Genomic DNA, 55,371 nt, shown 5'->3' with positions numbered 1-55,371 from the left:
GGCGGACACCCAGTAGGCGTCGACGGCCTCGACGTGCTTGGGGTCGGGCTCGCCCCGCCAGCGGATCATGAACCGCTCGGTGATGGACCGGCCCTTGTCGACCTCGCGCTGCGGCACCATCGGTCGGCCGAGGCCGCGCGCCGACTGGCCGACGAACGACAGCGCCATGACGGCGGCGCGGGCCAGGTTGTCGCGCACCTCCTCGGCGTCGATGTCGAGGGTGGGGCGGAAGCCCCAGACCGGCGCGAGCATCGCCAGGGCCGACTGGACGTCGACGCGGACGTCGCCCGTGTGGACGGGCAGGGGATAGGGCTCGGCGGGCGGCAGGCCCGGGTCGAACTCGTTGTCGACGAGCAGTCCCCAGACGTGCCCGAAGTCGACGTGGCCGACGAGGTCGTTGATGTCGACGCCGCGGTAGCGGAGGGCCCCACCCTCCTTGTCCGGCTCGGCGATCGTCGACTCGAACGCGATGACTCCCTCGAGACCCGGTTTGAAGTCGGGGTCCGGCGTGCTGTCTGCCATGTGGGTCCTTGCTGTGCAGGCGGTACCACCGCGGTGTGGAGGCCAGGCAGCGGACGCGTCGGGCGCCGTGGTCGGGAGCCGTCGGTCCTCGCTGCCAGACTCACCGTATGCCGTCAGCAGCCGACCAGACCTCCTTTCGCGACGCGGTGTTCACCACACGAGACCCGCACCAGGACGCCGTGCGGTTCGAGGGCACCGACTTCACGGCAGCGCGTGCGGGCGGGTTCACCTTCCTCGAGTGCTCGCTCGTCGACGTGTGCCTCGACGACGCCCACCTCGAGTCCTCCAGGTGGTCGGAGTGCGAGTGGGACCGCGTCCACGGCGTCGGCATCGGCCTGCCCGAGGCGAGCCTCATCGAGACGACCCTCGACGGCTGCCGGCTCGGCGCCGTGTCGGCGTGGAGCTCGACGTGGCGCGACGTCACGGTGCGCGGCGGCAAGATCGACTTCCTCAACCTGCGCGGCGCCAGGCTCAAGGACGTCACGTTCCTCGACTGCGTCGTCGTCGAGCTCGACCTGCAGGAGGCCACCGTCGACGGGCTGACCTTCGAGGGCTGCACGCTGCTCGAGCCGTCGTTCGGCCGGGGCCGCTACAAGGGGCTCGACCTGTCCGGGGCGACCCTGCGCGCGCCGCACGGGCTCGCCGGCCTCCAGGGCGCGACGCTGTCGCGCCCGCAGGTCATCGACCTGTCCGACGCTCTCGCCGCAGAGCTCGGCATCGTCATCGCCGACTGAACGATCGGGGCTCGGGCGGGTCCGGCGGGTGGCCTGCGACGCCCGGCACGGGCTCAGTTCAGCTGGTTGGGCTTGCCGCGGCGCAGGGCCGCGGTGGCGGCGTCCTTGGCGCGGCCCTTGACGCCGACCTTGTCCTGGGGGCGGATCCGCTTGGTGAGGTCGGCCCGCTCGACGAGCGTCGACAGCGGGAGGTCGGCCGCGGGGTAGACGGTGACGGACTCGTCGCCGCTGAACACGACCCAGTGCGCGCGGTCGCCCTTGTAGACCTTGAGGATGCTGCCCTCGGACAGTGACGTCGCGTGGGCCATCGCCTGCCGGCGGGCCTTCTCGCTCGAGACGGCCTTGTTGATGGCCTCCTTGGCGGGCTCGCGCAGCGCCTGGCTGGCCACCCAGATCTGCGGCCCGTACTTGATGCCGAGCCGGACTCCCTGGCCGATCACCTTGCCCTTGCCTGCCATCGCGCCAACTCCTCCTGCCCGTCGCCGGGTCGATCGATCCGTCCGCGCGGCGCCGTTGCCTGACGCCCGCGGGCCGTCTGCCCCAAACCCTAGTCTGAGGCCATGGACACTCCGGACTCCTCGTACCCGCCGGCCGCCGACCCAGCCAACGGCACGAGCGACGCGTCCACCTCACCGCAGTGGCGACGCGTCGACTACGCGGGGGAGGGCCTCGACGAGTCGCAGGTGGCGCCCACGCCGTACCTGCAGGCCCGGGCGTGGGTCGACGCCGCGGTCCGGGCGTCCCACGAGCGCGACGACGTGCCCGAGCCGACGGCGATCTCGGTGGCCACGGTCGACGCGTCGGGCGTGCCCGACGTGCGCACCGTGCTCATGCGTTTCTTCGACGAGCGCGGCCCGGGGTTCGTGACGAACCTCGGTTCGGCAAAGAGCGAGCAGCTGCGCGCCAACCCGGCCATCGCGGTGTCGCTGACGTGGCCCTCGCTCTACCGGGCGATCCGCTTCCGCGGGCGGGCCGAGCTCGTCACGCGCGGCGAGGTGGAGGCCTACTTCTCCTCACGGCCCTACGGCTCGCGGCTGTCGGCGTGGGCCTCGGACCAGTCGCGTCCGGCCGCCGACCGGGCCGAGCTCGAGCGGCGCTGGCAGGAGGTGCTGGCACGCTTCCCCGACACCGGCAGCGACGCCGACGTGCCGGTGCCCGACTTCTGGGGCGGCTGGCGGGTCGTCTGCGACGAGGTCGAGTTCTGGGCCGGCCGGGCCAACCGCCTCCACGACCGCATCGTCTTCCGCCGCTCGGGCGAGGGCACCCTGGCCGACGCGTCCGCCTGGACCCGCTCGCGCCTGCAGCCCTGACCCCTCCGGACGGCCCGGCGCCGGGCGGGGGAGGGCCGAACAGAACAGGGCGGCCCGGATGACCGGACCGCCCTGCCTCACTCCTGAGTGGAGGTGGGGACGCGGCTATCGCGTGGCCACCTCGCACGTTCCGGAAGAGATCACTTCTCGGACCACCTCCTTCCGTTGTCGATGCGACGACGGTACGTCGCGTCCGGGAGGCGGGCAAGGACTTTTCCACCGGGTGACCCGACGCCGTGGCGCGGCGGGTCAGGGCCGGCCGCGACCGGCCGGTGGTCGGCCGGTGGGCGCCGGTGGGCGCCGGTGGGCGGTCGGTGGGCGGCCGGTGGGCGGCCGGTGGGGGCCCGTCAGCTGCCGACCTCGGCCTCCGGGGCGACGGCCGTGGCCGGCTGGGGGTCGGCGACGGTGCCGTGCCCACCTCCGGCAGGCGTGGCCGCGCGCGCTGCTCCGGCGTCGGGTGCAGCGTCGGCAGGTGGGTCGGGCACGAGGGTGAGACGCGGCGCGGACCGGAGGCGACGGCCCGCTGCGACGACGACGAGCGCGGCCGCCATCTCGAGGTGCACGGCCCAGGACCACAGGGCCCCGAAGAGGACCTGCCCCTGCCGGAAGCCCATCGCGAAGACGACGGCGAACACCGCGGCCGCGATGAACCCGACCGCCCAGACCCGGGCGCCGGTGAGCCACGGGAACCGGCTCTCGAAGGCGGCCGACTCCTCGGTGGCGAAGCGCGGCATGAACGCGACCCACACGAGCAGCTGCATCGTCTGCAGGAACGCGTAGACGGTGAGCAGGCGAAGCCCCAGCGGGCCCGACGCGTCGCCGGGCAGGGCGGCCGCGGCCACGAGCGAGCGCCCGTCGCCGACGATGCTGCGGGCGATGCCGGGGTCGCCGGTGAGCCACGTGTCGACGGCGCCGGCGAGCACGACGGCGGGCACGAGCAGCCCCCACGCGAGCTGGACGCCGCGGAACAGGCGTCGCTCGCGGGCCCCCGGCAGCCGGGCGGCCCAGTCCCAGAGGAAGACGAGGACGACGAGCTGGTGCAGGTGCAGCAGCGCGAACGCGTAGTGGTCCGGCCACACGAGGGACGCGGCCGCGAGGAGCACGGCGACGACGTACGCGACGACGCGTCGGCGTCCGCGCAGCCCGCTCCGGGCCACGAGCGCGACGACGCAGAAGCCGAGAACGGCCTCGGCGCGTCGGGCCTGGGTCCCGAGGACGTGCTCGGCGAGGCGCAGCAGGCTCGTGCCGGCCAGCAGCACCGCCAGGCCGCTCACGACGTCACGCCGGGCGATGACGGGGAGCCGGCCGACGAGGTAGCGCAGCTCGAGCAGGACGGCCAGGGTGCCGAAGAGGATGAGGCCGATGACGGCCGTCGCCACGGGAGAGGCGAGCGCGACGACGAGAGCGGTGGCTGCTGCCACCGCCAGGGCCCCCGTCGCCCGCTCGCTCGTCGTCACGGCCCCCATCGTTCCGTCGGCCGGAACGACCCGGCCACCTGAGTAACCCGATCGTTAGGGTCCTGTGGCGTGACCGAGACTCAGGGGGAGCGAAACGGCGGGCCGGAGCCCGAAACGGGGCATACCGGACACCCGTCACGGCGCCCGGCCGCGACGTCGGAGGGGGAGCCGGTCCGTCTGCGCGCGATCGCGCTGTCGGCGTACGGCCCGACGCTGCTCGGCTCGACGGGCGCCGGTGCGGTCGCGCCGATCATCGCCGTCTCGGCCCGCGAGCTCGGGGCCTCGCTCGGCGTCGCGGCCCTGCTCGTCGGGACGCTCGGCATCGGGCAGCTGCTCGGTGACCTGCCGTCCGGGGCGCTCGCGGCGCGCATCGGCGAGCGGCGGGCCCTGCTCGTGGCGGCCGTCGTCGAGGCCGTCGGCATGGTCGTGGCGGCGCTGGCCGGCTCCGTCGCCGCTCTCTTCGCGGGCGTCCTCGTCATCGGCCTGGCCGGATCCCTCTTCGGGCTGGCCCGGCAGGCCTACCTCACCGAAGCCGTGCCGGTCGCGATGCGGGCCCGGGCCCTGTCGACGCTGGGCGGGGTGCATCGGATCGGCTACTTCATCGGCCCGTTCGTGGGATCGCTCGTCATCACCCGGTGGGGCATCGAGTCGGCCTACGTCGTCGGCGGCGTGGCGAGCCTGGCGGCGTTCCTGCTCGTGCTCGTCGCGCCCGACATCACCGCCGACCACGACGGCCACACGGGAGGTCGAGGGAGCGCGGGCGTCCGGGGTCGAGCGCGCGCCCCCCGCTCGGTGGCGTCGGTGCTCCTCGAGCACCGGCACGTGCTGCTGACCCTCGGCACGGGCGCCATGTGCGTCGCGGGTGCCCGTGCGATCCGCGAGGCGCTCGTGCCGCTCTGGGCGGAGTCGGTCGGGTTCAGCCCGGCGCAGACCTCGCTCGTGTTCGGCGTCGCCGGCGCCATCGACATGCTCCTCTTCTATCCCTCGGGCTGGCTCATGGACCGGTACGGGCGGGTGGCCGCCGCGGTACCGAGCATGCTCGTGCTCGGTCTCGGCATGGCGCTGATGCCGCTCGCCACCACCTTGGTCGCCGTGACGGCCGCCGCCACGGTGCTCGGCATCGGCAACGGCCTCGGCGCGGGTCTCATCATGACCCTCGGGGCCGACGCGTCACCGGCCGACGGGCGCGCCCAGTTCCTCGGCGGCTGGCGCCTGTGCGCCGACCTGGGAAGGGCGGCGGGTCCGCTGGCGTTGTCAGCCCTGACGGCCGTCCTGACGCTCGGCGCGTCCGCCGTCGTCCTCGGCGCAGCGGCGCTCCTCGGCGCGGGATGGCTGCGCATCTGGGTGCCTCGCCACGACCCGACGCGACCCCTGCGAGGGCGCGGCGCCGGCACCGCGGGAGGGGCCGCGGGAGGGGCGGCGGGAGGGGCGGCGCCCGAGGCGTCCTGATTCTGAGAGGGTATGACCGTGACGGACCTGATCGACACCACCGAGATGTACCTGCGCACCATCTTCGAGCTCGAGGAGGAGGGCATCGTCCCCCTGCGCGCACGCATCGCGGAGCGTCTGGGCCACTCCGGCCCGACGGTGTCGCAGACCGTGGCCCGGATGGAGCGTGACGGCCTCGTCGCGGTGTCCGGCGACCGCCACCTCGAGCTGTCCGACCACGGCCGGCTCCTGGCCACGCGCGTCATGCGCAAGCACCGCCTCGCCGAGCGGCTCCTCGTCGACGTCATCGGACTCGAGTGGGAGTACGCCCACGACGAGGCGTGCCGTTGGGAGCACGTCATGTCCGAGAAGGTCGAGCGCAAGATCCTCGGCCTCATCGAGGGCGGCCTCGAGTCGCCGTACGGCAACCCGATCCCCGGCCTGCACGAGCTGGGCGTCCCCGACGACGCGGCAGGCGGCTTCCTCACCGGGCTCACGGCGCTGACCACGGCGGCCGGTGCCGAGCCGGCCGTCGTGACGATCCGCCGCATCGGCGAGCCGGTGCAGGTGGACCCCGAGGCGCTGGCCCTGCTCACCTCCGCCGGCGTGCTGCCGGGGGCGCGCGTCCGCGTCGTCCGCGAGGGCGGCCGTGTCGTCGCCGTGAGCGAGGCCCCCGATGCCGGTGAGGGCGTGTCGCTGCCCGACGAGGTGGCCGTCCACGTCTTCTGCCAGGCCGCCTGAGTCGACCCTTCCGCAAAGCGGACGCGTCCGACGTGCCCGTTCCAGCTCTTTCTTCCGCCTCGATTGTGCTGGCACTGTGGGGAATTCGGGCCACCTGAGGTCATCCGACGAAAAATCAGTAGAAATGGGCGGCTCTCGGGGTGACAACCCCGGCGGATCTTGGGTAGCGTGAGCCCCGCTCGCTCTCCCCGTCGGGCGAGTGCCACGGGTCGAACCGCCTAATCCTGCCATCGACCCGGGGCCCCTGCACGAACCGCATGGCAGGAGCGGGGGAACCACCTTCGGGCGTCTCCGGACGTCCTCGGGGTGAAGCCCTCCGTGGACCGCAAGGTCCGAGCGAAGGCCGGGCGAGCAGTACCTCAATCCGCCCGAACCCGACAGCTCACCTCGTAGGCGTCGAGAGGTCAAACGTGGCTCAGAACGTTACCGGGCGCCACCGCGCCCCCGGCCGGTTCAACGCGATCGCCGAGCTCAAGCTCATCGCCAAGGAGTCCGCTCAGCCCGCCGTGAAGGGTGCCGCGATCGTGGCCGCTTCCGGTGGTCTCGTCGCCACGTTCGCCGGTCCGGCGAGCGCTGCCGACGGCTCGAGCACCGCGGCCCCGTCGGTCGTCGGCCCCCAGGTCGGCACGCTCAAGGCGGCCAACGCCCTGTCCTCGATCGGCTACGCCAAGCCGGCCGCGAAGCAGGCGACGGTCAAGCCGGTCGTCATCAAGGACGTCCAGCTCGAGAAGGAGCGCGCCGCCACCAAGGCTGCGGAGGACGCCCGCCAGCAGGCGGCCGACCGCGCGTCCCGCTCGGCGACCCGCGCGTCCCTCGACCCGGCGCCCACGGCGTCCGGCATCGTCGGCATCGCCCAGTCCTACTTCGGCGTCCCCTACGTCTACGGCGGCACGAGCCCCTCGGGCTTCGACTGCTCGGGCTTCGTGCAGTACGTCTACCGCCAGGCCGGCGTCTCGCTCCCGCGCACCGCGTCGGCGCAGCAGGCGGCCACGACCCCGGTCAGCAACCCGCGCCCCGGCGACCTCGTGTTCTTCGGCTCGCCGGCCTACCACGTGGGCATCTACGTCAGCCCCGGCACCATGATCGACGCCCAGCGCCCCGGCACGACGATCGGCTACCACTCGATCTGGACCACGCCGTCGGGCTACGGCCGCGCCTGAGCCGCACCGCGCCACGCACCTCCGTCGCGCCCCCACCCGCTCGGGTGGGGGCGCGACGTCGTCCCGGACGGCCGCCCGTGGTGAGGGCCGTGGTTGGATGAGGTGATGACCGTCCAGCCTGCTGCAGAGTCCACGACCCTCATCGAGCTCGACGTCTGGGCCGACCTCGTCTGCCCGTGGTCCTGGATCGCCAAGCGCCGGATCGAGGCGGCGATCCACGCCTTCGAGCGGCCGCACGACGTCACGGTGCGGCTGCGCGCCTACGAGCTGGACCCCGAGTGGCCGGCCCGGCGCAACGAACCGGTGCCTGACCGGATCGGCTCCCGGCCCGACGAGGAGGCCGAGGCGGAGCGGGCCCTGCGGGCGCACGCCCACGAGGTCGCCGAGGCCGACGACCTCGTCTTCGACCTCGACTCAGCGGTCACGGCCAACAGCTTCGACGCGCACCGCCTCGTCGCCCTGGCGCGGGAGATGGGTGGTCCGGCGCTGCAGTCGGCGGCCGTGGAGCGGTTCTTCTCCGCACACTTCCGCGAGGGGCTGCCGCTCGACGAGCCGGAGGTGCTCCAGCGGCTCGGTGCCGAGTGCGGACTCGACGAGCGCCGCGTGGCTGCGGTCCTGGCGTCCGACCACTACGCCGGTGAGGTCCGGGCAGACGAGAAGCAGGCCCGCGACCTCGGCATCACCGCGACGCCCTTCGTGCTCGCCAACGGGTTCGCCGCCGTGCCCGGGACTCGCCCCGTCGAGGAGTACCTCGCGCTGCTGCGCGGCGTCGCGGTCCAGGGTGGTGACTTTGTCTAGCTCCCGTCCGCGACGCTCGTGGCCGAGGGCGTACCAGCGCTGGGGCGACCGAACGACACCGCGTCGCTGACCGGTGTCGAGGCCGCCGAGCGCAGCTGGGCGTCCGGCTGCGCGCCGAGGGCCGCGTTGACCATCGAGAAGGCGCGGCGCAGCGCGACGAAGACCGTGATGGCGAAGATCTGGCGGTCGTCGAACCCGGCCGCCCGCAGCGGCTCGAGGTCGGCAGGGGTGGTCGTGTTGGCGTCGCGGGCCACCGTGCGCGCCCACGCGGCCAGTGCCGCGTCGGCGGGGTCGAGGGGCGCGTCGTCGCCGCTGAGCACGGCGCCGGCCACGTCGGGTCCGGCCTCGCCGGCGAGCCGGTTGCCCCACGCGAGCGCGCAGTAGGAGTCGCCGGCAGTGGCTGCGGCCGCGCTGACCAGGATGCCGCGCTGCCGGAAGCCCAGCCCGCCGATGCGGACCATGTCGGCCAGCAGGGCGAAGAGGGTGTCGTGCGCGGCGGGGTCGTGGGCCCAGAGGCGCGACAGGTTCATGACGAAGCCCTGGGTGCCGAGGTCGCCCTCGAACGACGCGCGGACGTCGTCGGTCAAGGGCGGTTCGGTGAGGAAGCCGTGGGCGGGGTCGGTGGCCATGGCGTGCTCCGTTTCGTCGTGCGACGCCTCACATCGTGGCACGCGCGGACGGGGCGGGGGAGTGGTCCGGGTGGGCCGGCCTTCCAGCCGCTCTGTCGGTGCTTCTCCCGGCGGGCCGGTGGGTCGTCGGGTCTCAGAAAGCGGGGGCGGGGGCGGGCACCGGTCCGGGGCTCGCCGACAGGTCGATGCTGACGTCGACGGCGCGCAGCTCGCTGACGAGCGCATTCTCCCGAGCGGTGAGCTCGGCCAGCTGAAACGCGTCGGTGCGGGTGCCGGCCCCGAGGGAGGCCCAGCGCACCTCGTCCTCGACGCGGGCCAGCTCGGCGACGATCGCTGCGACGCTTCTTCTCATGGGCTGCCCGTACCCACCAGGGGTACCACCGCAACAGCCCGCAGGGACGTGGTCCGAGGGTGGGGTCAGTCGCGGTCCCACGGGGCCTCCTCGCCCATCTTGTCGTAGTACTTCGCGAGGTGGCTGCGGACCCGGTCGACGTCGGACGCGGGGAGGTCGACGCCGCCGCGTGAGCCCTGCAGGACGGCGGCCGCCGCCATGACTCCGCGTGGCACGGCCTGCAGGCGACCGCCGATCACGTCGGCGACGAGGAGCTTGTAGGCGGTGAAGTTGTCCTTCTTCTCCTTGTCGTACCAGACGTGGGCGTCCCGGTACTTCGCGTTCGGTCCGTCCTCGGCGGCGGCCCACCGGCGCACCCGCTTCTCGGCGGCGTCACCGTCCCACTCGCGGTCGCGGTCGGCGAGGGGCAGGTCCTGAAAGCTCGTCACGCTCATGAGCGCGTCCTTTCCGGCGTTGGTCGCCCGGCGTCGTGGTGCCGGGCACGCCGTACCTGCCGTACCCGCGCCGACGCGGAGCCACACCGCCGCGACGAGGGCGTCGGGCAAGGGCAACGGGCAAAGGGGCCTGGGGCCAGGGGCGTCCAGCGTGGCCGGGACAGGGCTCGTCCCGCCGCGTTTCGGGTGGCCAGTTCCGGGAGGTTAAGCCTGGTCCCGGGAGGGCGCCGCGGCGGGACGAGCAAGTGTGCACGGGTCCGGCCGGAGCTGACGCTGGCCTGGCCGCTGTTTCGACCCTGACTCCACGGTGACACACCTCGTGCCGTCGTGGGGCCTTCGGTGGTTGCGACTTCCTGCAACCCGGGGTGAGCCGGCCGGGTGGGTGCCGGGATCGTCGTGGATGCTCCAGCGATGTCCCTTTTGCGCACCCGCCGTAGTCGGCCGGGCGTCCGGTCGGCGGCGGTGGGGTGGTGTCGGCGCACCGCCCCACCGTGCGTCTCCCTACGACGCGCTCAGTCGTGGTGGTGGTGTTCGCGTGTGACGATGACCTTGCCGACCATGCCCATCCCGTCGTGGAACATACAGATGTACGGGAAGGTGCCGGCCTTGTCGAAGGTCACGCGGTAGTGCGCACCGGGCCCCGCGGTGGGCAGGACGCCCGAGCTGAGGGTGCCGCCCGTGAAGTGTGCCGGGTTGCCCACGGGGATCGGAGCCGGAGGCTCCGGGCCGAAGGTGACTGTGTGCGGCACGGGATCGCCGTTGTTCTGCGACCAGTCGAAGTCGACGGTGTCACCCACGTGCACGCGCACCGTGGTGCGAATGAACCGCATGATCATGAACATGCCGGCCTCGTCGACCGCACCGACGAACACGTGGTGGCGCGACGAGTCCTGGCGGAGCTCGGCGTAGAGGTGGTTGCCGTCGTGAATCATCTGGGCGCGGCCGGCCCGGAACTGCCAGTCGTAGAAGGACTGCCGGTGCGGATACGGCGTGCCCGCGGGTGCCACGTGGACGACGCCCTTCATGGCCTGGCCGTGGACCAGGCAGTAGTACACGTAGTCACCGGTGCCCTTGAACTTCAGCTTGTACGACGTGTAGGTCGCTGGCAGCTCGGAGAACTGGATCGTCGACAGGACGCCCGAGTTGCGGTACTGGCCCGGAGCCCAGATCGAGTGTTGGGGCGTCGGCATCGTCTGCGTTGCGTCCCCGGGGTTGAACTCAGGCACTGGCTGTCCGGTCCGCAGGAACGTCACGGTGTGCGGCTCCATGGAGTCGGCCGTCCAGCGCACCGTGTCGCCCACGTTGATCCAGATCTCGCCGGGCAGGAACTTCATGCCTTGGATCGCGCCGTTCGGCGACTGCGCGCCGACGTGCACTCTCCAGGTGGTCGACTCGTGCTCTCTGGTGTGTGCCCCTGCGGTGGTGGCCGGCGCCAGGAATGCCGCTCCGAGCAGCACCGCCCCGACAGCTGCCAGCAACGTCCGGAATCTCTTGGATGCGTGGTTCTTCATTGGTCCTCCAAAGGCGCGGAACATTGCCCTTCGGCGCCCCGAAGGGCGAGTCCACGCTAGGGAACCTGCGTGACGCCCACAGAGGAACAGGAACATCCCAGACGCCCTCCACCGGGCTCCCAGCGGGGAGTGTCCTTTGGCCCCACCATGTCGTTCTTTACCGCGGCCTGTCCCTGAAATCGCCTGTGTCGCAGCACTTCCCGCAACATCGCAAATCCGGTTGGGCACCAACGACTACGGGTTCGACAGCTCTCGCGAGAAGAACTCCAGTGCAGTCTTGGTCTTGGTCTGCTGCGCCGCCGCGAGGTCGACCCCGTGTGATGCGAGGTAGCCCCGGACAACGGCAGCGGTGTTGAACGTGTCGGCGGTGGGGCACTTGGTGGAGAGCTCGAGAATGCGCGTGCCGTCCGGATAGAGCCACAGCTCGGCGACCAGTCGACGGTCGAAGTCGGGCGGCGTGAACTTCAGCTTCAGGACGTTGATCGGCCCGAGGACCGCGAGGTCGTCGATGCCGATGCCGGCAGGAGCGTTGGCCTCGTACAACGCCCGCTGCTGCTTCGTGAACAGCTTGGACAGCGGACGAGCACCGGTCGTGATCTCGCGGATCTTGGCGTCTGGCTGCTCGCCCTTGAGCGACGCCGAGCACACGAAGCCGCCCGGCATCGCGTCCACCTCGACCCCGAAGCCGGGCGCCTGCCGCTGCTCGGGCGTGAGGTTCTCCGGGTCCACCGGACGCAGCTTGACGACGGAGTCACCGGGTCGGGCCTGGATCCGTCTGGCGCGCAGGACGACACCGTGGCTGTTGAGGTCGAGTCCGGGGGTGTCGAAGAAGAAGACCTGTCGGATGTGGCTCTGGAGCGGGTCCATGCCGAGTGCGGCAACCGTCGAGCGCTGGTTCGCGTCGGGCACGCTCAGCTTGAGCTCTACGGTGTCCGCGCCTTTGATGAGTCGGAGCAGCTCGACGAGTTGGTCGTCGGTCAGCGCCCGGGAGGGTGCCGGCTCTGCAGGCTGGTTCGGGCTCGTCTGTGTGGTCACAAGCAACCTCCTCGGAAACGGCTCGACGCAAGGTCGCCCGCGGCTGACTCGATTCGATCCCGAATCGGGTGGTGTCGAACGGGACCCGGCGCTCGGCGTCGGGACGCCGACGAGGCCATGGTGCTGGCCTGAGGCGCCGCTTGGCCTCACCCCTAGCGTGTGAATGCGCCGGTCGGCGGTGCCGACGGGGCTGGTCCCCCTGGCGGGATTCGACCTGCAACGCCGGTCGTCAGGAGCGCAGCCTCGGAGTGGGATGTGGACTCGGCGGCTCAGGTTCGCGCTGAGTGGCTCCGTCGAGTGGCATGGTGGCGCTGTGACTGACGTGGGGATGGTGATGGGGGACTTCTGGCGGCGCCCAGCGTATGAGCCGTACGTCAAGGAGGGCCTGACGGATGCGGTACTGGCGGCGTTCGAGGACCGGTACCGGGTTCGGCTGCCGCTGAAGATGGTTGCTCTGCTGAGGCAGCAGAACGGCGGCTACACCCGCTGGACGTTCCCGATGGCCGACGAATCGCCGAACGTCGATCACCATATTCTGGTTGGGATAGGCCCTGGCTTCCCGGCCTTGGAACAAGCGGCCTGGTGGCAGACGCCTGACGACGATGCCGAATGGCAGCCCGAGGACCCCATGGGCTTGATCTCGTTCGATGGGGACGGGCACTGGGACCTTTGCCTGGACTACAGGAAGTCGGCGGTGGACGGAGACGGGTACGCAGTTGAGCCGCGGATCGCAGCGATCGACTGCGAGCTGGAGCGGGATGAAGCGGTCGCCGACACCTTCGATGGCTATCTGGCGCACTTGGTGCGAGAAGAGGAAGCCGCTGCCGACTTCGCGGCGGCTGTCCGTACCTGAGCCTGAGGCGCCTGGCCTACGCAGCGCGGCAGCATTCCCGGCCCGTGTGGCGCTGACATCAAGGACTTGCAGATGCCGCCCTGGCTCATCCCACTCAGTGGGGGAGCGTCAACCATCTACCGAACCAACTGTCAGACCTCAGCCGAAGCCGAAACGTCAAGCACCACGCGGAGTGCAGACAAATGGTGTTCCCGGGTTCGAACCTGCGCACCCGCTTCAGAAGTCCGGCCGAGCTCGGGCCGCTGGACGGACCTGCCAGTGCCGCAATGGTTTTCGTACTGTTCTCGACGAATTTGATTGCCGCTGCTGTTGACGATGGGGTACCTCCAGGGTGCCGGTCTGACGCGTCACCTGAAGTAGGCGTAACCACCCGCTGCCTCGACGCGCTTGGAGCTGTCGAACCCGACCGAAACGCGATGCGGATCGGGCCATCCACGCCTCGCGAGCTCAGCCTGAACCGCATCCCGCATCACCTCGAGCCACTCGCGCATGCCCGGGGCGAGCTGGCTCTGGATACCGGCCAGTTGGCCGCGCGCTGGGAAGTACCACTCCGGCAGATCATCGTCCGGTGCGCCCGAGAGCAGGATCCACACGACAAGGTGCTCGGTCCCCAGGTCGACGGCGCCGTACCAGAACACAGAATCGACCTGCACCCCGTCACGGGACGATCCCTTGAGGAGTGCGCTGGCTGCCAAGGCCGCCTCATCGGCCACTTGCCTGGGGTCCACGCGTCGGACTCTAGCCCGATCGCAGCGTTTCGTGAGAACCCGAGCTTGGCCCAAGAATCGACTCCGAGCTGTGGAAAACGGGTTGGTGCCCCCGGCAAGATTCGAACTTGCGACACCCGCTTTAGGAGAGCGGTGCTCTATCCCCTGAGCTACGAGGGCGGGGCATGGCTGAAACCCTCGATGGAACCCTCGCCGTAAGGGTCGCTGTAACCCTCGCTGTAACGAGGCCTTCTGGGCAGGCCAACGGGGACAGGCTACTGGAACGCGGCAGGCCTCCTGTGCGTGGCTGCCGGCGGCGCGGCGGAGCGCACCATCCGCGGCATGACAAGACGTCGGTGGCCGGGCGCCGAATACTGCGCTTGCGAGAGTGTTGAAAGACTTCTTTCCATGCTGCTAGTGTCGCAACATGTCTTTCGAACCGCGGCGGATCAGTACCCCTACGGAGCTGCGTGCGCTGTCGCACCCGCTCCGACTGGACATCCTGGAGCAGCTGACGTTGCGTGGGCCGATGACGGCCACCCAGCTCGGCGATGCACTGGGGGAGACGCCGGCCAACTGCTCGTGGCATCTGCGCAAGCTGGCCGAGCACGGCTTCGTCGAGGAGGCCGGCGAGGGCCGAGGCCGTCGGCGACCGTGGCAGGTGGCGAAGGTCGGCCTGGTGTGGGACGAGGCCGCGAGCAGTTCGCCGGGCTACCGATCTGCCGGGCAGGCGCTCTCAGGGCTGATGCTCGAGCGGGAGGTGGCCCGGTGGCGGCGCAACAGCGATGCGACCGGGGACGGCTGGGGTGGCCTCGGGATGTCCGAGTCCGTCCTCATGCTGACGCCGGAGGAGGCGACAGCCTTCACGGTCGACCTCGAGGCGCTACTGATGCGCCATCACGGGCGGCTGACCGGTGACGAGCCGGTGCCGAAGGAGGCCCGGCACGTGCGCGTGCTGGCACTGACGAGCGTGGACCCGCAATGAGGCAGGCGTTCGCCGTCCCGGCCTTTCGTCGCTTGTTCGTGGCTCTGGCCGCGACCATGGTGGCCGACTCGGTTCTGCTGCTCTCCTTCGGCATCATGACCAAGCAGCTAACCGGGAGCAGCGGCGCCGCCGGGATGGCGCTGTTCTGCGTGGTTGCGCCCTCGCTGGTCGCTCCGCTGCTCGAGTGGGTCGTCGACCAGGTGCCGCGCCGGCGCTTCCTGCTGACGGCGTACCCCCTGGCTGCGGCGAGCCTCGTTCCCCTCGCGTGGGTCCACGACGCCACCCAGGTGGGGATCGTGTACGCCGTGGCCTTCGTCTACGGGATCGCGCTGGTCATGCTCCCCGGCGCGGTCACGGGCTTGCTGAAGCTCATCGTGAGTCCCGACCAGCTGGTCCACGCGAACGGGGCCACCAGCACCTTCCGGGAAGGGCTGCGCCTGTTCGGCCCGCTGCTCGGGGCAGCCATGTACGCCGCGTGGGGAATCGGCAGCGTCCTGCTGCTTATCGCCGGCGCCTACCTCGTCGCCATCGCCGCCGTCACCACCTTGCGCATCACGGACGACGTCGTCAGCCCACCGGAACTGCGCTTCGTTCGCGAGCTCGTCGCGGGGGTCGCGCACCTGTACCGCGACAGGCTCCTCTGGTGGCCGACCTGCGCCGTCGCCGGCTGCCTGTTCGCCTTCGGCTTCCTCGAGTCGCTCGTGTACGCGATCACCGACGCGTTCGGCCGACCCGCGACGTTCGTCGGGGTCATCGTCTCGGTCCAGGGGATCGGAGCCATCGCAGGCGGTCTCGGGTCGAGCCGGGTCGTGACGCGTCTGGGGCACGTGCGGGCGATCGTGCTGGCCCTGGTGCTCTTTGCGGTGAGCATCGCGGTCATGGCTGTGGCACCGAGCATGACGATCGTGATCTTGGCCGCAGTGCCACTCGGGTTCGGCCTCCCCGTCCTCATCGTGGCCATCAGCACGCTGGTCCAGGTGCGCACCCCGAACCGGCTCATGGGCCGGGTGTCCACCACCTTCAGTGCCCTGATCGGCACACCGCAGGTGCTGTCCATCGCCATCGGGGCCGGCTTGGTCGCCACCGTCGACTACCACCTGCTCCTCGGGGGGATGGCTGCGCTCCTGGTCGTCCTGTCCGTCTCACTCGGAGCTTGGGTGAGCACCCAAACACGACCCGCAAAGCCCACAACGATTCAGCCGATCGAGGCCTCTTCGAGCTGAACCGAAAGCAATCAGGCGCGCCTACCTCGACCGGGCTAACGTCTTCCTCCCGGCATGACCGGACGTTGCTCCGTCGTGTCAGCGGGGAACCTGCGGCGCGTTGCGTGCGGTGATCGGTGGACCGACAGTCGAGGCCCCGTGTCGCATCCCCATCTCATCGAGGACCCCCGGGTCCGGCGGCCCCGAGAGGCTGGCCAGGTAGGCATGCTGCTCGGCGAACAGGTGCTCGATGCCTCCGGGGCACGCGAACGCGACGACGTGCACTGGGTCGTCCCCCGCGCAGGCGAAGGTGTGTGCGGTACCGCGAGGCACCCACGCGAAGTCCCCGGCTTCGGCGGCGCGTCGGGCATCGTCGAGCTGGAACTCGAGCCGGCCGGAGACGACGAAGAAGCCCTCGTCGACATCGTCGTGGCGATGCAGGACCGGTCCCGATGACCAGCCGGGGAGGACGAACTCGCAGACACTGATCGCGCCGCCCGAGTCCTCGGCCAGGACCTTGAAAGGAAGCATCGCGTCCTCGAGACGTGTCGCTCCGGCGGGAAGCAGATAGGGCGATGACAGGGTCATGTTCTTCACCATCGCAGACGCGACCCTGTTCGTGGCCGAGCTTGGACCGAGAAGGCCGCTGCGCGGCAGATGGGTGCGGTTGCTCAGCGGACGCGCGTCGACCGGGTCGGCGAGGGCGTCGAGGTCGTCGTCCTCGGACATCCGTGGGCGAAGATGGCGACCATGGGTTGGGACACCGCCGTCATTGATCTTCCGGCCGATGCGGCGACGGTTTCGGACATCGCCTCGGACTCTTAGTGACCGCACCGAGCTGATCAACAAGATCCTCGAGGTGGCACCCACCACCGACTTCTCCGACCCAACGTGGCGCGACCTGACCACGCCCGACTTCACCATCGAGTTCAACATGGGTCAGGCAGATCAGGTTCCAGCTTCATGCAGCACGTTCGTGGCAGGTGGGTAGCGGCCGCGTCGCACGACCAGCGGCACGAGCGGACGTTCTGTCCACGGTGGAGGACGGTGTCCGTGAGGTGAGGTGCCGCAGAGACCGCCCGGTCTGCCACGCGACAGCCCTGACCGGCTTCTCGGGGCGTGTGATGATGCCAATCATGGCCATGGAACAGGGTGTCGTTGGGATCGGTTGCAGCCCGATCTTCGTTGTGGCGCGAGAATCCGAAGCGTTTGCCGTGACCGAGCAAGACTTCCTGCCCGGTGTCAGCGTCCAGGAACTGATGAATGAGCTACAGCCCGATCAGCACATCTACCTGGTGGATCTGGTGAACCCTGGGCAGGAGCTCGGGATCAAGCTCATCCGGCTGACCTGATTGCAGACAGGGTCGGCGCGCGCTACGGGGCTTGATCGGACGTCGTCCGACGAGCGGCAAGAGCGGACGTTCGGACGACAACGGCCGCTATGACGCGGCAGGTGGGTGGACGAACGCTAGGGGCGCGCCTCACATCGATGAGCCTTTCGAGCTTTGCTCCACTTTTTCGAGGTCTTGGCTGGCGGGCACGTCGCCAGGATGATCGCTGCCCTGATTTCGGCGATGCACCGTGACCCAGGCACCCAGCAGGACCCAGAGGACGCCGATGAGCACGGCCGTCCACAGTGCGGCGCGCTCCAAGGTCCAGCCGGGCGGGTCCCATCTCACTGTGACGACGGATTCGACGGAACGAGCGGGCACTGCGACGCGGACCAGCGTGCCGTCGAGCGGCGCGACGAGAGAGCCGCCGAGCACGGTATATCCGGGCCACGCGAGCCGGCTCAGCGTCATCGTCCCGCCGTCGCTGCCGACGGCGGTCACCTGCAGGGAGACCTCGCGGTCCGAGCGGTGCAGCTCGCGCACCGCGAGGCCGGGAGTCGTGGCGACCACGCCACCCGCGGTCGGAACGGGTGCAACACGTCTCCAGACAACCGTGTAAGCGGTGGTCTGCGAGACGCTCCACCCAGCCGGCGGACGCGTGAGATCCGTCCCCTCGAACCAAGGGCGGAAGAAGACGATCGTGCTGACCGACAGGAGGTCGGCCCACGGTCGACCGGTCGTGGCGTCAGTCGCGAGCACGGACGTCAGGGCCGCAGCGCACGTGCCACCGCTGTACCCGCGGCAGAACCGTTTCTCGAAGCTGCGGAAGTTGATGGTCGTGTAGCCGTTCTGCACGTCTTTGGGGCTGAGATACCACGTGGACCCGACGAGAATCTCGTCAGCGATCTGCGGCTGGTGGATGGCGGGGCCGGCGGGCTTCCCGAGGACCATGACGTCGCCCCGCGCCGAGCTGATCGGGCCACCGTATGCCGATGCAGCTGCCGGCATGTTTCGGTCGGCGCCGCCCGGGACGGGGTTCACGACGAACTGCACCACGACCATCGCGATCGACCAGGCCAGGACCACGGCACTTGTCGTCCGGGCAGACCCCCGGCGCAGCGACAGCGCGGTCGTCCCCAGTGCGACGGCGAGCAGGACGACGCCCGCGGCGGCCTCCTTGGCGAGGTGCGGGTCGCGGGCGACGAGGAGGAAGGTGGCGAGGCAGACCCACGCCAGGGACGCCAGGACACGGCCAGCGGACGGGCGCCGGACCAAGGCCCGGGAGGCCGCGACGAACAGCACCACCACGAGCGGCACCATGAGGGCCGGCACAACGCGCAGGGGCCACCGCAGGGGCCCGATCGTCGCTGGGCCCAGAACCCACAGGGCCAGGCCGGTCGTCGCGACCGCGGCTCCGACGAGATCCTTGGAGCTACGGCGCAACACACCGAAGTCCAGCCACAGGACGGCGGGCAGCAGCCAGATGAGGTAAGCCCGACGGACCGTCGGCAGCATTGAAGCGAGGAGCTCATGCAGCGGAGTGATGAGCAGGCCAGGGCCCGTGATCGCAAGTGAGTTCCTGTTCGTGACCGGGGAGGTCAGCACTCCCGGCAGGTACACGGCTACCGTGACCAGGCCGCTGAAGACCATGATGCCCAGGACGATGAGGACCTGACGACGCAAGCGTGAGAGCACTGCGTCCACGAGGCATGCCAGCAGGACCGTCGCCAGGTAGAGGGCGCAGTAGACGTATCCCACCGCGACGATGAGGTAGCCCACCGCGAGCGCGCCGGCGGGGTTCCGCCCATTCATGGCCCGGCGCGTCAGCCACCACGCCCACGGCAGGAGCACGACCCCGATGTGGCCGTTCACCCACGAGGGCCAATCGCTGAACACCGACTGGCCGGAGAGCCCGACAACCAGGCCGGCCACCATGGCGAACGGCTGCCGGGCGCCGTAGCTGCGGACCAGGACATACGTCCCGAGACCCCCGCACACGATGAGCGCGATGTTGAGTGCGGTAGCGAAGACCACAAGGTCTGGCACGACCGTCGTGACCACGCCGATGAAGATGGTGAGCGGACTGAACAGTCCCCACTGCCCCTCGGCGACGTAGTTGCCGGCCTCCCACGCGCGCGTCTCCATCAGCGGCAGGCGGCCGTTGCGTACCTCCTCACCAAGGTGGTACCACCACCCGATATAGGCGACCTGGGTGTCGCCGCGGAAGTAGTAGCGACTGAACCACAGCAGCGGGATCAGGCTCACGACGACGAGCAGCACGCCGAGCACGAGCGCTCCAGGCAGCCGTCGAACCGTCCGACACCCGAGCTGCCACAGCCGCCCAAAGGAGGTCACGACCGCAGGATATTGCCCCACTGGGCTCAAGCACGTACCGCAGCGTGGACCATGCGTTTCTCGACTCGGCGTCAACGCTCACCGAGTGCTCGACGTGACTCGATCGTCCCTTCCGCCGCGTGGGGCTACTGCCACCATGCGGCGCGCAGGGCGACGGCCAGTGCCACCTTCACGCAAGCCCCGGCGAGGAAGGTGGCCGCCATGAGTCCAGCCTTGATGGAGTTCCTGATGGTGGACGTGAGGGCTTGGTGTTGGCCGCCAGTGCCACGCCCACGATCACCCAAGCCAAGCCGCCCTTGACGAGCAGCCCCGATAGCAGCGGCAGCACGGCCAAGATCTGCAACGCCCGCGGAACCGGCGGACCGATGGGGTGTCCCGTACCGGGTCCGATGGAGCGACCCAACCCATGTCCGGTCGTCCGTCTGTTGGCCCCCCAGCACGGCACCCCTCTGCTCGCGTCCCACCGAGGGGTCGCGGAAGGTGCATGCTCACCCTGGGCGGCCAGGGCGTTTCCCTCCCACTGAGCAGGTCGCGTCGGAGGCTGAGCCCTCGGGCAGCGTGCTCACGGCGGTAGAGGACGATGTCCCGGCGGCCAGCACGACCGTGGCAGCGTGCCTACCGCTTGCCCCAGACGCGTTCCTGGAGCGCGGTGTCTGCGGCGGCCGTGAACTTCGTGACCTTGCCGTCAGGCCCAAATGTCAGCACATCCGCCTGGTCTGCGGACTGACCGTCCGCGGTGATGCGGGTCAGGACGACCACATGGTCGCCGTCGGCGATGAAGTGCTGTGGCTCCGTTCGGAAGTTCTTGGTGGCTAGCGTCTGGAAGAAGTGCGCTACCTCGTCCCTGCCTCGATAGACGCCACTGATCGCACTGTCCCCGGGTACGACCCACTCGATGTCATCGGCCATGTTTCTCATGGCCCCGTCCAGGTCGCCCGCACCGAAGGCCTCGTACGCAGACCGGGTCTCTGACTTGTTCTCTGAAGCGGACATGGCATCCTCCTCGACGTCCAGGATCAGTCCATGAAGCGGCTGGAAGACCCATGCCGTCAAGGGCTCCAGGTGGTTCGCGGCATTCCTCCAAATCGGCATCTGCGCGAGGAACGCATTCTGCACCGGCGGTGCGGACGACGCCCACCGCGGACACGCGCGACGACGGGCCAACCGCTTGAATGGGGGATGACGTCGACGCGACCAACGCTGTTCCTGACCGTGGGGCTCCCAGGCACCGGGAAGACCACCGCTGCCCGGCGCATCGAGGTTGAGGAGCAGGCTCTTCGTCTCACGAAGGACGAGTGGGTCAAGGCTCTGTCCGGAATCGCGAATCCTCCATCGGCTTCAGACGTGATCGAAGGACGGTTGATCGAGATCGGGCTGAATGCTCTGCGGCTCGGCATCAACGTGGTGATCGACTTCGGCCTCTGGGGAAGGGATGAGCGCTCGGCTCTCCGCGCGGCAGCGGCCGATCTCGGTGTGGCGGTGGAGATGCGCTACCTCGAGCTCACGCCGGCCGAGCAGCGGCGACGACTTGATCGGCGTCAAGCGGAAGAGCCCCACACGACCTGGCACATGTCGGACGAAGAACTTGCCACCTGGGCAGCGATCATCAGCGTTCCGACGGCGGGTGAGCTGGACGGTAGTGAGCCTGTCGATGACCCGCCGGCGGGCTTCGCGACGTGGGCCGAGTGGCGCAGGCATCGCTGGCCTCCGTCGATCATGTGACACGGAAAGCGTCTCTACCCAGGCGCGGGGGCGGCTCGGTCTGACGAAACCTCCACTGCCGCATGGTCGTACGTCGTCCGACGAGCACCATTGTCGTCGAAGGCGTCGCGCGCCACGTGCGACTAGTCAGTGCCGCTCAGCGCCCGCACGATCTTTGCGGCCGTCTCGGACGGCGCGAGGTCGTCAGTGTCGATGACGAGATCCCATGCGTCGCCGGACTGTACGTCGAAGTGTCCGCGGGAGTTGCCCGGCTGTTGGCCCTTCGTCCGAGCGCGTTCACGTTCCTCGAGAACAGGGAGGGAGGCGGTCAACCGCACCCAGAACGTCGAGGCGGCACGCAGGTCTCGACGCCATGCGGGCACGATCGAGTCGTCGACGGGCGTCTCGTCGATGATGACGTTGTTGCCGGTGGCCAGCAGTGCATTGACTGCAGCGTGCATCCCGGTGAGCAGTCGTGCGCCCGCTTCGCCGTAACGGATCCTGGCGCGGGGCGAGCCGTCCGGGTCGAGAGTGTTGTCGACCCAGAATCCTGGCCCTGGCCCGCGGGGGTGGTCGCGCCACTCGTAGGGAAACATCGAGAAGAAGTGGTCGAGGCCGACGTGCAGGTACGGCTCTCGAAGCGCCAGCTGCAGCTGCTCGGATACGGACGTCTTCCCGACGCTCGACACGCCCGCAAGCACGATCGCGCTACCCGTCACAGGCGGCAGTCTGACAGGAGCGGGTCGGGCCAGGGGCGCGGGTCGATCATCGTCCGGAGGGACTTGCTGCTCACCGTCAGCGCGGAGCCGGCCGAAGAGGAGGGAGTCGCGTCGCCTTCCATGGACAAGTGCGTGGCCGCGGATGAGTCCCTCCCGGCGGAAACCCACCTTCTCGAGCACCCGCGCGTAGCGGCGCTCTCCGGGGCGCACGTGGCAGCCAAGTCTGTGACTACATGGGGCTCACGGTGAAGCGATAGACCGCAGGTGGCGTTCGGTCGTCGGAGATGCTTGCTGAGCCGGCCTTGGACGACGGTGGCACGCGCACCGTCACCGTGAAGCCGAGGCCATCCCCGGCAGGCGTCACCGATCCCAGATCGCGCGTGGTACCGCCGGGCAGGCTGAGCGTGAGACGGACTGGAGGCAGGGGTCGCACCTCTGCGGTCGGGTAGTTCGTGTCGTTGCAGTTGCTGGCGTACCAGTGGCCGTAGACGGTGAGGGCATGGCCCGGACTGACGCTTGCCGGTGGGGCCCCGTAGGCACCTTCCGGACCTTGGTCGTCGATGTAAGGCCCAACGCATGACGCGTTCTCTCCCGACGCCGAGGACGAACAGGCACCAAGCAGCGGCAGCAGTGCGTCGTCCCCGGCAGACGAGCAGCCTTCACACGAAGCATGATGCCAGCGGTGACGACCCTGCCAACGAACAAATGGCAGGCCCTGGGTCAGCGGCTCTCCGCGTACCAGGTCTCCTGAACGGTGCGGCGCATCGCCAACCGCTGTCGGGTCTGCGCGACGATGCCGATCAGAGCCAGGACCAGCAGAGTCAGGTACCAGCCCCAGCCGGCGTGCACCGCCCGTGTGAAGTCGCCCCGGGTGAAGTCGGCGGAGTTGATCGTGCCGAACAGCAGCATCAGACCGGTAACCACGCTGACGGCCCCGGCGACCGAGCTGACGACGGCCAGGACGATCATCGGCAGGTTTCCGATGACCGCCAGCAGCCCGAGCGCGGCGCCGACGACAATACCCAGCAGCACGGCGACCCAGTTCCAGCCGATGCCCAGGGCGACGATGAGGCCCGAACCGATCGCGTAGCCGAAGGCAGCCATCGCGAGGACGACTGCGACCGCGAAGTAGAGGTACGCGAGGAGAGCGAAGATCAGCGCGCACACGAATCCCACGACCCAGCCCAGCACGGTGCCGAGGAAACGCTCATTTGCGAGTTCGGCGAAAAGCCCTGCCCCGAAACCGAATCCGGCGAAGAATCCCCAGATCGGGAGGATCAGACGGAGCACGAGCTGCCCGGCGAAGAGCATGAAGGCGCCGGCGATGATCGCGAAGAGGCCCAGCATGATGTCTGCCATGCCCCAGCGTAGGGCCGCCGGCCGCCGGCCCGTACGAGAACGCAGCACTTCGGCACCTCTCGTACCGATGGGCAGCGCGAGGCGGTCGCCACGTACCGCTCCACCGGCCCCGACTTCGGTGCCCCCGAAGCACGGCGCGCGCCACCGTCGTCTCGCTACTCTCGTCGTACGAGCGGGTTGGGCGGCAGCTGGGCCGGCCTCGAGTCGGCCTCGCCGCGGACCCGCGGGTCGCGTCGAGTGAGGGAGCGGTGGGATGGGCGCAGGGAAGACGTGGTCCATGACCTTCCGGGCGAGCGGCGGCGAGGCGGTCGCCGCCCTCGAGGAGGCGGCGCGCCGCGCGGGGATGCAGCACCTCTCCGCGGATGCTGCGACCGGCATCTTCGTCTTCACCGCTGGTCGGTTGGTGCTCTCGTCCGGAGAGAAGGTCACTGCCCAGATCCGAGAGGTCGCTCCGGGCGCCGTGCAGGTGACGCTGTCCTCGAGCCTGCAGTTCGGCTTGGGGAACACCGGGTCCGGCGATGCCGGCCGGGACCGGATGGCAGACGCCCTCGCGCAACTCCTGCCCCCGGCCGCGTAGGCGCGACGGGGCGGACTCTGCTCACGCGCGACGCTCACGAGCGGCGGTCGGTGAACGCCCAGTCCAAGCCGTCTTCGCCCTGGTCGTCGAAGGCGGGATCTCGTCGCAGGCCGATCTTCTCCGCGACCCGCTGACTGGCCAGATTCGTGGGGCGGATGCGGGCGACGACGAGCTCGGTGGGAAGGGAGTCCTGCGCCCAGTGCAGCAGGGCTGCCGCGGCTTCAGTGGCGTAGCCATGCCCCCAGGTCGAGGGATGGAAGCGGTACATGAGATTGAGGACGCGGTCTCCGTGGATCGTCATCCACCGGAGACCGGAGTTGCCGACCAGCCGATCAGTCTTCTCCTCGAAGACGCAAGAGTTCCCGAACCCGTGTCGCTCCCAATGCGCCAGCCAATGCACCACCAGGGCTTCGACGTCCTCGAGCCCCGTCACCAGATCCGACGGGTTGTGCTGGACGACCGACGGATTCGACAGGATCCCGAGGATCGCCATGGCATCAGCCTGCGCCGGCTGCCGCAGCGACAACCGCGCGGTCGACAGGCGAGCGGGCTGCCGGGGCACCTCGGCAATGTACTCGCGGCGCGTCCGTGCCGGATCTCTTGCTAGCGTCGCGCGCGTGCTTCCGCCCGTGCTGCAGACGCGAAGCCGCTCCGGCCGGGGCATCGAGCCCGGTCGACCAGGCTGCTCGGCGCCTTGACGGCACGGCGCTGCCGGTCGTCGACGCCGTGCACGGGGACCTCGAGGCCGGCAACATGCTGGCTGCGCGCGGTGGATCCGGCCGAGGGCTGGGGATCAGCGACATCGACGCCTGCGGCCCTGGCACCCGCGCCGTCGACTGTGCGTGGCTCGTGCGCGACGCCACCAGCCATGCAGCACCGAGTCGGACGATCGCGGAGCTGCAGCGAGCCGGCGTCGCGGTCGCCGGTCCCGAGGTGTGGGCTGCGTGCCTCGCCTTTGCGTGCGTCGAGCTCGTCGGCTTCGTGGCGCGGTCGGGAAACACCGCAGGAGCGCGCCGGGAGATCCGACGCCTGACGCCGTTGCTGCTCAGCCTCTGAGGGGCAGAACGGACAGTCTCAGGTGCCGGTCTTGCCGTCGATCCCCTCGCGAAGCAGGTCGACGTGCCCACAGTGCTGGGCGTACTCGGTGATCATCCGCAGCATCAGCCACCGCAGGTCGACGTCCTCGTACCAGTCCAGGGGTCGTGCCCTGTCGTCGAGGTCGTGCGCGGCGACGATGTCGCGGGAGATCGCGCACTCCGCTCGCGAGACCTCTTGGTCTGACTCGAAGTCCGCGTCCGCGGGCGGGTTGAAGTCGAGGTCGGGGTCGTCCTCGGTGAAGAAGAGGAACGGCACGTCGCGTCGCTCGAAGTTCTGCTGGAACCACCAGCGCTCGACGCCGGCGAGGTGGCGGACCAGTCCGTGCAGCGACATCGTCGACGGCGGCATTGAAGGGGTTCGGGCCTGCTCGGCGGTGAGGCCGCGGCACTTCATCTCCACGGTCGCCCGGTAGTAGTCGAGGTAGCCCGTCAGCGCCTCTCGCTCGCCCGCCACGCGAGGGATGCGTGGGCGGTCGTCGTCGGACCACTGGGGTGCGAAGGCGTCCTCGGTCAGCCCGGTCTCGGAACGGCCGTCGCCCGTGGGGGTGTCCTCAACCATGTGCTGCACTCTGCCACAAGGCAGGTCGTCGGCCTCGGTGAGAACCGGGACGTCGCCCCGGGGCCTCAGCGAGCCCGCCATGTGATGGTCAGGTGAACATCGGCCGGGTCCGCGAGGCCACTCGGATCAGCTTCGCCTGATCAGCAGGCGGACGACGGCGAGGTCCGTGTTCCTCAGGACCTCGATCGGGGTGACGGCCTCGAACCGCCCCCACCCACGACCACGTGGGTGAGCGCGTCGTGGAGGCTTCCGGGGGCTCCACCAAGCTACCCGGCGAACGTGGACACGGTGGTCACGACCAGCATCCACAGCCCCAGAACGGCGCCGATGACCAGAGGCAGCAGCGCGGCGAGGTGTCCCTCGGCCCGAGCCCTGTTGCCGTACCAGACCGCCGCGGCGCACGGGACGAGGAACAGGACGAGCGCCGGGATGCCCGCAGCCAGCGCCACCCACAGGGGTTCGGTCGCGTCCTCCGGCTTGTACCCGAGCAGTGCGTACAGGCCCTCGCTGACGGCGAAGGCCGCGACGAAGGCCACCGGGATGGACGCCACCGCGATCCAGGAGCGTGTGAGGTTCGTCCTCCGCTCGTCCCTGCTGCGCTCTCCCACGGGCGGAATCTGCTTGGCGGATGACATGGTGCACCTCTCTCCCTCCATGGTCGCGCCGGTCGCGGTCACGCACGAAGGACCTTCGGTCCTGGTGGACGCGTCTCGTGCATCACTCGTGTGCCGGTGCCCGGAGAGTGCTCGAGCTCCCGTCGTCGGGGGAGGAGGACGGGCTCGTCAGCCGCCGATGACGCCCGCGGTGCCGGTGGGGATGTACTCCTTGCCGCAGCGCGCGCAGGCCCGGTAGAGCGCGCCGTCGTCCGCGTGGGTCGTCATCCACACGTGGTGGGTGTTCGTGCGGCAACCAAGCTTTCGATGCGGCTTGGGTAGCGGCGCGGGAGCGCCCGGAGCCAGCGCGGACTTCATGGCGGACGCGGAGGCAGCGACCCCGATCGCGTAGCGCCATCTTCCCGGGGCAGAGAGGCCATGCATCTCCGCGACCAGCTCGTCGTGGTAGCGGTCTCTCGTCTCGGACGGCATTCCTTCGGTGGCGCGCTCCATGGCCGCGACGGCGAACCTCACCGACGCCTTGGTGTGCTTCTTGCTCATGACAGACCCTCCTTCGGTCTCCCGGCCAGGCCCGGCAAGGGGTGACGGGCCGCAGCCAGGGCCTGGCGGGCCTGTGCCGCCCCCGAGCGCGTCAGTCGGTAGTACCTTCGCGCCGGGCGCCCCTCTGTGCTGGGGTCGATGTCTTCCCATCGCGACTCGACCCAGCCCACCCCTTCGAGGCGGGCCAGGATCGGGTGCACCGTGCCACTCGGCAGCCCCGCGACCCGGCCGATCTGCGACCCGAACCACTCGACCTCGACGTCGCTCATCAGGGTTCCGAGAACGACACGAGTGGCCATGGTCATCCGAGGTGCCATAGTCGTACTCTACCTAGGGTGTCAAGGGCTCGGTGGACGGACGGCCGCTGTTCGCCCTCGCGCCGGTCAGCCGTCGCGCTCGTGCGACGCTCGGAGCGGAGGATCGGTGCTGCGCTCGGGCCGGGGCGTCAGCGGCGCAGCTCCATGCGGTTCTCCGGGGGCTCGTTGGCAGCCCAACCATCCGGAATTCCCTTGTCGACGAAGCCAGCTCGTTCATATGCCTGGCGTGCGCGAGCGTTGTCGCTTCGCACCATGAGAAACGTCGCCCGGTCCTGCGCGGAGGCCCAGTCCGCCACCGCACCGATGAGTCGGCCGGCGAGGCCTGTGCCTCGAGCTGCCGGCGCCACCCACATCGAGATGAGCTCGACCCACTTCTCCCCGTCGGGCTGCCCGCTGACGACGCCGACCACCGTCGTCTCCTCGCGCGCCAGGAGGGTCAGCGGCACCTGGCTGAGGCGCGCCTGCCACCGCTCGACAGGGGCATCGACCCAGTCCTCGTAGCGCGAGCCGAAGGCCGACGGGGCCTCGGACAGCGACGCCAGCCGCACGGCCCGGAAGCTCTCCCAGTCGGCAGGTCCGATGCGCGTGATCTCCACGGCGCAGAACCTAGCAAGCAGCCGTCAGCCGAGCGCCTCGGCGAGGGAGACGATGGTGCCGGACGGCCCTCGGACGTAGCAGAGCCGGTAGGCGTCCTCGTACTCCACGATCTCGCCGACGGGCTCGCCGCCGTGCGGACGCAGCGCGGCGACGGTGGCGTGGAGGTCGTCGACGGCGAACATGACGCTGCGCAGGCCGAGCGTGTTGCCGAGGGCGTCCCGGGGCTCGGCGGCCACCACCGCGGGGGAGCGGAACCGTGTGAGCTCGAGCCTGCCCTGGCCGTCGGGGGTCCGCATCATCGCGATGTCGGCGCGCACGTGGTCGAGCGCGTTGAGGCGGTCGACGACCGATCCCTCGATCGGCGCCTCACCCTCGAGCTCGAGGCCGAGTGCCAGGAAGAACGCCTTCGCCGCCTCGAGGTCGTCGACCACGATGCTCACGTGGTCCATCCGGATCGTCATGCTGGTTCTCCTGGTTCGTCGTCCCGGCCCGAGGTGCCCGCTGCTACACCCTGGGACGGAGCCGCTGCCGCGTTCTCGACATCGCCGAGGTAGCAGAGCACGACGGTGGCGACGAGGTACACCGCCGCGACTCCGGACCACGACACGTGCGACCACAGGACGACGACGAGCAGCAGCGCCTGCGCGACGGCGAACAGGTGCCTCACCTCGCGGTAGCGGCGCCGCAGCCCCCTGCCGACGGCCGCGAACGCCGCCGCGCCGACCAGCCCGACCGCCGCCACGACCACGCCGATGGCGACGCCGAGCTCCGCGAACTGGCTGCCGTTGTCGGGCCGGGCCGCCTCCAGGGCGTAGTAGCCGCCGAAGTCTGCCGCCACCACCGCGGCCACGCACTGCGCCCAGGCCAGTGCCACGACGATGCGCCCGACCAGCTGGCGCGCCGGGCCGGGCCCGACCGATTGCCCGTCCTGCCGGCCGGCGAATCCTCGTCCCGGCGCCTCCGGTTCTCCCCGGCGCCAGGGCGCGGCCAGCAGGACCACGGCGAGCGCGATCACGCAGAAGAGGCACAGCCACACGATGAGCATGTCCGTCGTCCTTCGCCATCAGGCTTGCTCGCAGCATGCACCAGCGGCGCGGGGTCCCCTGGGCGACCGGCCGCGTCAGCCGGTCCCGACCCACTGTGCCCGACGCGTCCGGTGTTTGGGGCCAGCAGGGGCGTGCGGGCGCGTCGCGGGCTAGGGTCGGGGCTCTCAGGGGAAGGGTCCGACATGGCGATCTACCGCAAGGGTGCCGACCCGGTCGCGCTGCGTGCCTCGGCGCGTCGCCTCGAGCTGTGCGGGGCAAGCCGGTCAGCAGGACGACACGAGCACGGGGGCCTCACCGCCGGCCCGGAGTGGCGGGTCGCGTGGCTCGGGTGGTCCCGCGCCGGTTCCCGACGGCGGGGGCGCTCCGGCCCAGCCGACCCCCGGCCCGACGCCCTACGTGCCGCCCGGCCCCTTCGACCAGAAGCACGTCGACGCTGCGAAGGACGCCGTCAAGGATGTCCTCGACGGCCCGGGCTTCTGGTCCCTGGACGGCAACCGCGACGACCTCGAGACCTTGCGCGACCGGATCAACGAGCTGACACCCGCGGAGGCCGAGGCACTCATCCAGCAGCTGAGCCCGGAGGACCTCGCCAAACTGGGGCAGATCATGAAGGACGAGGGTGGGTTCCTCTGGGTCAGTGACGGACTCGACCCGTTCGACCGCTCCGAGGTGACGAGCGGCCTGCTGTCGAAGATCACCCCGGAGTTGGCCGCCAAGCGCAGGCGGCGATGCCCTGGAGCCAGCCAGGGTTCGACACCACCGACGTCGCCCTCCACGGCCAGCAGAGCCAGGACGGCGAGCACCGCAGCGACCTGCACTACGGGCTGCCGAAGGGCGAGCTCGGCACCGACGACCTCAGCGCGCAGGACGTCAACCAGGGCAGCTTCAGCGACTGCTGGGCCATCGCCTCGCTCACCGCGACGACCCAGGCCGACCCCGACTTCGTCAAGGACAACGTCACCGTCAACCCCAACGGCACCGTCGACGTCCGCCTCTTCGACCACGACGGCAACCCGCGCGTCGTCACCGTGACGGCCGACCTCCCGCTCGATGCCAACGGCAACCCGCTCGGTGCGCACGGCACCAACGGTGAGACGTGGCCGGCCCACTACGAGAAGGCTTTTGCCGTCGTCTACGGAGAGGACGACGGCGGGGCGCCGGACGGCAAGAGCGGTGCTCCGTATGACGTCAAGGAGCAGGGCACCTACGGCGCCGTCGAGTGGGACTACAACGACAAGGCTCCCTCGTACATCACCGGCAACGAGGCCCACGGCGTCGACGGGTTCGACGGCGCCGTTCAGGCCTTCCACGACAAGCAGGGCGTCATCGTCAGCACTCCCTCCGACGCTCCCGACAACGCGCCCGACGGCTACGTCACCCGACACGTCTACTACGTGCAGAGCGTCAACGCCGATGGCACGGTGACCCTCGGCAACCCGTGGGGGCCTGATGCCACGAAGATCACCGTGAACCACGACGAGTTCGACCGGCTCTTCGACGACCCGCAGGCGATGCGGCCGAGGAGCTGACGTGATCCGCGACCCCCGCCCCGCTCGACGCGTCCGGCCCCTCGCGCCGGCGCTCGCCGTCACCGCCCTCGCCGTCGCGCTCGCCGGCGGCTGCCAGAAGGAGACACCCATGACCGATCCATCTTCGAGCGCCGACGCCTCCGCCGCGGCGGCGTGCCGGACGCAGCCCGGTGACGTGTCGGTCCTGCGCGGTGGCACCTTTCCTCTCGACGCCGCGGCGACGCTGCGCGCGGGCCTGCAGTACGAGGTCAAGGCCGACCCGCGCACGTGGAAGGTGATGTTCATGGGGGCCGGCGTCGGGGAGTCGCACGACCTCGCCGCGGGCGACACCGTCACGGTCGCCGGTCACACCGTCACCGTGCGCGACGCCTGCGCCGACAAGATCGTCCTCACCGTGGCCGAGGGCGGCTCGGGCGCCACCGGCTGAGCGACGAGCGTCGCCGCCCCTCATCCGGGTCCCGCGGCCGGCATCCCGTCGTTCGCGGCGTGCGTTCACGATGACGACCACCATCCGTCGGTCGGGTCGCCGCCACGCTCAGCAGGTGCCGGACCCGTGGGTGATGGTCGTCATCCCGAACCTGCGACGCCGGCCGGCACCGTCGAGAGCGGCGCCCGGGCACCGATGCGCACGGCCGAGCCCAAGGCCGACAGGCGCTCGGCGACGCGCACCAGCATCGGACCCACGACGCCCGCCCGCTCCGCGAGAGCCACGACGTGGGCGGCGCGCCGGTAGTCGTGCTCGGAGCAGGCGTCGAGCGCAGCCAGGTCGGCGAGCATGCCAGTGAGAGAACACTTCTCGGCATCGGTCGATGCTTCGAACACCGGACGCCAGTGGCCTCGCGCCGAACCGACGAGGGAGAGTAGCTCGGGCCACACGGGGTCACTCGTCTCGTGCGCTGCAGCACCGGCCGATGGCAGGGCCAGGGGTGGCGCACCGCAGCGGAGGGCGGACGCGCAGAGGAAGCCCATCACGTACGCGGTGTGGTATCCGGTGGCCCGGGCGTACCGTTCCCGCTCGCCCGGCGGGAGGGCCGCGAAGCGGGTGTGGTCGACGTTGCCGCAGGGCAGCACGCCCACCGCGTCCTCGACGTCGGCGAGCACCCGGAAGCAGAAGGAGGGCACGGGCCCCCAGGCGGCGCGCAGCTCGGGCCAGGCCATGAGCAGCTCGCCGGCGAGGTCGTAGTCCTCACCGTGGACGTAGCGCACGAGCACCGCCTGGACGTCCGCGAGCACGGCACCGGCCGGACGCGGCAGCGCGGTGGGGGAGCGGTGGCCGAGGTCGCTGACGTAGAAGAGCACGTGCGTCAGGGCGTAGACCTCCTCCCGGGACGCGTCGAGCACGTCGAGCGGACGCTCGAGCGCCGTCCCGCGCAGGTCCGGCCCCCAGTCCGGGTTCCGCTCCGGCCCCCACGCCCAGTCGTCAGGCGCCTGGCCCGGCACGGTGAGCCCGGGCCACGCCTGCGCGACCCAGCGCCGCTCCAGGCATGCCGACGGTGGGGCGTCGGCAGCGCTCGCCGCGGTCGAGGCGCACGCGTCGGCGAGGAACGCGTCGAACTCGGGGTCCGGCCGGCCCAGCCGGCTCAGCAGCACGTGCGGAACCGCGTACTTGAAGGCCCGCGCCGGGTGCAGCGCCGTGTCGAGCAGGACCCGGCGCGAGCGGGCCAGTGGCACGAGGAGGTCGACGAGCCGGTCGACGCGCGAGCCCACCTCGGCGTCGGAGGTGCAGCCGGCGGCGGCCCACGCGAGCATCGCGGACTCGGCGACGACCTTGTCCGGGCCGAAGCCCAGCTCGGGCGCCACCTCGTCGGCGCGCCCGCGCTCACCGAAGTCGGACACGACGACGGCGGCGAGGTCGAGGACCCGCACGAGCCGCCCCTCGAGGTCCTGCCGTGGCCAGGCCGCACCGACCGGCGCGGCCCGGCCGAGCGGAGGGCTCGTCGTCACCGAGGTCCCTCGGGGCTCATCTCCTCGGCCACCTCGCGCGCCCGCTGCAGGCTCCCGACCACGGAGGCCAGGTCCCACGCGGGCATCATGCACGCGAGGAGGTTGTACTTGCCGAAGACGACGCCGTGCACACCCTTGTCGAACTGGACGAGCTCGGGGCCGATCTCGGTGACGAACTTGCCCATCGCGTCGAAGTTCAGCGAACCCGACTCGAGGAACCGCTGCGCGATCCCGTCGTGCGACAGCTTCTCGGACATGGTCTCTCCTCTGGTCCGGCCGCCGAGGTCCAGGTGTCCCCGACGGGCCTGGTGAAGCACCCCAATCGGTGCACATGGGACAGAGTCGCCACCACGGGCGCCTGATACCCGGCGCGCACCGGCGGCCGGAGGGGCGGGATACTGGCCGCGGGGACCGTGACACCCGACAGACCCGACGATCGCCGACGGAGGGCCGCCCATGGGACGGACGCGTGCGCAGCTGTGCGCTGCCGCAGGCTCGGTCTTGCTCGCCCTCGGTGGTCCCGCGCTCGGCGGCTGCACGTCCGGCGCCCCGGGGGCGGAGCCGTCGACACGTGTCGAGACCTCGTCCGCCGGCATCGACGTGCTCCTCGAGACGCACTGCGGCGTGCGCTACCTCGTCGTCGACGGCTACTGGTTCGAGCGGGCCGGCGGCCTGCTCACCGACGGCGAGGGCAACCCGCCCGCCGGCTGGGGCAACCCGTACCACGCCGGACGCGTCGTCCTCCTGGACGGCACCGCGCACTTCTCCGACGACGCCGGCCACCACGAGACCTTCCACCGCCTCGACGTCGCGCCGACGATCCGCTGCGCCTGACCGCGCCGCAAGGCATGGCCTGTCCGGTCGGACCGGACAGGCCTCGCTCTCCGGTTGCCGTCCGATTTGTCCGGATCTAGCGTCCAAGGATCAGTGACGCCGAACTGAGAGGGACGCCCTGTCTCGGCCCAGATCGATCAGCCTGCTCGCCGCAACCGCGCTCACCTGCACGTCGGCCGTCTCCGCGCCGCTCGCCGCGGAGGCAGACCCGATCCCGACGCCCGGCCACCCGGTCTCCCACGAGGAGAACCCGCGCGTGCCCGAGGGAGCGCTGTGGTCCGAGGAGTACTTCCCCTCCTCCGACGGCGGCGACGTCGAGCTGCACGCCGACGTGCTGCGGCCGGCGCACCTGCCGCCCGGCGCCCGCACCCCGGTCATCCTGTCGGTCGGCCCGTACTTCGCCCACCGCGGCCAGACTGCGAGCGAGCGCGCCCAGGGCCCGAAGCCGCGCACGATCGACGACGGCAACGCGTACTACACGTGGTTGCGTCCGCTCGCGTCCGACGTCCCGGTCACCGGGACGCCACGCGTCTCGCTCGCGACGAGCGGCACGGGCAACGTCCTCGTCCGCCTCTGGGACGTCGCACCCGACGGCGCCGCGGTGATGGTCGACGAGCAGATGTCGCTCGTGCGCGGCAGCCGGGTCGCCTTCGAGCTCAAGTCGACCGACTGGACGCTGAGGCGCGGCCACCAGCTCGTCGTCGGCATCGGGACGAACACGACACGCTCGTGGTCCGACACGGCGTCCAACCAGAGGATCCGCGTGTCGTCGGCCTCGCTCAGCCTCGACCTGCAGAGCCCCCGCACCGACGTGCCGACTCAGGGGCACCGTTCGCCCTACCTCGACAGCTACCTCGGGGCGTACACAACGGCGTGGGCGCAGCGCGCAGCCGGCAGCTTCACCGTCGTCGTGCCGCAGGGCTGAGCCGCGATCTCGGCGGGCCCGAGCCGCTCGGGGGTGGCTCGGGCCCGCCGTCACCACCCGCCCAGCCGACGCACAGGCGTCGGTCCCGGGCCGGGGGTGCCTCATTGGTTAGCCTGCAGGAATGACCGAAGCCCCCAGGCGCGACCCTGCCCTCACGGCCGAGTCCACCTCGGGCGACCCGCGCGCCGACCGCGTCGCCGCGGCGGTGCGCACGTGGCAGCGCTCCCTCGTCGACCTCGGTGGCCGCAACACCCTGCTCTGGTACCGCGACCTGCCGTCCGGCACGCTCGACCTCACGACGGCCCACCCCGGCGGCGTCTCGATGCTGCTCGCCGGGCGCCGTACGCGGCTGTCCGACCTCTTCCGCGAGCCGGGGGCGCTCGACGAGGCCCGCCGCCGCGCCCGCGCCATCCGGTCCAAGGCCCTCGAGCTGCGCGAGGAGCGCGGCATCGCGGCCGGGTTCGTCGCCATCGGCATGGCCACGTGGTCCGTGCCACGGGCCGCCCGCCCGCCGGCCGCGCCGGTGCTGCTGCGCGCCTGCGTGCTGCGCCCCACCGGGGCCGCACAGGACGACTTCGAGATCGACCTCGGGCCCGAGGTGGAGTTCAACCCCGTGCTGCGCGAGTACCTGCGCTCGGAGCAGGGGATCGAGGTGGACGGCGACGCCCTGGCCGACCTCGCCACCGGGCCGGCGGGTTTCGACGCCCGCCCGGTCTACGACGCGCTGCGCGAGCAGTGCGCGCACGTCCCCGGCCTCGACGTCGCCGACCGCATCGTCCTCGGCACCTTCTCCTACGCGAAGCTGCCGATGGTGGCTGACCTCGCCCTGCAGGGCGGCTCGCTCGCCGACCACGACGTCGTCGCGGCGCTGGCGGGGGACGAGTCGGCGCTCGCGGCGGTGCGCCTGCGCGTACCCGAGAGCGAGCCGGACCCCGACCCCGAGCACGAGTACCTCGTCCTCGACGCCGACTCGTCGCAGCACGCGGCCATCGACGCCGTCCGGGCCGGAGCCCACCTCGTCGTCAAGGGACCGCCCGGCACCGGCAAGTCGCAGACCATCGCCAACCTCATCGCGGCGCTCGCAGCGGAGGGCAAGTCGACGCTCTTCGTCGCCGAGAAGCGCGCTGCCATCGACGCGGTCCTGACCCGACTGGAGCGCCTCGGCCTCGGCGACCTCGTCCTCGACGCCTACGACGGCACCACGAACAAGCGCTCGACGGCCCTGCAGTTCGGCCGCAGCCTCGACGCCGCGCTCACGCACACCGACGCCCCGACGGACGGTACGGGTGCCGAGCTGCGCGACCGGCGCGCTCGTCTCCAGCGCCACCTCCGGGCGCTCCACGAGGTGCGCGAGCCATGGGGCGTCAGCGCGCACGACGCCGAGGAGGCGCTCGTCGAGCTCGGCATGCGCAAGCCGCCGCCGACCTCCCGCGTGCGGGTGCTCGGTGGTGATCTGTCCGCGATCAGCCGGACCCGCGCGGTCGAGCTCGGTCGCCGACTGCGCGACGCGGCCGGTCTCGGCGCCTGGGTCCGCGAGGGTGGCGACCCGTGGTTCGGGGCACGCATCCTCAGCGGCGACGACGCCTCGCGGGCCCTGGAGATCACGACGCGCTACAGCACCACGGGCCTCGACGACACCAGCAGCCGCCTCAACGGCATCCTCGACGAGTCGCAGGTGCCGGCCGCCGAGTCGATCAACGTGTGGGCCTCGGCGTTCGAGACGATGTCCCGCGTCCGCGAGACGCTCGAGGTCTTCCGGCCCGAGGTCTTCGACACCCCGCTGCGCGAGCACATCTCGGCCACGGCCACCCGCGACTGGCGCGAGGCCCGGGGCGTCGAGATGGGCTGGATGGACCGCTGGCGGATCCGGCGGCAGACCAAGCGGCTGCTGCGCCCGGGGCGCCCACCGGCCGACCTGCACGACCGCCTCGTGGCCGCGTCGGAGCAGCGTGAGCACTGGTACGCCCTCGTCGGCGGCGGTGGCCGGCCCGAGATCTCGCCGCGCCTCGACGAGGGCCTGGCCCTGCTCGCCTCGGTCAAGGACGACCTCGACTGGCTCGACGGCCGCCTGCCGCAGCGCGAGGAGCAGCCGCCCCTGACCGACCTGCCGATGGACGAGCTGCGCGAGCGACTCGCCGCGCTCGCGGCCCGCCCCGACCGCGTCGGCGTCCTGCCGCAGGTGACGAGCATCCTCGACGAGATGCGGTCGGCCGGTCTCGGTCCGCTCGTCGACGACCTCGCCCGCCGCGGCGTCGGCACCGAGCAGGTCACGGCCGAGGTCAACCACGTCTGGTGGGCCTCGGTGGCCCAGGAGGTCACGGTCCGCGACCCCGCGTACGGCGCCCACGACGGCGCGGGCCTGCGCCGCGACGTCGCCGAGTACGTCCAGGCGGACCGCGCCCACCAGGACGCGACCGTTGCGCGCGTGCGTGACGCCGTCGCCCGCAACGTCCGCGAGGTGCTCGACGACCACCCGGCTCAGGAGGCGCTCGTGCGTGCCGAGGCCGGAAAAGCCCGACGGCACAAGCCCCTTCGCGATCTCGTGCCGCAGGCGTCGGCCGCCCTGACGGCGATCAAGCCGTGCTGGGCGATGAGCCCCCTCGTCGTCGCCTCGACGCTGCCGCCGGGCAAGTGGTTCGACGTCGTCGTCTTCGACGAGGCGTCGCAGGTCCAACCGGCGCAAGCCATCTCGGCGATCAGCCGCGCCCGCCAGGTCGTCGTGGCCGGCGACGAGCGCCAGCTGCCACCGACGAACTTCTTCACGGTCGTGTCCGACGACGAGAGCGGGGCGACGGAGGCCGACGACACGCTGACCGAGGGCTTCGAGTCGGTCCTCGACGTGCTCGCCGCGACGTTGCCGACGCGCAGCCTCACGTGGCACTACCGCAGCCGCGACGAACGGCTCATCGCCTTCGCCAACGACGCCGTGTACGACGGTGGGCTGACGACCTTCCCGGGCACGTCGATCGAGTCGGCCGTCACGTTCGAGCCGGTCGACGGGCAGGCCACACTCCAGCCCGGCGTCGACACGATCGAGACGACCGACGCCGAGGTCGCGCGCGTCGTCGAGCTCGTCCTGGAGCACGCCCGGACCCGTCCCTCCGAGTCGCTCGGCGTCATCGCCCTGGGCATCAAGCACGCCGAACGGCTCGACGACGCCGTCACCGACGCACTGCGCCGTGCGCCCGACGTCGCAGATTTCTTCGACGCGGACCGTCCCGAGCGGTTCTTCGTCAAGAACCTCGAGCGCGTCCAGGGTGACGAGCGCGACGCCGTCATCCTGTCGATCGGGTACGGCAAGACCCCGCACGGCCGGGTGCTGCACCGCTTCGGCCCCCTCAACATCGAGGGAGGGGAGCGCCGGCTCAACGTCGCGGTCACCCGGGCCCGCCAGCGGATGACCGTCGTGTCAGCGCTCCGGGCGTCCGACCTCGACCCCGAGCGACTCAAGGCCCGCGGGGCGGTCATGCTGCGCGACTTCCTCGCCTACGCCGAGACCGGCGGCCGGCGCGGCGACGACGGCACCCTCTTCGCGGCCAACCCGCCCACCGGCGACCCGCTGCGCCGGGACCTCGCCGAGCGGCTGCGCCGAGAGGGGCTCACCGTCCACGAGGACTACGGCTCGGCGAGCCAGCGCATCGACCTCGCGGTCGAGGACCCGTACCACCGTGGCCGCGGCCTCATCGCCGTGGAGACCGACGGCGACCGGTACGCCGCCCTGCGCAGCACCCGCGACCGCGACCGGCTGCGCCCCGAGCAGCTGGCCCGCCTGGGCTGGATCCACGAGCGGGTGTGGAGCACCGACGTGTTCCGTGACCCTGCGCGCGAGATATCGCGGATCGTCACGATCGCCCGTGAGACCCGGGTGCCCGAACGCGACCCGGGCCCCCCGACTCCCATGCAGGACGCGACCCAGGCCTCGGGCGGCGCGGCCGGCGACGGTCCCGCTCCCGACGCCGCGCCGGGGCGCGACGTCCGTGGCGACGACGGCGGTGACACGACAGGCACCGGTACCGACGCCGGTGCCGGTGGCGATGTGACGGCGACCGAGGAGCCGCGCCGGCGCAAGCGGCGGCGGGTGTTCCGGCGTGGGACTGCGGACATCGCGGCCGACGATCCCATGGACGACCTCACACCGGCGCCTGCCGGTGGCCGAAGCCGCGACGACACCGACCTCGGGTGGGGTGGCGCGGACTCCGACAGCCGGGACCAGTGGCTCCAGGACCAGCGCCCGCCGCACTACGAGTGAGGAACGGACCCGTGCCGGTGCGCCCCCGCGGCGGGGCTCGGAAGGGGATGCAGCGGGAATGTCCGGTGCGGCCACGGCGTTGGTGAGCGCATGAACACCACCCCTTTCCAGCTGCGCCTGTCGTTCGCGCAAGGGCTCTTCGAGCGGGGTGACCACCTCGCCGCCGCCACTGCGCTCGCCAACCTCGTCGACGAGGCCGACGCGCAGGTTGTCGCGCCGACCGCGGTCACCGAGGCCGACTGGGCTCCGCACTCGACGACCGACCTGCGTCTGCTGCTCGCCCGCGCCTACTTCCACTCGGCGCAGTTCCGGCATGCCGAGGAGACGCTCCAGCGGATCATCGAGGAGTGCCCGACCGACGCGTACGCGCACCTGCTGCTCGGGCGCACGCTCCAGCGCGCCGGCCGGCACGCAGAGGCGGCTCGGCCTCTCGCGCTCGCGGAGATCTACGGCGGCTACGAGCGGCCGCAGACCTACGGCGGCCCGGTCCTCGGGCGTGCCGACGACGACGCCTGAGCGAGCGTCAGCCGAGCACGTCGGATCGGACGCGGACGGGGCGGGAGCATCGAGCTCCCGCCCCGTCGCGGTGTCGTGGTCCGTCCGTGCGGACCGGATGGCTCAGCGGGCGCGCAGCGCGTCGCGGATCTCGGTGAGGAGGATGATCTCCTCGGAGGGGGCCTCGGGCTCGGGCTCGATGCCCTGCTTGCGCCGCTCGGCGAGCTTGTTCAGCGGGGCGACGACGATGAAGTACACGGCGGCGGCCACGATGATGAAGCCGACGAGGGCTGTGAGGAACGCGCCGATGGCCACGCCGCCCGGCTTGAAGGACGAGAAGTCGGGCTTGCCGCCGATCTTGCCGATGAGGTCCATGATGACGACGACGAAGGCGTCGACGACCTTGGCGAACGCCGTGCCGATGACCACCGCGACGGCCAGGTCGACGACGTTGCCGCGCATGATGAATTCTTTGAAACCCTTGAGCACTGAAGGTCTCCTTCACGTCTGCCCCCGAACCGGGATCGGGCGTCGCGACGAGCCTACTGCGGCGGTGTGTCCGGCTGCCTGATGGCGACGACGAAGCTCTGGCCGGCCTCGAGGGCACTGAGCCCGCGTGCGACTCGGGCGGCGTCGTCGGGCCCGAGTGACAGGGTGACCTGCGGCGGGTGCGAACTACCCAGTGCGCCAGACTCGCTCGCCTCGCGGACGGCGAGCACGACGACGGCGGACGCGGCCCGCTCTCCGGTGCCCGTGGCGTAGAGGTCGACCCGCGCTCCCGTGCGCGCACCGGCGCCGGTGGCGTCGACGACGGGCACGGTGAGGGCCACGTGGTCGGCGGGCTGCCCGGCCAGCACCGAGCCGCCCAGCAGCCGGCTCGGTGTCACGACCTCACGGGCGAGCAGCGGACCGGCAGCGGTCGATCCCACGATCGCTGCCGCGTCGGCGGCTGCGCCCTCCGGGCGGTCGGCGGGCGGTCGAGCCACGATCGTGAGGTCGTCCGCGCCGAGCACGGCGCCGGCAGGGACATCGCGGGCGGCGACCACGGTCGGCACTCCCACCGTGCCCGACGCCCGAGGGGACACTGCACCGACGCCGACCCACACCGCGACGCCCGCCAGCAGAGCCGCGACCCCGCGACGCCAGCGCAGCCGGCGCACGGCGCGGCGCCGACCGCCGCCACGGGCGGCCCCGCGGCCTCGGACGAGCGCGGCGGCCGCGATACGCCCACGCGTGCGGCCGGTGCCGCCCGGTCCGGGCGCACGCGGTGCCCTCGAGCCGGACATCAGGGGAGCGGGAAGGGCAGCTCGAGCCCGTCGAGAGCCCGGCGGCACGCGCACGTGGCGACGTCGTCGGCCTCGTGGGCAGGCAGCTGGCCGATGGCGTCGCGCAGGACCGACTTGAGTCGCTCCACGTTGGTGCCGAAGACGCGCAGCACCTCCTCGTGCGTCACGGCGTCGCCGCCCTCGACCCCGGCGTCGGCGTCGGTGACGAGCGCGATGTTCGTGAAGCACATGGCGAGCTCGCGGGCGAGCGCGGCCTCGGGCATCGCCGTCATGCCGACGATCGACCAGCCCGCCTGCTGGTGCCACACCGACTCCGCGCGGGACGAGAACCGGGGCCCGTTGACGACGACGAGAGTGCCTTCCGGCTCGACCTCGAACCCGGCGAGGCGCGCCGCGTCGACGGCGACCTGCCTGCCGTTGGGGCAGTAGGGGTCGGCGAAGCCGACGTGCACGACCGGACCCTCGACGTCGTACACCGTGTGCTCCCGACCCCACGTGCGGTCGACGACCTGGTCGGGCACGACGACGGTGCCCGGTCCCTGCTCCGGGCGCAGCGACCCCACCGCGCAGGGGGCGAGCACCTGGCGGACGCCGACCGCCCGCAACGCCCAGAGGTTGGCGCGGTAGTTGACCCGGTGCGGGGGGAACCGGTGGCCCTTGCCGTGCCGGGCCACGAAGGCGACCGAGCGGCCCTCGACCTCGCCGATGACGAGGGGGTCGCTCGGGCGCCCGAACGGGGTGTCGACCTCGACGGTGTCGTACTCGTCGAGGAAGTCGTAGAGGCCCGACCCGCCGATGACGCCGATCTCGGCCCGCGACCCGCTCGAGGACCCAGCGGGCGCTGACGCGTCGGCGGACGGTGCGAGCAGGGCGGTGGGCTCGGCGTCGGGGTGGCCGCCGGGCGCGCCTGTCGTCGAGTCGGAGGTCGAGTCAGTGGTCATGGCCCGAGCCTAGGGCGCGGGTCGGTACCCGACGCAGGGGTCAGCCGGGGCTGGGGACCACGGCTCGTCGAGTCAGGAGGCTGTGGACGACGAGCTCGCGGCGGCGGTCGACGAACCCGACGACGAACCCGACGACGAACCGGACGACGAACCGGACGACGAACCCGACGACGAACCCGACGACGAGGAAGAGGACGACGAGGACTCCGACGAGCCGCCGGTCGAGGTGGACGAGGAGTCCTTCGACGCCGAGCCCGAGGCCTTCGAGCCGTTGCCGGACGAGCGTGAGTCGGTCTTGTAGAAGCCCGAGCCCTTGAACGCGATGCCCACCGGGTGGATCACCTTGCGCAGCCGCGGCTCGCCGCACTCCGGGCACACCGTCAGGGCGTCGTCGGTGAACGACTGACGGATGTCGAAGGCGTGACCGCACTCGGTGCACGCGTAGGAGTAGGTGGGCATGAAGACCTCGGTGATCGGGAGAGGAGCGGGAGACCGTCGTCCAGTCTACGTCCAGCCCGCGAGGCGTCCGTCGCGGCTGACGGCCCGGATGCGGTCGACGGTGCGGCGCCGCACCCTCGAGGTGGCGACGACGAGGAACTGGTCACCGTGGCGCAGCGTCGTGTGCGGCTCGGGCACGAAGCCCTCACCCCCGCGCACGACGAGGGTGACGTTCGCCCCTCTGGGGAGGCGCAGCTCGAACACGGCCACCCCGTGCAGCCGCGACTCGCTGCCCACGGACACCTGCACCACGTCCGCGCCGATCTCGATGAGCGAGGTGGACTCGAGGTCGACGTCGACGGAGTGGACGCCCTCGGTGAGCCCGAGGCGGCGGGCGATCCACGGCAGCGTCGGCCCCTGCACCACGGTGAAGATGACGACGAGCATGAAGACGAGGTCGAAGATCCACTCGGTGTCGGGGGTGCCGGCGGTGAGCGGCACGGTGGCGAGGACGACCGGGACCGCCCCGCGCAGGCCGGCCCACGACAGGAACGCCTGCTCGTGCCACGGCACGCGGAACCACACGGTCGACAGGTACACCGACAGCGGCCGGGCCACGAGCAGCAGCACGAGCCCGATGACGACGGCCGGCACGAGCTGCTCGTCGAGGCGCGTCGGGTCGGCGAGCAGACCGAGGAGCACGAAGAGCCCGATCTGCGCGATCCAGCCGAGGGCGTTGGCGAAGCTCTGCACCGGGGTGCGGTTGGGCAGGCCCATGTTGCCGAGCACGAGCGCGGACAGGTAGGTCGCGAGGAAGCCGCTGACGTGGATCTGCGCGGACACCGCGTAGGCCAGCACGGTCAGGGCGACGACGCCGATGGAGAACAGGGCCGAGGAGCCGCCCGCGACGCGTCGGAGCAGCTGCCCGCCGAGCCAGCCCACGGCGATACCGACCGCCGCACCGCCGACGAGCTCGACGCCGGCGTGGAACAGCAGCATCCACCACGGCTCGCCGTGGCCACCGGGAACGCCCTGCGCCGCGAAGGCGACGACGAGGATGACGACGGGCGCGTCGTTGAAGCCGGACTCGGCCTCGAGCATGCCGGACAGCCGTTTGGGCAGCGGCACGTTGCGCAGCACCGCGAACACGGCTGCTGCGTCGGTCGAGCTGACGATGGCGCCGACGAGCAGCGAGATCGTCCACGACAGCGGCAGGAACGCGTGGGCCGCCACCGCCACGACGAGCACCGACACGACGACGCCGAGCGTCGCGAGCACCGACGCGGGTGCCACCGACTCGCGGATGTTCTCCCACGACGTCGTCAGGCCGCCCTCGGCGAGGATGAGCACGAGGGCCGCGTAGCCGAGCACGCGGGTGATCGACGCGTCGTCGAACTGGATGCCCGCGCCGGCATTCCCGAGCACGAGGCCGATGCCGAGGTAGATGAGCAGCGAGGGCAGTCCCGACCGGACCGACAGGCGTACGGCGGCGACGGCCACGAGGAGCACGACCGAACCGATGAGGAGCACGCCCGTGAGGTCGTCGAGTGTCATGGTCGACGACGTGATGGACGGCGCTCCGGTCAACGGCGGCTCCTCGGGTTCGGGCCAATCCAACCATCCGGGCCGCGCAGGCCGTGGCCCGGTCCACGCCGGGTCACCCGGGGATGTCCCGTGGCCTAGGCTCGTCGCGTGTCACGGTTGAAGCGCGCCCGTCGGATCCTCCTGCTCGTCGCCGTACTCGTGGTCTTCGTGCTCGTCGGCGCCGCCGTGCTGTCGGTGGGCGTGGTGCGGCAGACGTTCCCGCAGACGACCGGCACGCTCCAGATCGAGGGTCTGGCCAGCTCGGTGTCGGTCAAGCGCGACGACCACGGCATCCCGACGATCTACGCGGACAGCGCCCAGGACCTCTTCCGGGCGCAGGGTTTCGTCAGCGCCCAGGACCGCTTCTTCGAGATGGACCTGCGCCGCCACGTGACGGCTGGGCGCCTGTCCGAGCTCGTCGGTGCCGGCGGCATCGACAGCGACAAGGTCATCCGCACCATGGGGTGGCGACGCGTCGCCGAGGCCGAGCTGCCCAAGCTCGCGCCCGAGACGCGCCAGTACCTGCAGGCCTACGCCGACGGCGTCAACGCCTACATCAAGCAGGTGGAGTCGCCGGAGAAGATGTCGCTCGAGTACACCTTCCTGAGGCGTACCAACCCCGGCTACCGCGTCGAGCCGTGGACGCCGGTCGACTCCCTCGCGTGGCTCAAGGCGATGGCCTGGGACCTGCGCGGCGACTACAACGACGAGCTGGCCCGCGCGCGCCTCTCGCGCAACCGCACCCTCAAGCAGATCCAGCTGCTCTACCCGCCCTACCCGTACGACCGCAACCAGCCGATCCTCTCGGCCGACGACTGGCAGCCCGCCTCGGCCGAGCAGGCCGCGAGCGCCGTGCCGCCGGCGCTCGAGCAGCTGCGTGGCACCGACGGGCGCCACGCCGTCGACACCGCCCTGGCCGCCCTCGACGCCGTGCCGGCGAGCCTCGGCCGCGGGTCCGACATCGGGTCGAACTCGTGGGTCGTGTCGGGCTCGCGGACGACGACGGGCAAGCCGCTGCTGGCCAACGACCCGCACCTGGGCCTCTCGATCCCGAGCGTGTGGAGCCAGGTCAACCTCCAGTGCCGCACCGTGTCGCAGGCGTGCCCGTTCCGCGTGTCGGGCTTCACCTTCGCGGGCGTGCCCGGCGTCGTCATCGGCCACAACGACAAGGTCGCGTGGGGCATGACCAACCTCGGCCCCGACGTCACGGACTTCTACCTCGAGCAGACGACCGGCGACACCTACCTGCGCGACGGCAAGCGCGAGCCGGTCAACACGCGTGACGAGACGATCAAGGTGGCCGGCGGCCCCGACGTCACCATCACGGTGCGCGGCACCGTGCACGGCCCGATCATGAGCGACGTCGTGCCCGCCATCGACGACGCCGGTGACCGCCTCGCGGTCCGCGGCGCCGCCCAGACCAACCACTACGCGGTGTCGCTCGCGTGGACGGCCCTCACGCCGGGCACGACCGGTGATGCGATCTTCGCCCTCAACAAGGCGCAGGGCTGGGACGACTTCCGCAAGGCTGCCGCCCTGTTCACCGTGCCGTCTCAGAACCTCGTCTACGCCGACACCGCGGGCCACATCGGCTACCAGTCGCCCGGCCGGATCCCGATCCGTCGCTCGGCCACACCCGGCTCGCCCCCCGGCTACTGGCCGGCGCCCGGCTGGGACAGCCAGTGGGACTGGAAGGGAGACGTGCCTTTCGAGGACCTCCCGCACACCTTCGACCCGCCGGAGGGCTTCCTCGTCACCGCCAACCAGGCCGTGACCGCCAGCCCCGAACCGTTCCTCACGAGCGAGTGGGACTACGGCTTCCGGGCCCAGCGCATCCGCACCCTGCTCGGCGCGGCGACGAAGGTCTCTCCCGAGCTCATGTCGCAGGTGCAGGGCGATGTCCGCAACACCTACGCGCCCTCCCTCGTCGAGCGCCTGCTCGCCGTCCAGGTCGACGACTTCACCGGCCAGGCCCAGCGGCTGCTGCGCGACTGGGACGGCAGCCAGCCGGGCGACAAGTCGCGCGACTCGGCAGCGGCCGCCTACTACAACGCGGTGTGGAAGCACCTGCTCGAGTACACCTTCGACGAGCTGCCGCCGGAGATCGCGCCGGACGGCGGCAGCCGCTGGATGGTCGTCGTCGAGCAGCTGATGAAGGACCCGAAGAACGACTGGTGGGACGACAAGACGACGCCGGGCCTCACCGAGGGCCGTGACGAGATCCTCAAGCGGGCCCTCGTCGAGGCGCGCCTCGACCTCGCCCGCAAGCTCGGCAAGGTCCCGTCCACCTGGCGGTGGGGGCGGCTGCACCAGCTCGACCTCAAGCACCCGGTCATGGGCGACCCGTCGGTGCCCCAGGTGGTCCGCGGGCTCTTCGACCGCGGCGGCATCGAGCTCGGCGGCGGCAACTCCATCGTCAACGCCAATGCGTGGAACGCCTCGGAGCCCGGCTACGACGTCACGACCGGGCCCTCGATGCGCATGGTCGTCGACCTGTCGAACCTCGACGCGTCGAGGTGGGTCAACTCGACCGGCCAGTCCGGGCACGCCTACCAGGACCACTACGCCGACCAGATCGACGCGTGGGCCGCGAACGAGTCCTTCCCGTGGCCCTTCTCCCAGGGTGCGGTCTCCGAGGCGGCCGACGACGAGCTGACGCTCGTCCCACCGGGCACGCCCCAGCCCTGACGCGCGTGACGCGCGGACGCGCCTGACGCGCGGACGCGCCTGACGCGTCGGTCAGCGGAGCAGGACGACGCGTCCGGTCGTCGTGACCCAGCCGTCGACCGGCTGGTCGTGCGCGTCGTGCGGCAGGTCCGAGCCGCTCGCCTCACCCTCGTGCAGCAACGTCACCACGAGGGCGCCCGGTGCTCGGTGGAGCAGGGCGCGGTCGTAGCAGCCGCCGCCCTGCCCGAGCCGGGTGCCGTGGCGGTCGACGGACAGGCCCGGGGTCACGACGACGCCGCACGTCTCGAGGGCGTCCTCGCCGAGCCAGGCCGCGCGCTCGGCGTCGGTGGGCTCGCGCCGCAACCGGCGTACGACCGACGCGTCGGCCCGCACGCCGCGGACCGCGTGCCGCCACTGCAGCGCGTAGTCGCCCAGCACCACGGGTACGAGGACCTCGTGACCGGCATCCAGCAGACCCTCGACGAGCGGGCCGGTGGGCGGTTCGTCCGGCAGCGACTCGTACACGGCGACCCGAGCCCCGGCGGGCACGAGCGAGAGGACGGTCCGCGCGAGCACCGCCCCGGACTGCTCGAGCGCCGCGGCTGTGCTCGCGGCGACGATCTCGCTGCGACGGCGCCGCGCCGCGTGACGCACCTCACGCTTGTCCGGGACGCTCACGGGCGGGCCCCCAGCGGGCACTTCCGGCGCTCTGGGTTTCCGCACATGTGGCCCATCGTATGGTGATCCCCATGAGTGAGCAGGGCCTCCGCGCGTCGGTCGAGCTGATGGAGCGGCGAGGCCTCGGGCCCGAGGCCATCAAGGTCTTCGAGTACTACTACGAACAGCTCGAGGGCGGCGCCCAGGGCACCATCCCGGAGGACTCGATCGAGCCGCTCGGCACGGTCACCGAGCTGCTCCAGGTGTCGGTCACCGACGAGGAGGCGCGTCACGCGTTGTCCCAGACCGCCGTCATCAAGCTCAACGGCGGCCTCGGCACCGGCATGGGCATGACGGGTGCGAAGTCCGCCCTCGAGGTCAAGGACGGCCTGACCTTCCTCGACATCATCGCCAAGCAGGTCCTCGCGCTGCGCGAGCGGTGGGACGTCGAGCTGCCGCTCGTGCTCATGAACAGCTTCCGCACCCACGACGAGTCGCTCCGCATCCTGGAGAAGTACGAGACCCTGCCCGTCGAGGGCCTGCCGCTCGACTTCCTCCAGAGCGCCGAGCCGAAGCTGCGACCCGACGACCTCACCCCGATCGAGTGGCCCGACGACCCCGAGCTCGAATGGTGCCCGCCCGGGCACGGCGACGTCTACGTCTCGCTCGTCACCTCCGGGGTCCTCGACGCGCTGCTGGCCAAGGGCATCCGTTATGCGTTCCTGTCCAACTCCGACAACCTCGGCGCCACCTGCGACCCCGATGTCGCGGCGTGGATGGTGGGGCACGGGCTGCCGTTCGTCGCGGAGGTGTGCAAGCGCACCAAGAGCGACCGCAAGGGCGGCCACCTCGCGGTGCGCAAGTCCGACGGGCGCATCGTGCTGCGCGACACCGCGACCGTCGCCGAGGGCGAGGAACGCTACTTCCGCGACATCAAGCGGCACAGCACCTTCAACGCGAACAACGTCTGGATCGATCTCACGGTGCTGCGCGAGCGGATGACCGCGCGCGAGGGCGTGCTCGGCCTGCCGATCATCGTCAACCACAAGAACGTGGACCCGGCCGACCCCACCTCGCCCGAGGTCATCCAGATGGAGTCGGCGATGGGCACGGCCATCGAGGTGTTCGAGGGCAGTGAGGCGATCCTCGTGCCGCGCACGCGGTTCCGGCCGGTCAAGACGACCAACGACCTGCTCGTCGTCCGGTCGGACTACTTCGAGCTCGACGACAGCTACCACATCGTGCAGACGGGTGACGGCCCCGAGCCGTACGTCGACCTCGACTCCGCGTACCGGTTCGTGCCCGGCTTCGAGAAGCGGTTCCCGCACGGCGTCCCGTCGATGAAGGAGTGCACGAGCCTGCGCGTCATCGGTGACCCGTTCTTCGGTCGCAACGTCCGGTGCGTCGGCGAGGTCCTCATCGACGGCTACCGCCGCGTCCTCGACGGCGCCGTGCTCGGCGAGCCCGCCGTCGCCACGCCGGAGACGGGCGAGGGCCGCGCCGGCGACGTCAGGTCGGTCGACGCGCACCTGCGCGCCATCCTGTCGACGCTCGAGCCGATGCCGACGGAGGCGACGCCGCTCACCGAGTCGCTCGGGCTCGTCGTGGCCCGCGACGTCCGGGCCCGCGTCGACCTGCCGCCCTTCGACAACTCCTCGATGGACGGCTACGCGGTGCAGTCGGCCTCGCTCGAGGGGGCCGACGCCGCCCCGGTCCGGCTGCGGATCGTCGGCGAGGTGGCCGCCGGCGACGCCCCGGACTTCGAGGTCGGGCCGGGGGAGGCCGCGCGCATCATGACCGGTGCCCCACTGCCCGCCGGCGCGGACGCGGTCGTCAAGGTCGAGGACACCGACGCCGCCGCGTCCGGCGAGGTCGAGTGCCACGCGGTCGTGCCGGTCGGCAACTTCGTGCGGCCCGTCGGTGACGACGTGCGCAGCGGCGCGGTCATCGTCGCCGCCGGCGAGGTCGTCGGGGCCCGCACGATCGCCCTCCTCGCCGCGTGCGGGTACGCCGAGGTCGAGGTGCACCGGCGTCCGCGCGTCGTCGTCATCTCGACGGGGTCCGAGCTCGTCGAGCCCGGACGGCCCTTGGGCGCCGGCCAGATCCACGACTCCAACTCCTCGATGCTCTGGGCCGCAGCCGTGTCGGCCGGTGCCTCGGCCGAGATCCGCCAGGCCGTGGGCGACTCGGAGGACGAGCTGCTCGAGCAGCTTCACGTCGCGGTCAAGGACGCCGACATCGTCGTGACGAGCGGCGGGGTGTCGATGGGCGCCTACGACGTCGTCAAGACGGCGCTTGCCTCCCGCGGCGTCGAGTTCGTCAAGGTGGCGATGCAGCCGGGCAAGCCGCAGGGCTACGGGATGCTCGAGGCACCCGACGGCCGACGCGTCCCGATCTTCACGCTGCCCGGCAACCCGGTGTCCTCGTTCGTCTCCTTCGAGGTGTTCGTGCGGCCCGCGCTCCGACGCCTCATGCGCCTGACGCCGGAGAAGCGCCGGATGCGCCCGGCCACGCTCATCTCGGGCGTCACCTCCTTCGAGGGGCGTCGCCAGTTCGGCCGCGCCGTCGTGTCCCGGTCCGCCGAGGGCACGCTCGTCGCCGTGCCGGTCGCCGGCCAGGGCTCTCACTTCGTCGCGGACCTCTCGCGGGCCAATGCCCTGTTCATCGTCCCCGAGGACGTCACGGAGCTCGTCGCCGGCGAGGTCGTCGACGTGCTCGTGCTGGACCGGGAGGACTGAGGTGACCTCCACCTCCGACGCACCGCACGCGTCCGGCGCACCGCACGCGTCGGGCGCCCCGGGTGGGCTGACGCACGTTCGAGCAGACGGCAGCGCCCACATGGTCGACGTCTCGGCCAAGGCCGTCACCGCGCGCGAGGCGAGCGCCGCCGGTCGCGTCCTGCTCTCTGCCGCAGCGGTGTCCGCGCTCCGCGAGGGCGTGGTGCCCAAGGGCGATGCGCTCGCCGTGGCCCGCATCGCCGGCATCCAGGCGGTCAAGCGCACCCCCGAGCTCATCCCCCTCGCGCACCCGATCGCGGTGCACGGGGTCTCGGTCGACCTCACCGTCGCCGACGACGGCGTCGACGTCACGGCCACGGTGCGCACCGCCGACCGCACGGGCATCGAGATGGAGGCGCTCACCGCGGTCGCCGTCGCGTCACTCGCCCTGATCGACATGGTCAAGGCCGTCGACAAGCACGCCCGCATCACCGACGTCCGCGTCACGGCCAAGTCCGGTGGGCGTTCGGGGGACTGGCATGAGTGATGCGTCGGCGATCGGCCGCGGCCGCCGCGCCGTCGTTGTCACGGCCTCGACGCGGGCCGCCGCCGGCGTCTACCCCGACCGGTCCGGGCCCGTCGTCGTCGAGCGTCTGCGGTCGTGGGGGTTCGAGGTGGGGCACCCCGTGGTCGTGCCCGACGGTGACGAGTTCGGCTGGGAGCTGCGCGACGTCCTGGCGAGCGAGCCCGACCTCGTCCTGACCACGGGCGGCACCGGGCTGACGCCCACCGACGTCACTCCCGAGCAGACCGCCCCGCTCCTCGACCGCCTCGTGCCGGGTGTCGCCGAGGCGATCCGGGCGGCGGGCGTCGCCAAGGGGGTGCCCACGGCGATGCTCTCGCGCGGGCTCGTCGGTGTCGCCGGACAGACCTTCGTGGCCAACCTGCCGGGCTCGCGCGGGGGCGTGGTCGACGCCCTCGACGTGCTCGAGCAGGTCCTCGGCCACGCGCTCGACCAGATCCCCGGCAGTGACCACTGATCCGCCGGTGCCCCGGGACGTGCAGCGAGGGCCGCGATGAGGATGCCCTGGCGCCCGGCCCGTGACGGCCGGGCCCGCTGGCCTGTCGTGCTGCGCGACGCGGCGACCGAGCCGGCCGTCCTGCTCCGACCGCTCGTCACCGGCGACGAGCGGGAGTGGCAGTGGGTGCGCCGCGAGAACGCCGACCACGTCAAGCCGTGGGAGCCGACCCTGCCGCCGGGCGCCGACGCGCGGGCTCCCGTGACGTTCCGCGACTTCGTCCGCGAGCTCAACGCCGAGGCCCGAGCCGACCGCGCCATGCCGTGGGCCATCGAGGTGGAGGGGCGCATCGTCGGGCAGGTCCACCTCTTCGGGATCGTCCGCGCGGCGCAGCAGTCGTGTGCCGCCGGCTACTGGGTGGCCCGAGGGGTGACGCGCCGGGGCATCGCGACCCGCGCGCTGGCCCTTGCCATCGACCACGCGCTCGGTCCGGGGGGCCTGCACCGCGTCGAGGTCAACATCCGCGTCGACAACGAGCGCTCGCTCGGGGTGGTGCGCCGCCTCGGGCTGCGCGACGAGGGTGTCCGTGAGCGCTACCTGCACATCGACGGCCGGTGGCGCGACCACCGGTCCTTCGCGGTCACGCGCGAGGAGCTCGAGGGCGGCTCGCTGCTCGACCGGTTGTCACAGGTGTAACACCAGCCTCTTGCGCGACACGCCACGAATGTGCAGGGCGTGTGCGCAGGGTCGCCCTACCGTGGGGTCCGTGCCAGTCAGCAGCCTCATCTTCGTCGTCATCGTGGCGATCTGGGCTGCCTACCTCGTGCAGCACTGGATGCGCCGCCGCGAGGACGCCGCCGCCAACCGGTCCGTCGACGGGTTCTCCGAGGCCATGCGCGTCCTCGAGAAGCGCCCCGTCCTGCCCATCGCCGAGCCGCGCACGCCGCGCCCGCACTCCTACTCGGTCACCCCGGCGCGCGCCGCGCGGCCCACCGTCGACGTCAAGCGGGCCGTGCCTGCCGGTCGCCGCCAGTCGCCGCTCGTGGCCCGCCGCTCCGAGGGGCACCTCGAGGAGTTCCACGTCGAGCACGAGGTCGAGCGCGAGGTGCGTCCCGAGGTCGCACCGGAGCAGGCTTCTCGTCCTGGTCGGCGGGTCTCCATGGCGCAGAGGCGGATTCGCGCCGTGGTCCTCGTCGCGGCGATGCTCTGGATCCCGGCGTCGATCAGCCTGGCGGTCACCGGTGTCCTCATGTGGGTCTCGGTGCCGTTCGCGGTGCTCACCGTCGTCGCGGTCCTCGTCTGGCTGCGCACCGAGGCTCAGCACGACCGCATCCGGTCCGCTGCCGCCCGTCGGGTCCGCCGCGTCCGGGGCTCGCGCTCACGCGTCGCCCCTGAGCCGGTGCTGACCGCCGACGACACCCAGGTCATCCACTCCACGGCGGGCGCCAGGTCGTCAGCCGTCACCGCGCCGGCCCGGGGCACCCGTACGCCGCTCGGTGTCGACCGTGTCGTCATCCCGGCGCCTGCCGCCTCCGAGGCGGACGGGGCGTCCGTCGGCGACCGGGTCTTCGACGTCCAGGCCGCCGCCACCGGCGCCGTGCCGGTTGCGTCCTCGACCGTCATCGCCCACACGAGCAGCGCCGCCACCGCGGGGACGAACGCCGACCCGGGCAGCGACGCGGGTGCCGAGGCCCGGGAGGCGACCGGTGTCGCGCAGGAGCTGCCGCCCGGCAGCTGGAGCCCGGTGCCCGTGCCGAAGCCGACGTACGCGCTCAAGGCCAAGGCCGAGCCGCGCTACACCGAGGGCGGCATCCCCGCCGACGTGTTCGACACGCCGGAGTTCGCCGACGAGGCCGAGGAGCTCGACGACCGGGCTCTCTTCGCCCGGCGCGCCGCCTCCCAGTAACCGCCGTCACCGCGCCGGCCGCGCTAGCCCTTGCCCGGGCCGCCTCAGCCCGCCCCTGTGTCGAGTGAGCACTCCGGCTCACCCGCCCCACGCGTCGCGTGACGGGTGAGGTTCCATGCTCACTCGATGTGTTGGGGACATGGGGGTCGGGGGTCCTGGCGGGCGAAGAGTTGCGGCGCTGTCACGAGATGTGACAACTTGGTTGTCATGAATCAGGTCGAGGCCGCCTACGCCGTCCTGCGTCACGTCCGTCCGCTGCACCAGTACTCCGCGCGTGCCGTCGCCGACCTGCTCGAAGGCACCGACGTCAGCCTCCCGTTGCGCGCCATCCTCGTGCTGCTGCTCGAGGGCGGCCCGCAGACGGTGCCGGACCTCGGCCGCGAGCTGCTCGTGACCCGTCAGGGCGTGCAGAAGGTCGTCGACGACGGCGTGCGCCTCGGCCACCTCGAGCTGCACGACAACCCGGCGCACGCGCGCTCGCGGCTCGTCGGGCTGACCGAGCACGGCCGCGCCGTCCTCGGCGACCTGCAGCGGGCCGAAGCCGCCAACCTCGAGGCCGCCACGGCCGGCATCGACCCCGAGGACCTCGCGCGGTGCGCCGACGTCCTCGCCCGGCTCACCGACGGCGTCAGGCGGATCGCGGGGGAGCAGGCCGACCGGCTGCACCCCGACGTCGTCGCCGCCGACCGCGCCGGTGCCGACTGACGCCGGATCTGCCGCGCGGCCTCGTCCGACCCGACCCACCCACCACGCACAGGGAGCGACCACATGCACCGTCTCGACCTCGACCACGGCCACCTCACCTACACCGACACCGGCGAGGGCGACCTCGTGCTGCTGCTCCACGGCGGGGGTGTCGACCACCGCATGTGGGACGACCAGGTGGAGGTGCTCGCCACCCGTCACCGCGTCGTCGTTCCCGACCTGCGCGGCCACGGCGAGGCCTCGACCCTCGACGAGCCCGGTCGACACTGCGACGACATCGCCGCCCTCGTGCGCCACCTCGAGGCCGGGCCGGCCGTGCTCGTCGGCGTCTCCATGGGCGGTGGAGCAGCCACCGACACCGCGCTCGAGCACCCCGGGCTCGTGCGGGCGATCGTCGTCAGCGGCACGGCCACGAGCGTCCCCACCTTCACCGACCCGTGGGTGCTCGGCATCCTGCAGGAGTGGAAGCGGGCCATCGTCGAGCGCGACGCCGCCGCCTACGTCGAGGCGAGCCTCGCCTTCTGCGCCGGCCCGACGCGCACCCTCGACGAGGTCGCGGGCGACACCGTGCGCCGGTGCCGGCAGATGCTGACCGACACCCTGACCCGGCACGCCAGCCCCGATGCCGTCATGCCCGAGCCCGTCCACGACGCGGAGGCCCGCCTCGGCGAGATCGAGGTCCCGGTCCTCGCGCTCTGCGGCAGCCTCGACTCGCCCGACCACCGCGACATGGGCCGCCGGCTCGCCGCGGGGGTGCGCGACGGCCGGTATGCCGAGGTGGCCGGCGCCGCGCACTACCCGAACATGGAGCGCCCCGCGCTGTGGGACGCCGCCGTGCAGGGCTTCCTCGAGGAGGCATCGGTCCCGACGCGTTGAGCGTGCGGGCGGGCGGGCGCCCGGTCAGGCCTGGGCCGGTGTGCTGCCTTCGTCGGCGGCGTGCTCGAGCTCTCCGTCGAGCTGGTCCTTCGACTCGCCCGAGAGCAGGTGCTTGCCGACCGCGTTCGAGACCGCCGCGAACGGCACGGCCACGAGCGCCCCGACGATGCCGGCGATGATCGACCCGCACGCGATGGCGAGGATGACGGCGAGCGGATGGACGCTGACGGCCTTGCCGAGCAGGAACGGCTGGAGCACGTGCGACTCCAGCTGCTGCACGCCGATGACGACGGCCAGCATGATGATCGCGACCGCCGGTCCGTGCGCGACGAGGGCGAGCAGCACGGCGACCGCGCCCGACAGCAGCGCGCCGACGATCGGGATGAAGGCGAGCAGGAACACGAGGATGCCGATGGCGAAGGCGAACGGAACCTTGAGGATGGCCGCACCGACCGAGATGCCGATGGCATCGACGAGGGCGACGATCATCGTGGCGCGCACGAACGCCGACAGCTGGCCCCAGGCCACGATGCCGGAGGAGTTGACGTGGTCACGGGCCGCGTGCGGGAACAGCCGTACGATCCAGGCCCAGATGCGCGGCCCCTCGTAGAGGAAGAAGAACAGCGAGAAGAGGGCGATGAACAGCCCGGCGATGAAGTGCGTCGCGGTGAGCCCGACCGCTGCGGCGGTGTCGCCGAGGTTGCCCGACTGGCTGACCTTCTCGCGGACGGTGTCGAAGTACTCGTCGAACTGGGCGTCGGTGATGTTGAACGTCGTGCGCACCCAGTCGCGGATCTGGCCCATGCCCGTGGCGACCTGCTTGGTCAGGTCGGAGAGTCCGGCCGTGAACTGGGTGCCGATGAGCGTGAACATCCCGCCGATGATGACGATCGTGCCGAAGACCGTGATGCCGGCCGAGGCGCCCGTGGGCAACCGCCGGTGCAGCCGCGCGGCCACCGGGTGCAGCAGCGCCGTGAGCAGCACCGCGATGGCGACGGGAACGACGACCTCGGACACGCCCCGGAGCACCATCGCGACGGCGTAGAGGGCGACGCCGATGAGCAGCAGCCGCCACGACCACTCGCTGGCGGCCTTAACGCCGGGAGGCACGGCAGTGGGTGAGGCGTCGGAGCGCACGTTCTCGGTCACGAGCACACCGTATGCTGCCGCGCCGCGCTTGCGGTGGATGACCCGGCCCGGGCTGCGCCCCGCGGAATACGCTCGGAGGATGACCGACGCCGCACCCACCGACCGTCCGACGCTCGCCGTGACCGGGGCCACGGGCTGGCTCGGCGGGCTCGTCGCCCGCGACCTCGCCGGCCGGGGCGTCGCACAGCGCCTTCTCGTCCGCGACGTGTCTCGGGCGCCTGACCTGCCCGGTGCGGTCGCACGTGAGTGCACGTACGCCGACGGCGACGCCGCCCGGGCGGCCCTCGACGGCGTCGACACCCTTTTCATGGTGTCGGCCGCCGAGAACGCGGACCGGCTCGCCGAGCACCGCACCTTCGTCGACGCGGCGGCCGCGGCCGGCGTCGGCCACGTCGTCTACATCTCCTTCTTCGGGGCAGCGCCCGACGCGACCTTCACGCTGGCGCGCGACCACGCCGCCACCGAGGAGCACCTGCGCGCGTCCGGTCTGGAATGGACCTTCCTGCGCGACAACCTCTACCTCGAGTTCGTGCCGCACATGGCCGGCGAGGACGGCGTCATCCGCGGGCCGGCCGGGGAGGGTCGGGCGGCCGTCGTCGCGCACGAGGACATCGCCCGTTCGGCGGTCGCCGTGCTGCTCGACCCCGCTGCGCACGCCGGCGTCACGTACAGCCTCACCGGCCCCGAGGCGCTGACGCTGACGGAGGCGGCCGGCATCTTCAGCGAGGTCACCGGACGGCACGTGACCTTCCACGACGAGACCCTCGAGGAGGCCTACGC

The 55,371-nt window shown here is 71.5% G+C and carries 59 protein-coding genes, 1 tRNA gene, 1 pseudogene and 1 riboswitch (2 of these 62 only partly in view); of the genes and pseudogenes, 29 read left to right on the top strand and 32 right to left on the bottom strand.

Annotation, left to right across the window (positions count from 1 at the left end; translation table 11 throughout):
- On the bottom strand, positions 1-522 hold the 5' end (the start) of the coding sequence (locus AC3A5R_RS12020; RefSeq protein ID WP_487620992.1) for a citrate synthase 2. Its footprint begins 600 nt before the window's first position; 522 of the gene's 1,122 nt are visible here — the first part of the coding sequence; it begins with the start codon at positions 520-522; the stop codon falls past the left edge of the window.
- Positions 523-629: 107 nt separating this feature from the next.
- On the opposite strand from AC3A5R_RS12020, the gene AC3A5R_RS12015 reads away from it, so the two are divergent.
- Positions 630-1,256, top strand: a complete 627-nt coding sequence (locus AC3A5R_RS12015) for a pentapeptide repeat-containing protein (protein ID WP_487620991.1) — start codon at positions 630-632, stop codon at positions 1,254-1,256.
- A 53-nt stretch (positions 1,257-1,309) separates the two neighbouring features.
- Here the strand turns inward: AC3A5R_RS12015 and AC3A5R_RS12010 are convergent, their stop codons facing one another.
- Complete coding sequence (locus tag AC3A5R_RS12010; RefSeq protein WP_487620990.1) at positions 1,310-1,714, bottom strand: hypothetical protein; 405 nt, start codon at positions 1,712-1,714, stop codon at positions 1,310-1,312.
- Positions 1,715-1,816: 102 nt separating this feature from the next.
- On the opposite strand from AC3A5R_RS12010, the gene pdxH reads away from it, so the two are divergent.
- Positions 1,817-2,566 carry a pyridoxamine 5'-phosphate oxidase gene (pdxH, locus tag AC3A5R_RS12005; protein WP_487620989.1) on the top strand — a complete coding sequence of 250 codons (750 nt, stop codon included), beginning with the start codon at positions 1,817-1,819 and terminating at the stop codon, positions 2,564-2,566.
- A 347-nt stretch (positions 2,567-2,913) separates the two neighbouring features.
- Here pdxH and AC3A5R_RS12000 read toward each other — a convergent pair whose 3' ends face one another.
- Entirely contained in the window at positions 2,914-4,023 is a 1,110-nt protein-coding gene (locus AC3A5R_RS12000; protein ID WP_487620988.1) for a hypothetical protein, read from the bottom strand.
- 69 nt (positions 4,024-4,092) lie between these two features.
- Between AC3A5R_RS12000 and AC3A5R_RS11995 the strand changes: the two genes are divergently transcribed.
- From AC3A5R_RS11995 to AC3A5R_RS11980, 4 genes are all read left to right on the top strand, one after another.
- Positions 4,093-5,472, top strand: coding sequence for an MFS transporter (locus AC3A5R_RS11995; RefSeq protein WP_487620987.1), 1,380 nt, complete (start codon positions 4,093-4,095; stop codon positions 5,470-5,472).
- Positions 5,473-5,490: 18 nt separating this feature from the next.
- Complete coding sequence (locus AC3A5R_RS11990) at positions 5,491-6,192, top strand: iron-dependent transcriptional repressor DtxR (RefSeq protein WP_487620986.1); 702 nt, start codon at positions 5,491-5,493, stop codon at positions 6,190-6,192.
- Between the two features lie 205 nt (positions 6,193-6,397).
- Positions 6,398-6,600, top strand: a riboswitch (cyclic di-AMP (ydaO/yuaA leader).
- Positions 6,601-6,602: 2 nt separating this feature from the next.
- On the top strand, positions 6,603-7,352 hold the full coding sequence (locus AC3A5R_RS11985) for a C40 family peptidase (RefSeq protein ID WP_487620985.1): 750 nt from the start codon (positions 6,603-6,605) through the stop codon (positions 7,350-7,352).
- A 105-nt stretch (positions 7,353-7,457) separates the two neighbouring features.
- Positions 7,458-8,150, top strand: a complete 693-nt coding sequence (locus AC3A5R_RS11980) for a DsbA family oxidoreductase (RefSeq protein WP_487620984.1) — start codon at positions 7,458-7,460, stop codon at positions 8,148-8,150.
- Here AC3A5R_RS11980 and AC3A5R_RS11975 read toward each other — a convergent pair.
- The 5 genes from AC3A5R_RS11975 to AC3A5R_RS11955 all read right to left on the bottom strand — a co-directional run bounded on the left by AC3A5R_RS11975 (position 8,147) and on the right by AC3A5R_RS11955 (position 12,111).
- Positions 8,147-8,779, bottom strand: coding sequence for a carboxymuconolactone decarboxylase family protein (locus tag AC3A5R_RS11975; protein ID WP_487620983.1), 633 nt, complete (start codon positions 8,777-8,779; stop codon positions 8,147-8,149). The genes AC3A5R_RS11980 and AC3A5R_RS11975 overlap by 4 nt on opposite strands.
- Positions 8,780-8,912: 133 nt before the next feature.
- Complete coding sequence (locus AC3A5R_RS11970; protein WP_487620982.1) at positions 8,913-9,131, bottom strand: hypothetical protein; 219 nt, start codon at positions 9,129-9,131, stop codon at positions 8,913-8,915.
- A gap of 65 nt (positions 9,132-9,196) precedes the next feature.
- On the bottom strand, positions 9,197-9,565 hold the full coding sequence (locus AC3A5R_RS11965) for a hypothetical protein (protein WP_487620981.1): 369 nt from the start codon (positions 9,563-9,565) through the stop codon (positions 9,197-9,199).
- Positions 9,566-10,077: 512 nt separating this feature from the next.
- Positions 10,078-10,899, bottom strand: coding sequence for a cupredoxin domain-containing protein (locus tag AC3A5R_RS11960; RefSeq protein WP_487620980.1), 822 nt, complete (start codon positions 10,897-10,899; stop codon positions 10,078-10,080).
- Between the two features lie 411 nt (positions 10,900-11,310).
- On the bottom strand, positions 11,311-12,111 hold the full coding sequence (locus tag AC3A5R_RS11955; RefSeq protein ID WP_487620979.1) for a hypothetical protein: 801 nt from the start codon (positions 12,109-12,111) through the stop codon (positions 11,311-11,313).
- Between the two features lie 313 nt (positions 12,112-12,424).
- On the opposite strand from AC3A5R_RS11955, the gene AC3A5R_RS11950 reads away from it, so the two are divergent.
- The gene (locus tag AC3A5R_RS11950; RefSeq protein ID WP_487620978.1) at positions 12,425-12,964 is read left to right on the top strand and encodes an SMI1/KNR4 family protein; all 540 of its coding nucleotides are present in this window, start codon (positions 12,425-12,427) and stop codon (positions 12,962-12,964) included.
- A 347-nt stretch (positions 12,965-13,311) separates the two neighbouring features.
- Here the strand turns inward: AC3A5R_RS11950 and AC3A5R_RS11945 are convergent, their stop codons facing one another.
- Positions 13,312-13,692: a hypothetical protein gene (locus AC3A5R_RS11945; RefSeq protein WP_487620977.1), complete on the bottom strand. Its 381-nt coding sequence runs from the start codon at positions 13,690-13,692 to the stop codon at positions 13,312-13,314.
- An 83-nt stretch (positions 13,693-13,775) separates the two neighbouring features.
- Positions 13,776-13,851 (bottom strand) — tRNA-Arg (locus AC3A5R_RS11940).
- Positions 13,852-14,098: 247 nt separating this feature from the next.
- Between AC3A5R_RS11940 and AC3A5R_RS11935 the strand changes: the two genes are divergently transcribed.
- Together AC3A5R_RS11935 and AC3A5R_RS11930 are read left to right on the top strand one after the other, a co-directional pair.
- Positions 14,099-14,656, top strand: coding sequence for a winged helix-turn-helix domain-containing protein (locus AC3A5R_RS11935; protein WP_487620976.1), 558 nt, complete (start codon positions 14,099-14,101; stop codon positions 14,654-14,656).
- 38 nt (positions 14,657-14,694) lie between these two features.
- Entirely contained in the window at positions 14,695-15,879 is a 1,185-nt protein-coding gene (locus tag AC3A5R_RS11930; protein WP_487620975.1) for an MFS transporter, read from the top strand.
- A 78-nt stretch (positions 15,880-15,957) separates the two neighbouring features.
- Here the strand turns inward: AC3A5R_RS11930 and AC3A5R_RS11925 are convergent, their stop codons facing one another.
- A complete protein-coding gene (locus tag AC3A5R_RS11925; protein WP_487620974.1) occupies positions 15,958-16,704 on the bottom strand; it encodes a cupin domain-containing protein in 747 nt (248 codons plus the stop codon).
- Positions 16,705-16,994: 290 nt separating this feature from the next.
- Here AC3A5R_RS11925 and AC3A5R_RS11920 point away from each other — a divergent pair, with 290 nt between their 5' ends.
- Positions 16,995-17,210 (top strand): hypothetical protein, encoded by a 216-nt coding sequence (locus AC3A5R_RS11920; RefSeq protein WP_487620973.1) that lies wholly within the window; start codon positions 16,995-16,997, stop codon positions 17,208-17,210.
- Positions 17,211-17,339: 129 nt separating this feature from the next.
- Here the strand turns inward: AC3A5R_RS11920 and AC3A5R_RS11915 are convergent, their stop codons facing one another.
- Both AC3A5R_RS11915 and AC3A5R_RS11910 read right to left on the bottom strand, forming a co-directional pair.
- Positions 17,340-19,478, bottom strand: coding sequence for a hypothetical protein (locus tag AC3A5R_RS11915; RefSeq protein WP_487620972.1), 2,139 nt, complete (start codon positions 19,476-19,478; stop codon positions 17,340-17,342).
- Positions 19,479-20,159: 681 nt separating this feature from the next.
- Complete coding sequence (locus tag AC3A5R_RS11910) at positions 20,160-20,537, bottom strand: nuclear transport factor 2 family protein (protein WP_487620971.1); 378 nt, start codon at positions 20,535-20,537, stop codon at positions 20,160-20,162.
- Between the two features lie 30 nt (positions 20,538-20,567).
- On the opposite strand from AC3A5R_RS11910, the gene AC3A5R_RS11905 reads away from it, so the two are divergent.
- Positions 20,568-21,266 (top strand): P-loop nucleotide/nucleoside kinase family protein, encoded by a 699-nt coding sequence (locus AC3A5R_RS11905; protein ID WP_487620970.1) that lies wholly within the window; start codon positions 20,568-20,570, stop codon positions 21,264-21,266.
- 122 nt (positions 21,267-21,388) lie between these two features.
- Here AC3A5R_RS11905 and AC3A5R_RS11900 read toward each other — a convergent pair whose 3' ends face one another.
- Positions 21,389-21,964 (bottom strand): phosphotransferase-like protein, encoded by a 576-nt coding sequence (locus tag AC3A5R_RS11900; protein ID WP_487620969.1) that lies wholly within the window; start codon positions 21,962-21,964, stop codon positions 21,389-21,391.
- 720 nt (positions 21,965-22,684) lie between these two features.
- A complete protein-coding gene (locus tag AC3A5R_RS11895) occupies positions 22,685-23,323 on the bottom strand; it encodes a DUF4203 domain-containing protein (protein WP_487620968.1) in 639 nt (212 codons plus the stop codon).
- 277 nt (positions 23,324-23,600) lie between these two features.
- Between AC3A5R_RS11895 and AC3A5R_RS11890 the strand changes: the two genes are divergently transcribed.
- Positions 23,601-23,900 (top strand): hypothetical protein, encoded by a 300-nt coding sequence (locus tag AC3A5R_RS11890; protein ID WP_487620967.1) that lies wholly within the window; start codon positions 23,601-23,603, stop codon positions 23,898-23,900.
- Between the two features lie 34 nt (positions 23,901-23,934).
- Here AC3A5R_RS11890 and AC3A5R_RS11885 read toward each other — a convergent pair whose 3' ends face one another.
- A complete protein-coding gene (locus AC3A5R_RS11885) occupies positions 23,935-24,462 on the bottom strand; it encodes a GNAT family N-acetyltransferase (RefSeq protein ID WP_487620966.1) in 528 nt (175 codons plus the stop codon).
- Positions 24,463-24,626: 164 nt separating this feature from the next.
- Here AC3A5R_RS11885 and AC3A5R_RS11880 point away from each other — a divergent pair, with 164 nt between their 5' ends.
- Positions 24,627-24,956, top strand: a complete 330-nt coding sequence (locus tag AC3A5R_RS11880) for a hypothetical protein (protein WP_487620965.1) — start codon at positions 24,627-24,629, stop codon at positions 24,954-24,956.
- Between the two features lie 18 nt (positions 24,957-24,974).
- Here AC3A5R_RS11880 and AC3A5R_RS11875 read toward each other — a convergent pair whose 3' ends face one another.
- The 7 genes from AC3A5R_RS11875 to AC3A5R_RS11845 form a co-directional block, all read right to left on the bottom strand.
- Entirely contained in the window at positions 24,975-25,556 is a 582-nt protein-coding gene (locus AC3A5R_RS11875; protein ID WP_487620964.1) for a DinB family protein, read from the bottom strand.
- Positions 25,557-25,822: 266 nt separating this feature from the next.
- The gene (locus AC3A5R_RS11870) at positions 25,823-26,164 is read right to left on the bottom strand and encodes a hypothetical protein (protein ID WP_487620963.1); all 342 of its coding nucleotides are present in this window, start codon (positions 26,162-26,164) and stop codon (positions 25,823-25,825) included.
- Between the two features lie 174 nt (positions 26,165-26,338).
- Complete coding sequence (locus tag AC3A5R_RS11865; protein ID WP_487620962.1) at positions 26,339-26,710, bottom strand: hypothetical protein; 372 nt, start codon at positions 26,708-26,710, stop codon at positions 26,339-26,341.
- Positions 26,707-26,979, bottom strand: coding sequence for a PadR family transcriptional regulator (locus AC3A5R_RS11860; protein ID WP_487620961.1), 273 nt, complete (start codon positions 26,977-26,979; stop codon positions 26,707-26,709). Before AC3A5R_RS11860 ends, AC3A5R_RS11865 begins: the two co-directional genes overlap by 4 nt.
- Before the next feature lie 176 nt (positions 26,980-27,155).
- A complete protein-coding gene (locus AC3A5R_RS11855; RefSeq protein ID WP_487620960.1) occupies positions 27,156-27,623 on the bottom strand; it encodes a GNAT family N-acetyltransferase in 468 nt (155 codons plus the stop codon).
- 24 nt (positions 27,624-27,647) lie between these two features.
- The gene (locus tag AC3A5R_RS11850) at positions 27,648-28,085 is read right to left on the bottom strand and encodes a VOC family protein (RefSeq protein WP_487620959.1); all 438 of its coding nucleotides are present in this window, start codon (positions 28,083-28,085) and stop codon (positions 27,648-27,650) included.
- On the bottom strand, positions 28,082-28,669 hold the full coding sequence (locus AC3A5R_RS11845; RefSeq protein ID WP_487620958.1) for a hypothetical protein: 588 nt from the start codon (positions 28,667-28,669) through the stop codon (positions 28,082-28,084). Before AC3A5R_RS11845 ends, AC3A5R_RS11850 begins: the two co-directional genes overlap by 4 nt.
- Positions 28,670-29,398: 729 nt before the next feature.
- Between AC3A5R_RS11845 and AC3A5R_RS11840 the strand changes: the two genes are divergently transcribed.
- Both AC3A5R_RS11840 and AC3A5R_RS11835 read left to right on the top strand, forming a co-directional pair.
- Complete coding sequence (locus tag AC3A5R_RS11840; protein ID WP_487620957.1) at positions 29,399-30,199, top strand: C2 family cysteine protease; 801 nt, start codon at positions 29,399-29,401, stop codon at positions 30,197-30,199.
- A 1-nt stretch (position 30,200) separates the two neighbouring features.
- Positions 30,201-30,626, top strand: coding sequence for a hypothetical protein (locus tag AC3A5R_RS11835; protein WP_487620956.1), 426 nt, complete (start codon positions 30,201-30,203; stop codon positions 30,624-30,626).
- A gap of 140 nt (positions 30,627-30,766) precedes the next feature.
- Here AC3A5R_RS11835 and AC3A5R_RS11830 read toward each other — a convergent pair whose 3' ends face one another.
- Together AC3A5R_RS11830 and AC3A5R_RS11825 are read right to left on the bottom strand one after the other, a co-directional pair.
- Positions 30,767-32,143: a DUF6895 family protein gene (locus AC3A5R_RS11830; protein WP_487620955.1), complete on the bottom strand. Its 1,377-nt coding sequence runs from the start codon at positions 32,141-32,143 to the stop codon at positions 30,767-30,769.
- Positions 32,140-32,400, bottom strand: coding sequence for a hypothetical protein (locus AC3A5R_RS11825; RefSeq protein ID WP_487620954.1), 261 nt, complete (start codon positions 32,398-32,400; stop codon positions 32,140-32,142). The genes AC3A5R_RS11830 and AC3A5R_RS11825 overlap by 4 nt, the downstream gene beginning before the upstream one ends.
- A 199-nt stretch (positions 32,401-32,599) precedes the next feature.
- Between AC3A5R_RS11825 and AC3A5R_RS11820 the strand changes: the two genes are divergently transcribed.
- The 4 genes from AC3A5R_RS11820 to AC3A5R_RS11805 all read left to right on the top strand — a co-directional run bounded on the left by AC3A5R_RS11820 (position 32,600) and on the right by AC3A5R_RS11805 (position 38,667).
- The gene (locus AC3A5R_RS11820) at positions 32,600-32,977 is read left to right on the top strand and encodes a hypothetical protein (protein WP_487620953.1); all 378 of its coding nucleotides are present in this window, start codon (positions 32,600-32,602) and stop codon (positions 32,975-32,977) included.
- A 256-nt stretch (positions 32,978-33,233) separates the two neighbouring features.
- Complete coding sequence (locus AC3A5R_RS11815; RefSeq protein ID WP_487620952.1) at positions 33,234-33,902, top strand: hypothetical protein; 669 nt, start codon at positions 33,234-33,236, stop codon at positions 33,900-33,902.
- Positions 33,903-34,023: 121 nt separating this feature from the next.
- Entirely contained in the window at positions 34,024-38,151 is a 4,128-nt protein-coding gene (locus AC3A5R_RS11810) for an AAA domain-containing protein (RefSeq protein WP_487620951.1), read from the top strand.
- A gap of 90 nt (positions 38,152-38,241) precedes the next feature.
- Entirely contained in the window at positions 38,242-38,667 is a 426-nt protein-coding gene (locus AC3A5R_RS11805; protein WP_487620950.1) for a tetratricopeptide repeat protein, read from the top strand.
- Between the two features lie 102 nt (positions 38,668-38,769).
- Here the strand turns inward: AC3A5R_RS11805 and mscL are convergent, their stop codons facing one another.
- From mscL to AC3A5R_RS11790, 3 genes are read right to left on the bottom strand one after another with little or no spacing between them, the layout of a single operon-like run.
- Positions 38,770-39,135, bottom strand: coding sequence for a large conductance mechanosensitive channel protein MscL (mscL, locus tag AC3A5R_RS11800; protein WP_487620949.1), 366 nt, complete (start codon positions 39,133-39,135; stop codon positions 38,770-38,772).
- 53 nt (positions 39,136-39,188) lie between these two features.
- Positions 39,189-39,932 (bottom strand): SAF domain-containing protein, encoded by a 744-nt coding sequence (locus tag AC3A5R_RS11795; RefSeq protein ID WP_487620948.1) that lies wholly within the window; start codon positions 39,930-39,932, stop codon positions 39,189-39,191.
- Positions 39,932-40,873, bottom strand: a complete 942-nt coding sequence (locus AC3A5R_RS11790) for an S-methyl-5'-thioadenosine phosphorylase (protein WP_487620947.1) — start codon at positions 40,871-40,873, stop codon at positions 39,932-39,934. Before AC3A5R_RS11790 ends, AC3A5R_RS11795 begins: the two co-directional genes overlap by 1 nt.
- An 82-nt stretch (positions 40,874-40,955) precedes the next feature.
- Between AC3A5R_RS11790 and AC3A5R_RS11785 the strand changes: the two genes are divergently transcribed.
- Complete coding sequence (locus tag AC3A5R_RS11785) at positions 40,956-41,174, top strand: hypothetical protein (protein WP_487621201.1); 219 nt, start codon at positions 40,956-40,958, stop codon at positions 41,172-41,174.
- A 14-nt stretch (positions 41,175-41,188) separates the two neighbouring features.
- Here the strand turns inward: AC3A5R_RS11785 and AC3A5R_RS11780 are convergent.
- Both AC3A5R_RS11780 and AC3A5R_RS11775 read right to left on the bottom strand, forming a co-directional pair.
- A pseudogene (locus tag AC3A5R_RS11780) lies at positions 41,189-41,332 on the bottom strand (FmdB family zinc ribbon protein); the annotation flags it as partial.
- Between the two features lie 45 nt (positions 41,333-41,377).
- Positions 41,378-42,865: a potassium/proton antiporter gene (locus AC3A5R_RS11775; protein WP_487620946.1), complete on the bottom strand. Its 1,488-nt coding sequence runs from the start codon at positions 42,863-42,865 to the stop codon at positions 41,378-41,380.
- Between the two features lie 138 nt (positions 42,866-43,003).
- Here AC3A5R_RS11775 and AC3A5R_RS11770 point away from each other — a divergent pair, with 138 nt between their 5' ends.
- Entirely contained in the window at positions 43,004-45,583 is a 2,580-nt protein-coding gene (locus AC3A5R_RS11770; RefSeq protein ID WP_487620945.1) for a penicillin acylase family protein, read from the top strand.
- A 51-nt stretch (positions 45,584-45,634) separates the two neighbouring features.
- Here AC3A5R_RS11770 and AC3A5R_RS11765 read toward each other — a convergent pair whose 3' ends face one another.
- Positions 45,635-46,240, bottom strand: coding sequence for a 5-formyltetrahydrofolate cyclo-ligase (locus AC3A5R_RS11765; protein ID WP_487620944.1), 606 nt, complete (start codon positions 46,238-46,240; stop codon positions 45,635-45,637).
- Positions 46,241-46,311: 71 nt separating this feature from the next.
- Here AC3A5R_RS11765 and AC3A5R_RS11760 point away from each other — a divergent pair, with 71 nt between their 5' ends.
- The 7 genes from AC3A5R_RS11760 to AC3A5R_RS11730 all read left to right on the top strand — a co-directional run bounded on the left by AC3A5R_RS11760 (position 46,312) and on the right by AC3A5R_RS11730 (position 53,442).
- Complete coding sequence (locus AC3A5R_RS11760) at positions 46,312-48,957, top strand: UTP--glucose-1-phosphate uridylyltransferase (RefSeq protein ID WP_487620943.1); 2,646 nt, start codon at positions 46,312-46,314, stop codon at positions 48,955-48,957.
- A 67-nt stretch (positions 48,958-49,024) separates the two neighbouring features.
- On the top strand, positions 49,025-49,483 hold the full coding sequence (gene moaC, locus AC3A5R_RS11755) for a cyclic pyranopterin monophosphate synthase MoaC (protein WP_487621194.1): 459 nt from the start codon (positions 49,025-49,027) through the stop codon (positions 49,481-49,483).
- Positions 49,476-49,976: a MogA/MoaB family molybdenum cofactor biosynthesis protein gene (locus tag AC3A5R_RS11750; protein WP_487620942.1), complete on the top strand. Its 501-nt coding sequence runs from the start codon at positions 49,476-49,478 to the stop codon at positions 49,974-49,976. Before moaC ends, AC3A5R_RS11750 begins: the two co-directional genes overlap by 8 nt.
- A gap of 36 nt (positions 49,977-50,012) precedes the next feature.
- The gene (locus AC3A5R_RS11745; protein ID WP_487620941.1) at positions 50,013-50,651 is read left to right on the top strand and encodes a GNAT family N-acetyltransferase; all 639 of its coding nucleotides are present in this window, start codon (positions 50,013-50,015) and stop codon (positions 50,649-50,651) included.
- Positions 50,652-50,721: 70 nt separating this feature from the next.
- On the top strand, positions 50,722-51,861 hold the full coding sequence (locus AC3A5R_RS11740; RefSeq protein WP_487620940.1) for a hypothetical protein: 1,140 nt from the start codon (positions 50,722-50,724) through the stop codon (positions 51,859-51,861).
- A gap of 207 nt (positions 51,862-52,068) precedes the next feature.
- Positions 52,069-52,566 carry a MarR family winged helix-turn-helix transcriptional regulator gene (locus AC3A5R_RS11735; protein WP_487620939.1) on the top strand — a complete coding sequence of 166 codons (498 nt, stop codon included), beginning with the start codon at positions 52,069-52,071 and terminating at the stop codon, positions 52,564-52,566.
- Positions 52,567-52,629: 63 nt separating this feature from the next.
- Positions 52,630-53,442 (top strand): alpha/beta fold hydrolase, encoded by an 813-nt coding sequence (locus AC3A5R_RS11730; protein WP_487620938.1) that lies wholly within the window; start codon positions 52,630-52,632, stop codon positions 53,440-53,442.
- Between the two features lie 24 nt (positions 53,443-53,466).
- On the opposite strand, the gene AC3A5R_RS11725 is transcribed toward AC3A5R_RS11730, so the two are convergent.
- Entirely contained in the window at positions 53,467-54,591 is a 1,125-nt protein-coding gene (locus tag AC3A5R_RS11725) for an AI-2E family transporter (RefSeq protein WP_487620937.1), read from the bottom strand.
- Positions 54,592-54,670: 79 nt separating this feature from the next.
- Here AC3A5R_RS11725 and AC3A5R_RS11720 point away from each other — a divergent pair, with 79 nt between their 5' ends.
- On the top strand, positions 54,671-55,371 hold the 5' portion of the coding sequence (locus AC3A5R_RS11720; RefSeq protein WP_487620936.1) for an SDR family oxidoreductase. 166 nt of this gene lie beyond the right edge of the window; only the first 701 of its 867 coding nucleotides appear in the window; its start codon is at positions 54,671-54,673; the stop codon falls past the right edge of the window.

Source organism: Intrasporangium sp. Soil_C_50 (assembly GCF_057656595.1).
This window is presented reverse-complemented; position numbering and strand designations above follow the sequence as displayed.

Excerpts from the sequence above, each read along its gene's own strand:
- AC3A5R_RS11960 (WP_487620980.1), bottom strand. The coding sequence starts at position 10,899 with ATGAAGTTCCTGCCCGGCGAGATCTGGATCAACGTGGGCGACACGGTG.
- AC3A5R_RS11970 (WP_487620982.1), bottom strand. The coding sequence starts at position 9,131 with ATGAGAAGAAGCGTCGCAGCGATCGTCGCCGAGCTGGCCCGCGTCGAG.
- AC3A5R_RS12010 (WP_487620990.1), bottom strand. The coding sequence starts at position 1,714 with ATGGCAGGCAAGGGCAAGGTGATCGGCCAGGGAGTCCGGCTCGGCATC.
- AC3A5R_RS11850 (WP_487620959.1), bottom strand. The coding sequence starts at position 28,085 with ATGACGATCCGGATGGACCACGTGAGCATCGTGGTCGACGACCTCGAG.
- pdxH (WP_487620989.1), top strand. The coding sequence starts at position 1,817 with ATGGACACTCCGGACTCCTCGTACCCGCCGGCCGCCGACCCAGCCAAC.
- AC3A5R_RS11825 (WP_487620954.1), bottom strand. The coding sequence starts at position 32,400 with ATGTCCGAGAAGCTGTCGCACGACGGGATCGCGCAGCGGTTCCTCGAG.
- AC3A5R_RS11895 (WP_487620968.1), bottom strand. The coding sequence starts at position 23,323 with ATGGCAGACATCATGCTGGGCCTCTTCGCGATCATCGCCGGCGCCTTC.
- AC3A5R_RS11860 (WP_487620961.1), bottom strand. The coding sequence starts at position 26,979 with ATGAGCGACGTCGAGGTCGAGTGGTTCGGGTCGCAGATCGGCCGGGTC.
- AC3A5R_RS11810 (WP_487620951.1), top strand. The coding sequence starts at position 34,024 with ATGACCGAAGCCCCCAGGCGCGACCCTGCCCTCACGGCCGAGTCCACC.
- AC3A5R_RS11975 (WP_487620983.1), bottom strand. The coding sequence starts at position 8,779 with ATGGCCACCGACCCCGCCCACGGCTTCCTCACCGAACCGCCCTTGACC.
- AC3A5R_RS11790 (WP_487620947.1), bottom strand. The coding sequence starts at position 40,873 with ATGACCACTGACTCGACCTCCGACTCGACGACAGGCGCGCCCGGCGGC.
- AC3A5R_RS12015 (WP_487620991.1), top strand. The coding sequence starts at position 630 with ATGCCGTCAGCAGCCGACCAGACCTCCTTTCGCGACGCGGTGTTCACC.
- AC3A5R_RS11890 (WP_487620967.1), top strand. The coding sequence starts at position 23,601 with ATGACCTTCCGGGCGAGCGGCGGCGAGGCGGTCGCCGCCCTCGAGGAG.
- AC3A5R_RS11910 (WP_487620971.1), bottom strand. The coding sequence starts at position 20,537 with ATGTCCGCTTCAGAGAACAAGTCAGAGACCCGGTCTGCGTACGAGGCC.
- AC3A5R_RS11965 (WP_487620981.1), bottom strand. The coding sequence starts at position 9,565 with ATGAGCGTGACGAGCTTTCAGGACCTGCCCCTCGCCGACCGCGACCGC.
- AC3A5R_RS11760 (WP_487620943.1), top strand. The coding sequence starts at position 46,312 with ATGAGTGAGCAGGGCCTCCGCGCGTCGGTCGAGCTGATGGAGCGGCGA.
- AC3A5R_RS11750 (WP_487620942.1), top strand. The coding sequence starts at position 49,476 with ATGAGTGATGCGTCGGCGATCGGCCGCGGCCGCCGCGCCGTCGTTGTC.
- AC3A5R_RS11980 (WP_487620984.1), top strand. The coding sequence starts at position 7,458 with ATGACCGTCCAGCCTGCTGCAGAGTCCACGACCCTCATCGAGCTCGAC.
- AC3A5R_RS11905 (WP_487620970.1), top strand. The coding sequence starts at position 20,568 with ATGAAGCGGCTGGAAGACCCATGCCGTCAAGGGCTCCAGGTGGTTCGC.
- AC3A5R_RS11840 (WP_487620957.1), top strand. The coding sequence starts at position 29,399 with ATGCCCTGGAGCCAGCCAGGGTTCGACACCACCGACGTCGCCCTCCAC.
- AC3A5R_RS11865 (WP_487620962.1), bottom strand. The coding sequence starts at position 26,710 with ATGAGCAAGAAGCACACCAAGGCGTCGGTGAGGTTCGCCGTCGCGGCC.
- AC3A5R_RS11935 (WP_487620976.1), top strand. The coding sequence starts at position 14,099 with ATGTCTTTCGAACCGCGGCGGATCAGTACCCCTACGGAGCTGCGTGCG.
- AC3A5R_RS11920 (WP_487620973.1), top strand. The coding sequence starts at position 16,995 with ATGGCCATGGAACAGGGTGTCGTTGGGATCGGTTGCAGCCCGATCTTC.
- AC3A5R_RS11735 (WP_487620939.1), top strand. The coding sequence starts at position 52,069 with ATGAATCAGGTCGAGGCCGCCTACGCCGTCCTGCGTCACGTCCGTCCG.
- AC3A5R_RS11745 (WP_487620941.1), top strand. The coding sequence starts at position 50,013 with ATGAGGATGCCCTGGCGCCCGGCCCGTGACGGCCGGGCCCGCTGGCCT.
- AC3A5R_RS11775 (WP_487620946.1), bottom strand. The coding sequence starts at position 42,865 with ATGACACTCGACGACCTCACGGGCGTGCTCCTCATCGGTTCGGTCGTG.
- AC3A5R_RS11795 (WP_487620948.1), bottom strand. The coding sequence starts at position 39,932 with ATGTCCGGCTCGAGGGCACCGCGTGCGCCCGGACCGGGCGGCACCGGC.
- AC3A5R_RS11875 (WP_487620964.1), bottom strand. The coding sequence starts at position 25,556 with ATGGTTGAGGACACCCCCACGGGCGACGGCCGTTCCGAGACCGGGCTG.
- AC3A5R_RS11730 (WP_487620938.1), top strand. The coding sequence starts at position 52,630 with ATGCACCGTCTCGACCTCGACCACGGCCACCTCACCTACACCGACACC.
- AC3A5R_RS11845 (WP_487620958.1), bottom strand. The coding sequence starts at position 28,669 with ATGCTCATCGTGTGGCTGTGCCTCTTCTGCGTGATCGCGCTCGCCGTG.
- AC3A5R_RS11820 (WP_487620953.1), top strand. The coding sequence starts at position 32,600 with ATGGGACGGACGCGTGCGCAGCTGTGCGCTGCCGCAGGCTCGGTCTTG.
- AC3A5R_RS11805 (WP_487620950.1), top strand. The coding sequence starts at position 38,242 with ATGAACACCACCCCTTTCCAGCTGCGCCTGTCGTTCGCGCAAGGGCTC.